The organism is Paraburkholderia atlantica, from assembly GCF_009362785.1.
GTDB lineage: Bacteria > Pseudomonadota > Gammaproteobacteria > Burkholderiales > Burkholderiaceae > Paraburkholderia > Paraburkholderia atlantica.
Window position 1 is genome coordinate 171,430 of record NZ_WHNQ01000002.1, and the last position, 57,671, is coordinate 229,100.

Below are 57,671 nucleotides of genomic sequence, written 5' to 3' on the forward strand. Positions count from 1 at the left end.
CGCAGTCCGCCAGCGTGAGGCCGGCTTCGTCGAACAGCTCGCGGATCGCCGGCAGCAGGCGGGTACTGGAGACCGCGCCGGTTTGTTCGTGACGAACCCAGACGCGCGGTTCGGCGCTGGGCTGACCGGCGGCATCGACGGACGCGGACACGAGCGCCGCCGAACAGAATTCGGTCGAGGTATCGAGGGCAAGGAGCACTGTTTGAGTCATGGACCGTATTGTAATCGGCGCGGTGCGCGTGAATGGTGGTTTGCGCGGCCTTGCTGCCCCGCTTCGCGACCGCCCAGTTTGGAATAAGCCCTCGGCCCCGTTGTGTCAGGCAATTGTTATGATTTTCGGCCGATCTTATCTCTCCCGCCACGCGGGCCAAACCATCATGACCGATATCAATTCCCAGTTCGAACAAGCCCAGCAAGACGTCAAGCAGTTGCCCGAGCGTCCGGGCAATCTGACACTGCTGCGTCTCTACGCACTTTTCAAGCAGGCGAGCGAGGGCGACGTGCACGGCGACAAGCCGGGCTTCACCGACATCGTCGGCAAATACAAGTACGAAGCTTGGGCGGCGCTCAAGGGCACCGCTCAGGACGCTGCGAAGCAGCAATACGTCGAACTGGTGGAATCGCTGAAGAGCGGCGCCGCGGCCTGAGTTTTCGGCGCGCCAATCATCTGCGGAAATAGCCGTCTGGCAACGCTGTGACGGCCCTGCGGCGATTTCGGACGCGAAGTTCCGGCACGCCGTCCTCGCTTCCCTACTGCATTCCGGCACTTTTTTCTGTCGGAATTGCCTGAATGGTGGCGCAGTGCAGCAAAGTTCGCTACAATGCCGCCTGCGCTTCACTGCTTTGCCCGTTTTTCTAGCGGTCCTCGCGGCGCAGCGTCCCATAGCGTTTGCTCCAATCCAGTTTAGAACCTGTCCCCTTCTGCCTAGCCCCCTACGGGCTCAAGTCCCAGGCTGGCGGCTCGCCATGTTGGCACGTCGCATCCGATACAGCTTCTAACGAAAAACTCGCCTTCATTGTCGCGAGTTGCCCCCGTTTTTCGATTTGCTCGCTGCTTTTTTGCTCGCTGAATCCGACGACTTGGGTATGCCGATTGGCGTTGACGTTTTCATCCGATGAACCACCCAGGATCGTTTTCAAGGATTCACATGACTTTGAGCAACACCCCCAGCAGCCCGTTGAACGCCATCGCCGACGAAGCACTCGGTCTTACGCCCGCCACTCCCGAAGCCGCCGCGCAAGCTGACTCCAAGCCAAGCTTTGCGTCGCTCGGCCTGTCCGCGGAAGTCGTCTCCGCGCTGACCGCCGCTGGCTACGAGCACCCGACGCCGGTGCAGCAACGCGCGGTGCCGGCCGGTATCGCCGGCCGCGATCTGCTGGTTTCGAGCCCGACCGGCTCGGGCAAGACCGCCGCCTTCATGCTGCCCGCCATCGAGCGTTTCGCGCAGATGCAAAAGGCCCAGGCAAGCCAGCCGCGCGAACCGCGCCCGGTCGACGGTGGCCGTGGCCGCCGTCCGCAGCCGGTCGCACGTCCGACCATGCTGGTGCTGACCCCGACCCGCGAACTCGCAATGCAGGTCACGACCGCCGCCGCGACGTACGGCAAGCACCTGAAGCGCCTGCGCACCGTCAGCATTCTGGGCGGCGTCGCTTATGGCCAGCAGCTGATGCTGCTCGCGAAGAACCCTGAAATCCTCGTTGCAACGCCGGGCCGTTTGATCGACCACCTCGAGCGCGGCCGCATCGATCTGTCGCAACTGCAGATCCTCGTGCTCGACGAAGCCGACCGCATGCTCGACATGGGCTTCATCGACGACATCGACACGATCGTCGCCGAGACGCCGGCTACGCGTCAGACCATGCTGTTCTCGGCTACGCTCGACGGCAAGATCGGCTCGCTGACCGGCCGTCTGCTGAAGGATCCGGAGCGCATCGAGATCGTCCAGCGCCTGGAACAGCGCACCAACATCGCGCAAACCGTCCACTACGTCGACGACCGCGATCACAAGGATCGTCTGCTCGACCATCTGCTGCGCGACGACGGCCTCGACCAGGCCATCGTCTTCACGGCAACCAAGATGGACGCCGACCAGCTGGCAGGCCGTCTGGCCGACGCCGGTTTCGAATCGGCCGCGCTGCACGGCGACCTGCCGCAAGGCGCGCGTAACCGCACGATCCGCGCTCTGCGCGAGCGCCGCGTGCGCGTGCTGGTTGCGACCGACGTCGCGGCTCGCGGTATCGACATCCCGGGCATCACGCACGTGTTCAACTACGACCTGCCGAAGTTCGCCGAAGACTACGTGCACCGCATCGGCCGTACCGGCCGCGCGGGCCGCTCGGGCATCGCGGTGAGCCTCGTGCATCACGCCGAACAGGGCGCGTTGAAGCGCATCGAGCGCTTCGTGCGCACGCCGCTGCCGGTCAACGTCGTCGAAGGCTTCGAGCCGCGCAAGGCGCCGCCTTCGGGCAACGGCCGTCCTGGCTTCGGTGGCCGCGGCCGTCCGGGCGGTAACGGCCGCCGCTTCGGCAGCGGCTCGGGCAAGCCGGGCGGCTACGGCGGCTCGCGCAACGGCAACGCCAATGGCAACGGCAATGGCGGCGGTTGGGGCAACAAGTCGGCCAGCGGCTCGCGTGATGGCTACGGCTCGCGCGAAAGCCACGGCGGTTCGCGTGACGGCTATGGTTCGCGTGACAGCTACGGTTCACGTGACGGCTACGGTGCGCGCCGCAACGACGGTCCCCGTTCGGCACGTCGCGGCAGCTAATCGCTACGCACCAGACTGAGCGGACGGCTTCGGGCCACCGTGACAACAGTAGAAGACCGGCGCTCAGGCGCCGGTTTTTTTTCGCCTATCGACTGCCCGCCCCAAATTTCACGATGTAAAAAAATTTTTTGCGTCGTAAAAAATCATGCTGCACGGCACAAGAACGGCTATTGCAACAGGGAAAATATCGTTTCTTATCGCGAAATGCGAAATATAAGACATTGATTTAACGTAAAAATAAATATTGGAAAAACGTTTCGCGGCGTCTATTGCGCGCCCATCGATTTGCCTAGACTCTTATATAAGACTTCACGAACCAGAACGCCTCTTCGGGCCCGATGCTTCGAGAAGACAGAGTCACCCATCCTCCATAACTGGCATCGAAGGAGCACATCATGACAATGACCCGCGAACAGCAAGTGCAGCAACTCAAGCAGCAATGGGAAACGGACCCGCGCTGGAAGGGTGTCAAGCGCACCTACTCGGCCGAAGACGTGGTGCGCCTGCGCGGCTCGGTGCAACCCGAGCACACGCTTGCGAAGCGCGGCGCCGAAAAGCTGTGGGCCGCAGTGAACAGCGAGCCGTTCGTCAACTCGCTCGGCGCACTGACCGGCAACCAGGCGATGCAGCAAGTGAAGGCCGGTCTGAAGGCGATCTATTTGTCGGGCTGGCAGGTCGCGGGCGATGCCAACGTTGCCGGTGAAATGTACCCGGACCAATCGCTGTATCCGGCCAACTCGGTGCCGCTCGTCGTCAAGCGCATCAACAACACGCTGACGCGCGCCGACCAGATCCAGTGGTCGGAAGGCAAGAATCCGGGCGATGAAGGCTACGTCGATTACTTCGCGCCGATCGTCGCCGACGCGGAAGCCGGTTTCGGCGGCGTGCTGAACGCGTTCGAACTGATGAAGGCGATGATCGAAGCGGGCGCGTCGGGCGTGCACTTCGAGGACCAGCTCGCATCGGTCAAGAAGTGCGGCCACATGGGCGGCAAGGTGCTCGTGCCGACCCGCGAAGCCGTCGCCAAGCTGACCGCCGCGCGTCTGGCCGCCGACGTGTCGGGCGTGCCGACCGTGCTGCTCGCCCGCACCGACGCGGAAGCCGCCGACCTCGTGACCTCGGACATCGACGACAACGACCGGCCATTCCTGACCGGTGAGCGCACCGTCGAAGGCTTCTATCGCACGAAGCCGGGTCTCGAGCAGGCGATCTCGCGCGGTCTCGCGTACGCGCCGTACGCCGACATGATCTGGTGCGAAACCGGCAAGCCGGACCTCGAGTTCGCGAAGAAATTCGCCGACGCGATCCACAAGGAGTACCCGGACCAGCTGCTGTCGTACAACTGCTCGCCGTCGTTCAACTGGAAGAAGAACCTCGACGACGCGACGATCGCAAAGTTCCAGCGCGAGCTCGGCGCAATGGGCTACAAGTTCCAGTTCATCACGCTGGCCGGCTTCCACGCGCTGAACTACTCGATGTTCAACCTCGCTTACGGCTATGCGCGCAACCAGATGACCGCGTTCGTCGAGATGCAGCAGGCCGAGTTCGCGGCGGCCGAAAAGGGCTTCACCGCGGTCAAGCACCAGCGCGAGGTCGGCACCGGCTACTTCGACGCGGTCACGCAGACGGTCGAGCGCGAAGCATCGACGACCGCGCTGCACGGTTCGACGGAAAACGAACAGTTCTTCGACAAGAAGGTCGCCTGAGATCAGCCGGTCGGGTCACGTAGTCTCGTGGCCTGAACGCAGCAACGATCGGCAAATGTCGAGCAGCACCGTCAGAGTGCCGCCGACACAGGGAGGGCCGCGCCGTACCGGATTGGCAGAAGCATTAGTGCGCACGCCAGCGGCCGGGGTCTGAGAGAAGCCAGCACGCGGCAAGCGTGCGGCGAACCTGAACGCGCCGGCTTCGCCGCCGGCGCGTTTTTTTTCGAAGGCCACGCATGCCGGCACGCCGCCGGCGGCGCCAGGCGATTCAGCGATAGACGATCACAGGAATTTTCGTATGCGTGAGCACGCGCTGCGTTTCACTGCCGATCAACAGGCTGCCGAGCCCGCGCCGCCCATGCGACGCCATGAAGATCACGTCACAGCCGCCCTGCTCGGCCGCTTCGATGATGCCGAGATACGGCGCCGGATGCACGCTCGTGCGGCTCTCGACGTGGACGCCGACGCGGTGGGCCGCATGCTCGACTTCGCGCAGATGCACGCGGGCTTCGCGCTCGCTGCGTTGCAGGAACTCGCCGGGTGGTTCGACCGCGACATCGGAGAACGGCGAGTACGGATATTGCGGCAGACATGCGTACGCGGTCACGCGGGCGCCCACGGCCTGCGCGAGATCGATCGCGCCCGCTATCGCCTTGCGTGACAGATCTGAACCATCGGTCGGAACCAGGATGTGCCTGAACATGATGCCCTCCGTCGCCGGCTGCGCGCAGCACGGCGTCAGCGTCCAACAAAGCCCAGGGTGCAGGCTGCTCGAAGCGATTGTAATGCGTATGAATGCGGGCAATTGCGTCCGTCTGGGGCTTGGCGCGTCAGTCCCAGTAACCGGGTTCGCCGTACGTATGCTTGAGAAAATCAAGAAACAGCCGCACCCGCAGCGGCAGATGACGGCGTTGTGGAAACACCGCGTGGATGCCGATCGGCGGCGCGGCGAATTCGTCGAGCACCGTGACGAGGCGCCCCGCCGCGAGGTCCGCGCCGACCTCCCACCACGAGCGCCACGCGAGTCCGTGTCCGGCGAGACACCATTCGTGCAGCACCGCGCCGTCCGAGCATTCCATCGTGCCGGACACCTTGATCGAAACGACCTTGCCGTCTTGCTGGAACATCCAGCCGCGCTGCTGGTTCGCGCTCGCGCCGAGCGCGAGACAGTTGTGGCGCGCGAGCTCGGCGAGACTATGCGGCGCCCCGCGCCGGTTCAGATACGCGGGCGACGCGACACACACGCGGCGGTTTTCGGCAAGCTTCAGCGACACCAGCGACGAATCGGGCAACTCGCCGAGCCGCACCGCGCAATCGAAACCCTCGTTGACGAGATCGACGAGACGATCGGACAAATCGAGCGTGATCGACACGTCCGGATGCGCGACCGTGAACGCGGGCACCAGTGGCGCCACGTGCCGCCGCCCGAAGCCGGCCGGCGCCGACAGCCGCAGATGGCCGCTCGCCTTCACGCCGCCGGCCGACACGCTCGCCTCGGCGTTCTGCATGTCGTGAAGGATGCGCTGGCAGTCTTCGAGAAAGGCGGAGCCTTCGAAGGTCAGCGTGATTTTGCGCGTCGTGCGCACCAGCAGCTTGACGCCGAGACGCTCCTCGAGCGCGTCGATGCGCCGGCCGATGATCGCGGGCGCGACGCCCTCGGCGAGCGCCGCCGCGGACAGGCTGCCTTTGGCCGCGACAGTGGCGAAGGTCTCGATCTGCTTGAAACGGTCCATGAAACGGCGCAAAAGTGAGGGTTCCGTGTGAGATTAGGTATATGAAAGTAAAAGATCAAGTGATATTTAGCCTATTTTTTAGCACCTAAGGTCACCAATACAATCGATCTCGACCTCTGACAGGAGCGCATGGCAATGTCGGCCACAACGACACCTTCACCGCGAGCAGTGATTTTCGACGCCTACGGCACGTTGTTCGACGTGCATTCGGTGATCGCGGCCGCGGAGCAACTGTTCCCCGGACACGGCGACGCATTGTCCCAGCTGTGGCGCCAGAAGCAGATCGAATACACGCAGCTGCGCACGCTCGCCGCGCGCACCGACGCGCCCGGCGAACACTACCGCCCGTTCTGGGACATCACGCTCGACGCACTGCGCTTCGCCGCGAAAAGACTGCAGCTCACGCTCGGCCGCTCGGCCGAAAAGCGTCTGATGGACGAATACGCGTGCCTGTCAGCGTTTCCCGACGCGGTGCCGGTGCTGCGCGCGTTGCGCGAGCCCGCCGCCGCGCCGCGTGCCGGGTTCAGACTCGGGCTCGCGATTCTGTCCAACGGCAATCCGCAAATGCTCGACATCGCGGTCAAGAGCGCCGGCATGAGCGCCCTGTTCGATCACGTGCTGTCGGTCGACGCCGTGCGCGCGTACAAACCCTCGCCCGCCGCGTATGCGCTCGGTCCCGATGCGTTCGGCGTGGCCGCGCGCGAGATCGTGTTCGTGTCGTCGAACGGCTGGGACGTCGCGGGTGCGACCTGGTTCGGCTTCACGACGTTCTGGCTGAACCGGCAGAACCTGCCCGTCGAAGAGCTTGGCGTGACACCGCACGGCACCGGCGGCGGCATGAACGATCTGCTGGGCTTTCTGCGGACACTGTCGACGTCGTCGCGCTCGACCGGCAGCCGCCAAACCAAAACTCAGGGCAGTGGCAGCCGCAAGCGCGCCAGCCCGCGCGTATGACGCCCTCGCGCTCGTGCACTCACTTGCTCTTTTCAACCTTCGCATTTTTGCAATCTGACCGACCAAGGAGAAAACATGGCTAATCCGCTGTCGTTGCCGCAAGGCATGGAGATCACCGGCGACATCAAGCCCGGCTTTGAAGCGATCCTCACCCGCGAAGCGCTGGAACTCGTCGCGGCCTTGCATCGTACGTTCGAGCCACGCCGTCAGCAGTTGCTGCAGGCGCGCGTCGAACGTGCGAAACGGCTCGACGCGGGCGAGCGGCCCGACTTCCTCGCCGCCACGAAGAGCGTGCGCGAAGGCGACTGGAAGATCGCGCCGCTGCCGCAGGATCTGCAGTGCCGGCGCGTCGAGATCACCGGGCCGGTCGAGCGCAAGATGATCATCAACGCGCTCAATTCGGGCGCGGACTCCTACATGACCGACTTCGAGGATTCGAATGCGCCGAGTTGGGACAATCAGATCACCGGTCACGTCAATCTGAAGGACGCGGTACGCCGCACGATTTCTCTCGAACAGAACGGCAAGTCGTACCGGCTCAACGACAAGACCGCGACGCTGATCGTGCGCCCGCGCGGCTGGCATCTCGACGAGAAGCACGTGAAGGTCGACGGCGAGCGCGTGTCGGGCGGCATCTTCGATTTCGCGCTGTACATGGTGCATAACGCGAAGGAACTGATCGCGCGCGGATCGGGCCCGTACTTCTATCTGCCGAAGATGGAGAGCCATCTCGAGGCGCGCCTGTGGAACGACATCTTCATCGCCGCGCAGGAAGCCGTTGGCGTGCCGCGCGGCACGATTCGCGCGACGGTGCTGATCGAGACGATCGTCGCCGCATTCGAAATGGATGAAATCCTGTACGAGCTGCGCGAGCATAGCTCGGGTTTGAACGCGGGCCGCTGGGACTACATCTTCTCCGCGATCAAGAAGTTCAAGAGCGACCGCGACTTCTGCCTCGCCGATCGCTCGCAGATCACGATGACCGCGCCGTTCATGCGCGCGTACGCGCTGCTGTTGCTGAAGACCTGCCATCGCCGCAACGCGCCGGCGATCGGCGGCATGAGCGCGCTGATTCCAATCAAGAACGATGCGGCCGCGAACGACAAGGCAATGGCCGGCGTGCGCTCGGACAAGGCGCGCGACGCGGGCGATGGCTACGACGGCGGCTGGGTCGCGCATCCGGGTCTCGTGCCGGTCGCGATGGAAGAATTCGTCAAGGTGCTCGGCGACCGGCCGAATCAGATCGACAAGCAGCGCATCGACGTGCTCGTGACCGCGACCGATCTGCTCGACTTCCGCCCGGAAACGCCGATCACCGAAGCGGGCTTGCGCAACAACATCAACGTCGGCATTCACTACCTCGGTTCGTGGCTCGCGGGCAATGGCTGTGTGCCGATTCACAACCTGATGGAAGACGCGGCCACCGCCGAGATTTCGCGCTCGCAGGTGTGGCAGTGGATCCGCTCGCCGAAGGGCAAGCTCGACGACGGCCGCAAGGTGACGGTCGAACTGGTGCGTGCGCTCGCGGGGCAGGAACTCGACAAGGTCAAGCAAACGGTGGGCGGAGATACGAAGCCGTATGAACGCGCCGCGCAGATCTTCGAGCAGATGTCGACCGCGGAGCAGTTCACCGATTTTCTGACGCTGCCGCTTTACGAAGAGATTTGATGGTGTCGATGATGCGGGCTCGGGCGCATTGAACCTGCTCGAGCCGGTTGATCACATCTATTCGAATGACGGCGCGCCGCGGACGTACGTGGCGCGCCGTTTTTTTCGCTCGCCTTGGTGGACCAGCTCAGCGCGTGCGCCGATGTTTGACCCAATCCCCCGAACGAATTTCGGGCAGCCCTTTGACCGCGTTCGGCGCGACCGGATAGAAGCGGCAGTTCACGACGTCGCCGTCTACTTTGACCATCACCTCGCGCGCCAGAAAACGATCGTCGACGCCCGGATAAACGGCTTCGATCTCGTCGAGCACCGCGACGAGCGCATCGTCGATTTCGTAGACGTCGCCGACCACGTCGACGCCCGCTTCGTCGACGACGAGGCCCGGATAGTCGCCAAAATCGAACAGATGGCCGCGCACCGTAGTGCTGCCGAGCAGGCTTGGCGCGGGCAGGTCGTTGCGCGCGGCGGCTTCGCTGATGTCGTTGGTTTCACCGGCACGCAGCGTGCCGTAGACAAAGACGGTCTGCATCGTCGTTGAGTCTCCGTGGTCAGAGGTGATTGGGTGGCGCGGGGGGCCATCGGGACATTATGCAACGGTGGCCGGTCGGCATCAGCAACCACGCACGATCTACAATGCCTGGAACCCGCGCCGGTGAATGGCCTCGACCGCGCTTCGCCGTTGCCGGCTCCGTTATCCGAACCGACCTTGCCATGCCCTCGTCCGCCGACTCCAACCCGCTGAGCCACGTGCGTTTCGCCGACATACCGCCCGAGTTCGCGCCGAACGACACGCATCCGATCCGCGTGCGCTCGCGGCCCATGCCGGCGGGCTGGCATATCGCGCGTCATACGCATGCATGGGCGCAGGTCGCGTATGCGTCGCGCGGCGTGCTGCGCGTCGCGACAACGGGCACGACGTGGATGGTGCCGCCATCGCGCGCGATCTGGTTGCCGCCGCATGTCACGCACGAAGTGGTCGCCGTCGAGGATGCGTTCCTGCGCACGCTGTACATCACCGAGAATACGGTGCCCGCCGGGCTCGATACGCCTCGCGTCGTCGAAGTATCGAACCTGTTGCGCGAGGTGATTGCCGCGCTCGATATGCCTGGCCTGTCCGCTGCGCGCGAGCAATTGCTCGGCGCGCTCGCGCTGGATGAACTGACGCGCTCCGAGCCGTTGCCGCTGTCCGTACCGATGCCCAGCGAAAAGCGCCTGCGCGCGCTGTGCGAGGCCGTGATCGCCGACCCGATGCATGGCGAGTCGCTCGAACAGTGGGCATCGACGGTGGGCGCGAGCACGCGCACGATCGCGCGGCTGTTCCGCCAGGAGTTGGGGGTGAGCTTTTCGCAGTGGCGTCAGCAGGCGATTCTCGCGCGCGCCATTCCATTGTTGAGCCAAGGGCGGCCGCTGTCGCACGTCGCGCAGGAATTGGGCTATCAGAGCCAGAGCGCCTTCTCTGCAATGTTCCGGCGCGCGTTCGGCGCGAGTCCACGCGCGTTTATCGAACGAGGCGCAGAGCATCGCGCGAGCAACGGCGCGCATGACGATGCGCAAGCGGATGATGAAACGGTACAGGACGAAGCCGGCTCGGCTGACGTTGCTGAGCGGTGAATGACGATCCCTGGCGATGCGCGTCGGCGATCCACGCAGACCCGGCCTCAAACCCGCCGCGCCAGATGACGGATTGCACCTAGCTGCGCGAGCCGCGGACCGGCGAGCTTATAGCCCTTGCGCTGATAGAGCCGCGCCGCCGGATTATCGACGAACACGCGCAACTGCAATTCGCGCAGCCCGCGCTCGCGCGCCCATTGATGCGAGATGTCGAGAAGAAACGTACCAGCGCCAAGCCGCCGATATCCTTCGGCAATCTGCACGTCACGGATATGCAGCGAATCACCTTCCTCGGTGATACGCAGCACGCCCATCGGCACGCCATCCATTTCGAGAATGAAATTCTCCGATTCGCGCCAACTGCCGAGAAACAGATCGCTGCGCCACACCAGATGATGCCGGCGATAGTAGCCGCCCATGTTGTTGCGGGTCAGCGCCTCGGCAAACTCGAAATCGTCCATGCTGGCCGTGCGCAGATGAAACGGTGACGGGGCTTCGGTGGGATCGAACATGGCAGGACCGCGAGGATGAGTCGGATCAACGGTAAAACAGGCCGCGCGCGCTGGCAATGGCTGTTTGTCCCGAGCCTTTCGCGAGGCGGCCGGTAACGGACAGCGGAAGCAAATAAAAAAAGCCCACTTCTTGCGAAGTGGGCTTTTTCAAATCTGGCGGAGCGGACGGGGCTCGAACCCGCGACCCCCGGCGTGACAGGCCGGTATTCTAACCAACTGAACTACCGCTCCAGATTTTGCATCGCAGCCCCTGATGCCATGCTCTCAGGCTGCTGCACCGTTCAAACTTCCAACCGAACGACGCCGATGTTCTGGCGTCCCCTAGGGGATTCGAACCCCTGTACTCACCGTGAAAGGGTGATGTCCTAGGCCTCTAGACGAAGGGGACAACGTACTGCTTACACCTTTAATGAAAAAGCCCGTTCAGGTATGTGTGAACGGGCTTTGTCTGGCGGAGTGGACGGGACTCGAACCCGCGACCCCCGGCGTGACAGGCCGGTATTCTAACCGACTGAACTACCACTCCAGTCTTTACACCCTGCTTGCGAGCGTCGGTTAATTCTCTGCAAGCTGCAGCCGCTTTACTACTACTCGAATACTAAAGCGACGCTGATGTTTGGCGTCCCCTAGGGGATTCGAACCCCTGTACTCACCGTGAAAGGGTGATGTCCTAGGCCTCTAGACGAAGGGGACAAAATCTTTTCAGATCCGTCTTAATTCGCTTTCGACTTGAACAACTCGATTTAACTTTTCAGTTAAATCGCCAAGCTGTTTTGTCGTCAACTGCGAAGACCGTTATTTTAACTACGTTTCAGCGATTTGTGAAGTCTTTTTTTCTACAACTTTCAGACTTCTTAACCACTTTAACTTTTCTGCTGTGTTGGTGGAGGTAAGCGGGATCGAACCGCTGACCTCTTGCATGCCATGCAAGCGCTCTCCCAGCTGAGCTATACCCCCGCGCACATCAGAGAAACGAGATTCTAGAGGGCGATCTGCGCTTTGTAAATACCCTTTGAGCAATTACATGCGAATTTTTTCCAAAGGCATGTGAAACCTCTCACACACGTCGCGGCTGATCAACCGAGCGCTTTTTCGATGCGGCCAACGACGGCTTCGCGACCGAACAGCATCAGCACGTTATCGATCGACGGCGTATGCGTCGTACCCGCCACCAGCAAACGCACCGGCATCGCGAGCTGCGGCATCTTCAGCTTATGGGCACCGAGCGTAGCCTTCAGCGCGGCGGCGATCGCCTCCTTGGTCCACTCGACCGTCTTCAACGCAGCGGCCAGATCAGCGAGCGCGGGACGAACCGCGTCGGTCACGTGCTGGGCGAGCGACTCGGCATCGGGTGCCGGCGTTCGATAGAACATCGCGGCGTTCTGCGCGATCTCCTTCACGGTCGACGCACGATCCTTCATCAGGCCCACCACGCCCGTCAAATCCGGACCTTGCGCGAGCGTGGCTTCGTCGATGCCGAGTTCCGCGAAGAACGGTTTCGCCAGTTCGGCGAGTCGCGCATTGTCCGCTTCCTTGATGTAGTGCGCGTTGAGCCAGTTCAGCTTGTCATGGTCGTACTGCGCCGGCGACTTGCCGAGGTGCTCGAGATCGAACCACTCGACGAACTGCTCGCGCGTGAAAATCTCCGCGTCGCCATGCGACCAGCCGAGGCGCGCCAGATAGTTGACGACCGCTTCCGGCAGATACCCTGCATCGCGGTAACCCATCACGCTCATCGCGCCGTGGCGCTTGCTCATCTTCTCGCCCTGCTCGTTCAGCACGGTCGGCAGATGTGCATACACCGGCGGCTGGCCGCCGAGCGCGCGCAGAATGTTGATCTGCCGCGGCGTGTTGTTGACGTGGTCGTCGCCGCGAATCACGTGAGTGATGCGCATGTCGAGATCGTCGACGACGACGCAGAAGTTATACGTCGGCGTGCCGTCCGGCCGGGCGATCACGAGATCGTCGAGTTCTTCGTTCGAGATTTCGATGCGGCCTTTCACTGCGTCGTCCCACGCGACCACGCCGGTCAGCGGATTACGAAAGCGCAGCACTGGCGTCACGCCCGCGGGCGGCTCCGGTAGCACCTTACCCGGCTCCGGGCGCCACGTGCCGTCGTAGCGCGGCTTTTCGCCCGCTTCGCGCTGACGCTCGCGCAGCGCATCGAGCTCTTCGGTCGACATGTAGCACGGGTAGACGAGCCCTGCGTCCTGCATCTGCTTCAGCACTTCGCGGTAGCGGTCCATGCGCTGCATCTGGTAGAACGGGCCTTCGTCGAAATCGAGACCGAGCCATGCCATGCCTTCGAGAATCGCGTCGACGGACTCGGTCGTGGAGCGCTCGAGGTCGGTGTCCTCGACCCGCAGCACGAAGGTCCCTTTCATCTTGCGCGCGAACGCCCACGGATACAGCGCGGAGCGGATGTTGCCCAGGTGGATGAAGCCGGTGGGACTCGGTGCGAAACGGGTACGAACGGAGGTGGTCATTAGCGGTTACTCGGAAAACAGGCGCCGGCGCTCAGGCGAACATGGCTGCAAGCGCGGCAGCGAAGCGTGCCCATGCTGCGCGCGATGTCGCGCACGGCCACGAGGGAAAAATAGGTGCAAGAGCCGAATTATACCTTCCGCACGTGGGTTGCCGCCCTCGTCCGACCGGCCTAACGCGCATGGGCGAACGGCATCCGGACACCTGCCTACGCCCCTTCCCACCGTTCACCCAACCCATCCGAAAAAGACGCGGCACCAGTTCCGAATACTTCCTCTGCAACGTTTCATTACAGCGGACCGCGCGCGCCGATCGTTTGCATTAAGATGTGCGCGCGCTGATATAAGGGCTTGCCCCGCACATCGATCCGATAGGAACGGGACACTCTCCAGCGCGCGGAATCGCCGCCGGCGATCCGCCTGGCCTGACCTCAGCCTGATCGCGGTACGCGCGACGCCGCCTGCGTCGCCGGCGCCGTTGCTGGAGAACTCGTTGAAACCCTCATCCCCCAGTTTGAGCCGCCGCAGCTTTTCGCTGGCGGCCGTATCCGCGGTGCTTGCCGCCTGCACCACGACCAACGGCAAACTCAATGGCGCGCCGATTACCGCGGCGCCCGCTGTTCCGCCGCCTGAACAAGCGCAACAGAAGCCGGTTCGTGTCGCGCTCGCTCTCGGCGGCGGCGCGGCGCGGGGCTTCGCGCACATCGGCGTCATCAAGGCGCTCGAAGCGCGCAATATCCAGATCGATCTGATCGCTGGCACGAGCGCCGGCTCCGTGGTCGGCGCGCTGTACGCGTCGGGCATGAACGGCTTCGCGCTGAACAAGCTCGCGCTGTCGATGGACGAAGCGTCGATCAGCGACTGGGCGATGCCGTTTCGTACGCGCGGCTTCCTGCAGGGCGTCGCGCTGCAGAACTATCTGAACACGACGCTGAACAACCGCCCGATCGAGAAGATGGCGAGGCCGCTCGGCGTGGTCGCAACCGATCTGCAAACCGGCCAGCCGATCCTGTTCCAGCGCGGCAACACCGGCACCGCAGTGCGCGCGTCGTGCAGCGTGCCGTCGATCTTCGAGCCGGTGAAGATTGGCGGTCACGAATATGTGGATGGGGGTCTCGTGAGCCCGGTACCGGCGTCGTTCGCGCGCAAGATGGGCGCGGATTTCGTCATCGCCGTCGATATCTCGCAGCGACCGGAGACCGGCCTCACCACGAGCTCATTCGACGTGCTGATGCAGACCTTCACGATCATGGGCCAGACGATCAAGGCCTACGAACTCGACAAGTACGCTGACGTGGTGATCCGACCGAATCTCGCGGCGATGAGCGGCAGCGATTTCTCGCAGCGCAATGCGGCGATCCTCGCCGGTGAGGAAGCGGTCGCGAAGATGATGCCGGAGTTGCAGCGAAAGCTCGCCGCGCGGCGCATGGGCGCCTGAAAGAGAGGTGGCGCACAGTCGCTATGCGCCACCATGGGCAAAATGCGCGCCTCAAACGCAAAAAGCCTGCTTCGAACGAAGCAGGCTTTTTTTATCGCCGGATCAGCGCGGAATCAGTTATTCCCGCCGATCGTCGCGGCCACGCGCTTGCGCAGATCGTCGGCCTGATACGAGGTCTCGATCCGACGCGCACCCGTGAAGCGCTTTTCCCAGTAGCCGTCATCCATGTCGTCGACGCGGATCGTGCTGCCGGTGGACGGCGAGTGCACGAACTTGTTGTCGCCGATATAGATGCCGACGTGCGAGAACGTGCGGCGCATCGTATTGAAGAACACCAGATCGCCCGGCTTCAGGTCGCTGACGCGCACCTTTTCGCCCATGCGGCTCATTTCCTCGGCACGCCGCGGCAGCGCGAGGCCGAGCGTGTCCTGGAACACGTAGCGCACAAAACCGCTGCAATCGAGGCCTGAATCTGGCGTGTTGCCGCCCCAACGATAGCGAACGCCGATCATATTCAACGCGCCGACCACCACGTCGCCCGCCTTGCCGGCCATGCCGGACAGGAACGATCTGGCGCCGCTGCTCTCGGCGCTAGCAGCCTTGGGTTGCGGAGTGAGGAGGGAGAGAGGATCCGAGCCGTTGGTGGTCGGATACGAGGCATTCTGATTAAAACTGCTTACTTCATCGGCGAACGCGCCGGGAGCTGCTGCCATCAAGACGCCAATGAACATCCCGGCGACGACGCGCGTGCAAGCCTGGGTGAAGTTTCTGTGCTGCATTGGTCGGTAGTTTTTGCAAAAAAATCAGACGTCTATGAAAAAGTTTGGTCGATACTAGCCAGTAAGTATTTGCGTGTCAAAAGGAATAGAAAAAATCAATCGACGTGCGCACCCAATTGGGGAAAGGGTGAAAAATCAACGGTCAAGTGCCGCTTTCAGCAGCTTTCGAGTGTAAGGATGCGCGGGTGCCGCAAAAATCTTCTCAACATCCCCAGTCTCGACGATCGATCCGTTTTGCATCACCACGACACGGTGCGCCATCGCCCCGATCACCTCCAGGTCGTGGCTGATAAACACGAAGCCGAGGTTGTACTTGTGCTGCAAACCGGTGAGCAGCTTGAGCACCTGCTGCTGAATCGACACGTCGAGCGCGCTGGTCGGTTCGTCGAGGATCAGCACGCGCGGCTCCAGTACCAGCGCGCGCGCGATGGCGATGCGCTGCCGCTGCCCGCCCGAGAACTCATGCGGATAGCGATACAGCGCGGCACGGTCGATGCCGACTTCGCGCAGCACCGCGACCACCTTGTCGCGCCGCGCCTGCGGGGTCATTTGCGGCCGATGCAGCGCGAGCCCCTCGCCGACGATCCGCTCGATCGTCTGCCGCGGTGAAAGCGAACTAAAAGGGTCTTGAAAGACAACCTGCATATTCGAGCGCAGCGCGGTCTTTTCGGCGCCCCGATAGCTCGCGAGCGCCCTGCCCTGAAACTGGATCTCGCCGTGCGCGGTGCGCTGCAGACCGAGCAGCGCCATCGCGAGCGTCGACTTGCCCGACCCCGATTCGCCGACGATCCCGAGCGTCTCGCCCTGGCGCACCGACACGTTCGCCGCGTCGACCGCGCGAAACCGCCCGGCGCCGAACCAGCCACGCAGGCCCGGCAGCTTCGTTTTGAAGTCGACCGACACGTCGCGCGCTTCGAGCAGCACTGGCGAGATCGGCAGCACCGGCGCGACCTCGCGCTGCGGCCGGCTGGCGAGCAGCCGCTGGGTATATGGATGGCGCGGCGCCTCGAACACCTGCTCGACCGTGCCGGTTTCGACCAGCACGCCCCGCTCCATTACCGCAACACGCTGCGCGAAGTGACGCACCAGGTTCAGGTCGTGCGTGATCAGCAGCACGGCCATGCCGCGCTTTTGTGCTTCGTCGCGCTGCAATTCCAGAAGCAGCTCGACGATCTGCGCGCGAATCGTCACGTCGAGCGCGGTGGTCGGCTCGTCGGCGAGCAACAGGCGCGGCCGGCAGGCGAGCGCCATCGCGATCATTGCGCGCTGCCGCTGGCCGCCCGACAGCTGATGCGGATAGCTGTTGACGCGCTTCTCCGGTTCGGGGATGCCGGTGCGCGCAAGCAACGCGACCGCCCGCCTGCACGCCTCGGCCATGCTGACGCCGTCATGCACGACGATCGTCTCCGCAATCTGGTCGCCAATCGTATAGAGCGGATTGAGCGCGGTCATCGGCTCCTGAAAGATCATCGCGATGGCCGAGCCGCGCAGCCCGCGCATCGAGCGCTCGCTCTTCGCGAGCAGGTCTTCGCCATCGAAGCGAATCGCGCCGCTCACCTGGGCGTCGTTCAGCAGGCGCAGCACCGACAGCGCGGTCACGCTCTTGCCCGAGCCCGACTCGCCGACGAGCGCGACGCGCTCGCCGCGCGCGATCGCGAGCGTGACGTCGTCGACGGCCACCGTGTCGCCGAACGCCACCCGCAGATGGTCGAGTTCGAGCAGCGGCGTATCCGTCGATTGCGGATCGATTTGCGGCAGCGCGCTCATTGGCCACCTCCGGCGTGTATCGCATCGGAGATACGCGTATCGAGCGCGTTGCGCAGCGCGTCGCCCATGAAGGTCAACAACAACAGCATCGCCACCAGCACGCCGAAGGTCGACACTGAGATCCACCATGCGTCGAGATTCGCCTTGCCCTGCGCGAGCAACTCGCCAAGGCTTGGAGTGGGCGGCGGCACGCCGAGGCCGAGGAAGTCGAGACTCGTCAGCGCGAGAATCGCGCTGCTCATGCTGAACGGCAGGAACGTGATGACCGGCGTCAGACTGTTCGGCAACACGTGACGCCACATGATCTGCCAATGCGACAGACCCATGGCGCGCGCGGCGCGCACATAGTCCTGCTGGCGATTGCGCAGGAATTCGGCGCGCACGTAATCGGACAGGCCGATCCAGTTGAACAGCGACAGCAGCACGATCAGCAGCGCGAAGCTGCGCTCGAAGATCGACGAAAAGATGATCAGCAGATAGAGCTGCGGCATCGCGTTCCAGATTTCGATCAACCGCTGCCCGACGATATCCGTTCGCCCCCCGAAGTAACCTTGCACCGCCCCCGCGACGATGCCGACTATCGTGCTGATCACGGTCAGCACGAGCCCGAACACGACCGACACGCCGAAGCCGTACAACAGGCGCGCGAACAGGTCGCGGCCGCGGTCGTCGGTACCGAGCCAGTTCTCGCGCGACGGCGGCGCCGGGTTGGGCGCCTTCGAGAAGTAGTTGAGCGTGTCGTAGTAGTAATGATTCGGCGGATACAGCGCGAAGTTGCCCGGCGCATCGAAGCGGTGACGGATGTACGGATCGAGATAATCGGTCGGCGTCGGGAAGTTGCCGCCGAAGGTGGTCTCCGCGTAGGTCTTCACGAGCGGAAAATACAGATGGCCGTCGTAGCGCACGACGACCGGCTTGTCGTTCGACCACAGCGGCCCCACGAGGCTCGCCGCGAACGCGACGACGAAGACGATAAGGCTCCAGTAGCCGAGACGCTGCTGGCGAAACCGCTGCCACACGCGACGCGCCGGCGACGGCGACATCAATGCGCGCGCGGGTTCGGTGCGTGCCGCCGCATCGGCGGAAAGGCGGGCTCGATTCATCAGCGCTCCAGTTGTTCGAATTGGATGCGGGGATCGACCCACACGTAACAAAGGTCTGAGATCAGCCGGGTGACGAGGCCGATCAGCGTGAACAGATACAGCGTGCCGAGCACGACCGGATAGTCGCGCCGCATCACCGATTCATACGACAGCAAGCCGAGCCCGTCGAGCGAAAACAGCGTTTCGATCAGCAGGCTCCCGGTGAAGAACGCGCCGATGAACGCGCCCGGGAAATTGACGATCAGCGGCAGCAGCGCATTGCGAAACACGTGCTTCCACAACACGCGCCGCTCGGACAAACCTTTGGCGCGCGCGGTCAGCACGTACTGCTTGCGGATTTCGTCGAGGAACGCGTTTTTCGTCAACATCGTGACGACCGCGAAGCTGCCCACCACCGACGCCGTAATCGGCAACGTGATATGCCACAGATAGTCGAGGATCTTGCCGACGAGGCTCAGCTGATCCCAGTTGTCGGAAGTGAGGTTGCGCAACGGAAACAGTTGCAGGAACGTGCCGCCGCCGAACAGCACGAGCAGCAGCACGCCCAGCACGAAGCCCGGAATCGCATAGCCGACCAGCACGACGAGGCTGGTCGCGATATCGAAGTGCGAGCCGTTGCGCACCGCCTTCGCGATGCCGAGCGGCACCGATATCAGATAAGTGAGAAAGAACGTCCACAGACCGATGCTGATCGACACCGGCAGCTTCGACACGATCAGCGACCACACGCTCTGATGCCGGAAATAGCTCTGGCCGAGATCGAAAGTCGCGAAGCGCTTGAGCATCAGCACGTAGCGTTCGAGCGGCGGCTTGTCGAAACCGTACAGCTGCTTCAGCTGCGCGATCTGTTGCGCGTCGACGCCGCTATGCGAGCGCAAACCGAACGGCGAGGCGCCCTCCGCGCCTTTGCGCAACTCGTGCTGCATCTGCTCGACGGGACCGCCCGGCACGAACTGGATCACGACGAAGGTCAGCGTCAGCACGCCGAGCAGCGTCGGGATCATCAGCAGCAGGCGTTTGAGGATGTAGCTCCACATAGGCGGTGTTCCAGTGCGAACGCGTTGGTGGGGGCGATGGGTCTGCGGATCAGTCGGCGCTGGCCGTGTGCGCCTGCGGATCTTCGTACCACCACATCGTCGTGATCCAGCCTTCCGCGCCATAGTACAGCGGCAAAGTCTTCGGCCACGCGAGCCCGCGCTTGTACGCGACGCGATGCGTGCCGCTGTACCAGTGCGGCACCACATAGTAGCCATGCGTCAGCAGACGGTCGAGTGCATGCGCGGCGTCGGTCAGTTGCTCGCGCGTTTGCGCGTGCACGAGCGCGTTCAGCACCGAGTCGACGGCTGGCGACTTCAAGCCGATCGCATTGTCCGAGCCGGGGGTATCGGCAGCCTTGCTGCCGAAGCGGGTGATCTGCTCGGAGCCCGGCACCTGCACGTCCGGCACTCGAATCGTCGTCACGTCGAAATCGAATGCGTCGAGCCGCTTCTGATAGACCGCGAAGTCGGTCGTGCGGAAGTTCACGGTGATGCCGAGCTTCTGCAGATTGCGCGTGAAAGTCGCGATGATCGGCTCCATCGACGAGGCCGAACCCGCGTCGTCGAGTATCTCGAACTGGAACGGCTCGCCCTTCGCGTTGCGCAGCGCGCCGTCGCGATAGGTCCAGCCGGCCTGCTGCAGCAGATCGCGCGCCTCCAGCAGATTCGCGCGCAGCGAGCCGGGCGGATCGGTATCGGGCTGCTTCGGCAGCGGCCCGAATACCGCCGGATCGAGCTGCGAGCGAAACGGCTCGAGCAGCGCGAGCTCGCCGGGCGACGGCAGCCCCTTCGCCTGCCATTCGGTGTTGGCGAAATAGCTGTCGATGCGCGTGTACTGGCTGAAAAACAGCTGGCGGTTCAGCCATTGAAAGTCGAGCGCGAGATCGAGCGCCTTGCGCACACGCACGTCCTGGAACAGCGGCCGGCGCGTGTTCAGGAAAAAGCCCTGCATGCCGGTGCCGTTGTGCTGCGGAAACACGCGCTTGATCAACTCGCCGCTGTCGAACTTCTTGCCGACGTCGCGCCGCACCCAGTTGCGCGCGATGTATTCGACCAGCGCATCGTACTCCCCCGCCTTGAACGCCTCGAGCCGCGCAGTGCTATCCGCATACAGCTTGTAGACGATGCGATCGAAGTTGTGCATGCCGACGCGCACCGGCAGATCGGCGCCCCAGTAGTTCGGGTCGCGCTTAAACGTGATCGTGCGGCCGTTGTCGAAGCTGTCGATCAGATATGGCCCGCTGCCGATCGGCTTTTCGAACGCGATCTGATCGAACGGAATGCGGCTGCCGTCGGGCTTCATCCCCCACTTGCGCGAGAACACCGGCATGCTGCCCGCGAGCAGCGGCAACTCGCGATTGCGCTCGCGAAACTCGAAGCGCACCGTGGCCGGATCGACGACGACCGCGCGCTTGATCTCGCTAAACAGCGATGCGAACTGCGGCGCGGCCTGCGGGCTCTTCAGCGTGTCGAGCGAGAACTTGACGTCGTCGGCGGTCACGGGGTCGCCGTTCGAAAAGCGCGCGCGCGGATTGATGTGGAACGTGACCGACAGGCCGTCGGGCGCGACGACGATGTCGTCGGCGAGCAGCCCGTAGGCCGACGCGACTTCATCACTGCTGCCGATCGTCAGGCTCTCGAACATCAATTCGAGGCCGGGCGCCGCATTGCCGCGCAGCGTGAACGGATTGAACTTGTCGAAGCTCGTCAGACGGCTCGGGTTCGCGAGCACTAGCGTGCCGCCTTTCGGCGCATCGGGATTGACGTAGTCGAAATGTCTGAAGCCGGCCGGATATTTCGGCTCGCCGTATTGCGCGATCGCGTGCGCGGCACGCGCGTGCGGCGCGGCGAGCAGACTCGCGCACAGCAGCGCGACGGCGAACGCGGCGCGCAAGGGTCCGTGGATCATGCTGTGCCGAAGTTCCTCAGGCGGTTGAACCCGTCGCGAGCCGGTAGTCATGGAGTCGTGCTGGTAAGTGGGCAGTGGCGATGTGGGGGATTCTACCCAATTAGCTTGCGCGATCCGGCGGGCGACTGCGACGAAATGCGTCAGTTGTCGATGGTTCAGCGCAGAAAACAAAAACCGCCCTCGAAGGGCGGTTCTGGTGTCGCAGCGGACAGTTAGCGCGCCGCGGTGCCGGCTCAGTGCCAGCCGCGATGCTGGTCGTAGTGACCGTGCCGATAGTCGCCGTGGCCCGGCGGATGGTGGCGATACCAGTCGTCGCGCGCCCAGTAGCGATGGCCGTCCCAGTAACGGTCGCCATGCCAGCCGATCACGATTTGCGGACCGCCGTAGTACACCGGAGCCGGCTGGTAGACCACGGGAGGCGGCGGCGGAGGCGGCGGTGCGTAGACCGGAGCCGGTGCGACGTAGACCGGTGCTGGAATGCCGATATTCACCCCGACGTTGAGCCCCGCGGCCATCGCGGCACCCGATGCAGCCAACGTCAACACCCCGAGCATAAGCGGAACAAGACGAGCGGACTTCATTGATCACCTTTGTACGAACATGTTTTGTTGGCGGAAATATAACGCAAGGCAGCAACCGGCGTATTTCAACTTTGTAATAACTGATGCTGAAAATCGCCTCACTGGCGGCGGCGTAATGTCTGGTTACATCCGCCATACGGCGGTCAAAAAGCGCCTACGGCGGGCGCGGCGGCTGGCGGTCCGGCAGGTCTACCGAAAACGAACATTCATTGTTCGAAAGAACATACATGCGCGATATTTAGAATCAGAGTCATCGGACCACTTTTCGAAAATTTTGACGAAAATTATCAAATTATCTCGAAAAATCAAGCAACAACTCCGCATGACACATGGTTTTCCCGGATATCTAGTCGCTTTCCAAGTGGTAGGATGACCACCATTGAAGACCAACAAATGTTCGAATTCGCGCATTTCCAAGCACAGGTTCGCAAGCAACCGCTCGATGCGCCACGGAGACTGATTTTGAAAACGATCAAAGGATTGCGCTGGTGGATCATCGCCCTCGTTTGCGTTGGGACGATCGTCAACTATCTGTCGCGCAACGCGCTCGGCGTGATGGCGCCCGAGCTGATGAAGCTGCTGCACATGAACACGCGGCAGTACTCGTACGTGGTCGGCGCGTTCCAGGTCGGCTATACGGTGATGCAGCCCGTCTGCGGCCTGATCATCGATCTGATCGGCCTGCGCCTCGGTTTCGCGCTGTTCGCCTGCCTATGGTCGCTGACCGGCGTGCTCCATAGCTTCGCGGGCAGCTGGTTTTCGCTCGCTGCATTGCGCGGCTTCATGGGCCTGTCCGAAGCGGTCGCGATTCCCGCCGGCATGAAGGTCGTCGCCGAATGGTTTCCCGATCGCGAGAAATCCGTCGCGGTCGGCTATTTCAATGCGGGCACCTCGTTCGGCTCGCTGCTCGCGCCGCCGCTCGTCGTGTTCCTGTCGCTGCGCTATGGCTGGCAGAGCGCGTTCGCCGTAACCGGCGCGCTCGGCTTTTTCTGGGCCGCCGCGTGGTTCGTGCTGTACCGCTCGCCCGCCGAGCACAAGCGCGTGAGCGACGCCGAGCGCACGGCGATCCTCGAAGGCCAGGCACCGCCGGCGGCACGCCGCGCGAGCGTGCGCGAAGTGCTGCGCACGCGCCGTTTCTGGGCGATCGCGCAGGCGCGCTTTTTCGCCGAACCCGCGTGGCAAACGTTCAGCTTCTGGATTCCGCTCTATCTCGCCACGCAGCGTCACATGGATCTGAAGGAGATCGCGCTGTTCGCGTGGCTGCCGTTTCTCGCCGCCGACCTGGGCGGTCTGTTCGGCGGCTATCTGTCGCCGTTCCTGATGAAGCATTTTCGCGTGCCGCTGATCTGGTCGCGCATCTCGGGCGTCGTGCTCGGCGCGCTGATGATGCTCGGCCCGGCGTCGATCGGTCTCGTCGCGTCGCCGTATCAGGCTATTGCGCTCTTTTGCGTCGGCGGCTTCGCGCACCAGATGATCTCGGCGCTCGTCAACACGCTGGCCGCCGACGTGTTCGATGCCGGCGAAGTCGGCACCGTCGCCGGCTTCGCGGGCATGGCCGCGTGGATCGGCGGCCTCGGCTTCTCGCTGATGGTCGGTGCGCTCGCCGATTCGATCGGCTACACGCCACTGTTCGGCGCGCTCGGCGCGTTCGACCTCATCGGCGCGGCGCTGCTGATCATCCTGATGCGCGGCGTGCCGCGCCACGGCCGCGCGCGCCGCGCCGACCTGAGCGTCAACACTGCTGCCTGACCTCCCTCGAAGACTCATCATGCGTTCACAGATCAATCTCAAACATCCGCCGCGCTTCGCGCTCGCCCCTAACGCTGGCAACCCCGCGGCCAACCCGGTCGTGCTGAGCGCGCAGTCGAACTGCCGCATCGAACTGTTCGTGCTCGCCGAGGACATCATCCGCGTGCTCGTGCTGCCGGACGGCGAAACGCACGGCCCGCGCACGTGGGCGATCGCGCCCGGCGCGGACGACGTGCCGCTCGAAGGCCGCGAGCGCCGCGACCTGAGCGGCTTTACGCCGCCGCCGTTCACGGTGAACGACGCAGCCGGCCATGTCGTGATCGAAACCGCGCGCGTACGCGTGAGCGTCGCGCTCGAAGGCGGCGCCTGCGCATGGGACATCCTGCACGAAGGCACGTGGCATCGCGTGATGAGCGATCGCAAGACCCAGGCGTACAACTTCGGCTGGTGGGACTCGCGCGTGTATCACTACGTCGAGCAGCGCCGCGACGAAATGTACGTGGGCCTCGGCGAGCGTGCCGGCTCGCTCGATCGCGCGCAGCAAAGCTACGAGATGCGCAACATCGACGCAATGGGCTACAGCGCGCGCACAACGGACCCGCTGTACAAGCACATCCCGTTCTACGTGACGTGGCAGCCGCAGACGTCGACGGGCTTTGGCCTGTTCTACGACACGCTCGCCGATTGCCGCTTCGACATGGGCCGTGAGCTCGACAACTACCACGGTCACTATCGGCACTTCATCGCCGAGCATGGCGATCTCGACTACTACTTCATCGCGTCGCCCGGCTCGCCGCTCGACGCGGTGCGCCGCTTCACGTGGCTCACCGGACGTCCCGCGTGGATGCCGAAGTGGGGTCTCGGCTACTCGGGCTCGACGATGAGCTACACCGACGCGCCGGACGCACAACAGCAGATGGGCGAATTCATCGAGCGCTGCCGCGAGCACGACGTGCTGTGCGATTCGTTCCATCTGTCGTCGGGCTATACGTCGATCGGGCCGAAGCGCTACGTGTTCAACTGGAACCACGAGAAGTTTCCGGACATCGACGGCTTCGTGCAGAGCTACCTCGATCACGGCGTGCGTCTGTGCGCGAACATCAAGCCGTGTCTGCTGCAGGATCACCCCGCGTTCGACGACGTCGCCGAGGCCGGCCTGTTGATCGAAGCGCCCGATGGCGAGCCCGCATGGGTGCAGTTCTGGGATGAAGTCGGCGCGTATCTCGACTTCACGAATCCCGCGACGATCGACTGGTGGAAGGCGCGCGTGAAGGACGCGCTGCTCAAATACGGCATTGCGGCCACCTGGAACGACAACAACGAGTTCGAGATCTGGTCGCCGCATGCGATCGCGCGCGGCTTCGGCAAACCGTATCCGGCACATCAGGCGAAGGTGCTGCAAACGCAGCTGATGATGCGCGCGTCGCACGACGCGCAGCGCGAGCATGCGCCCGACAGACGTCCGTTCCTCGTATCGCGCTCGGGCGGCGTGGGCATGCATCGCTATGTACAGACGTGGTCGGGCGACAACTACACGTCGTGGGAAACGCTGCGCTTCAATCTGAAGATGGGCCTCGGGCTCGCGATGTCGGGCGTGTCGAATAGCGGCCACGACATCGGCGGCTTCTCGGGTCCGGCGCCGGAGCCGGAGCTGTTCGCGCGCTGGGTCGCGTTCGGCATTTTCCTGCCGCGCTTTTCGATTCACTCGTGGAACGACGACGGCACCGTCAACGAGCCGTGGATGCATCCCGAAGTCACGCGGCACGTGGCGGACCTGATCAAGCTGCGCTATCGCCTGATCCCTTACCTGTACGAGCTGCTGTGGCAATCGCATAGCGCGTACGAGCCGGTGCTGCGGCCGCTGTTCGCGGAGTTTCCGCACGATCCGCGCTGCCTCGTCGATGGCGACGACATGATGCTCGGCTCGTCGATGCTGGTCGCGCCGGTGGTCGATCCGGGCCGGAGCACGCGCGACGTGTACCTGCCGGCCGGTTCGCGCTGGGTGTCGTACTGGAGCGGTGAAGCGTTCGACGGCGGCCAGACCGTCACGTTGCCCGCGCCGTTCGAGCGGCCGGTGTTCCTGCTGCGCGAAGGCAGCGTGATTCCGCTCAACATCGCCGAGCAGCATTTCGGCCGTCCCGCCGACGAGCGCGCATTCCTCGCGGTGCCGTATGCCGCCGGCGCGGGCACGGCGCAAGGCGGCTCGATCGAGGACGACGGCGAGACCGAAGCGTGGCGCAATGGCGAGCAAGGCCGCTGGAACGTCATGCTAACGGGCGACGCAAACACGTTGCGCGTGACGCTCGAGCGTCCGCAATGGAAACATCACTCGCAGCAGCAAGTGCGAGTGTTCGTGCCGACGCATGAGACTCGCGCGATCGTCTGCACGAACGGCACGCTCGACGCCGACCATACCGCAAACGGCTGGCGCTGCCTGACGATTTCGTTGCCGCACTGAGGCACAAAAGCACCGACTCGCGCTACCAGGCTCGCACTACTAGGCACTGAACAACACACCGCACCGGCCTGAGGGATCAGGCCGTCCCTTCAGTCTGGAGACGTCCCAATCATGAAAATAAACCAGCGTGCGCGCACCCGCGCGTTTGTCCTCTGCTGCCTGCCGTTCGCGGGCGCCGCGTTATCGACCAGCGCGTCCGCGCAAAGCAGCGTCACGTTGTACGGCGTCGTCGACAATGCGTTCGCTTATGCCAGCAATCAGAAGGGGCATTCGAACTTCTACATGAGCCAGGGCAATCTTCAGGCGAGCAAGTTCGGCTTCCTCGGCTCGGAAGATCTCGGCGGCGGCACGAAGGGTATCTTCCGGCTCGAGAGCGGCTTCAATTCGCTGACCGGCGCGCAAAGCACCGCGGGCTACCTGTTCAACCGCCAGGCCTATGTCGGCCTCGCGAACGACCGCTACGGAACCGTGACGCTCGGCCGCCAGTACACGCCCTACTTCCAGATGGTCGGCGCACTCGGACCGACCGGCGTGCTGACCGGCGCGACCGGCGCGCACCCTGGCGATCTCGACGCCCTCGACACGACACTGCGCTTCAATAATTCCGTTACCTATCTATCACCGACGATCGCGGGTCTGCAGGCTAGCGCGCAGTATGGTCTCGGTGGCGTGCCCGGCAGCGTCGCGAACGGCAGCCTGTTCAGCGCTGCGCTGCGTTATGACTTCCAGCCCGTGTCGCTCGCGGCCGGCTATGTGAAGCTGAAGGACATCGCGACCAGCGCGGCGCTCGGCAGCTTCGCGATCAACTCCCCGGTCAACAACGGTTATGCGAGCGCGCGCAGCGCGCAGCTGTTCGCCGCGGCGGGCCGCTACACGTGGCACGATCTGATGGTGGGCCTCAACTACTCGAATGTGCAGTACGCGCCGGGCAACGGCTCGCGGTTCTTCGACAAGGCCGTGTTCAACACGTATGGCGCGATCGCGACGTACCGGATCACGCCGAGCGTGACCGTCGGCGGCGGCTATAGCTTCACGCACGCAAGCCAGGCGAATGGCATCACCGATCCGGCGCACTATCATCAGATCTCGCTCGAACAAACTTATAACCTGTCGGCGCGCACCACGCTGTACGCGCTCGAGGCCTATCAGCATGCAGGCGGCAAATCGCTGATCGCGTCGGGCAGCGGCGTGACCATCGCCGACGCGGTCGCGGTGGTCGGCGACTCGCAGAACACGACGCCGTCGTCGGGGCCGTCTCAGTTCGTCGGCATGGTGGGATTGCGGCACGCGTTCTAAGCGACGCGCTTGCAGTCGGTGGCACGATCGGATCGATCAGCAGGGCTCATTGCCCGTCGCGATGAAGCTGGCGTGCCGCCGACCGTTGTGTTCGAAGTGGCCGAAGCCACTTCGTCGACGTGACGCAGGTTTACTGATATGACATCGTGAACGTCGCGACGCCGTTCGCGCTTCCGGCGGTGATCGTATTACCGGTTTTCACGTAACGCCCGCCAAAGGGCAAACCGACCACGGAGCCGCTGCCCGCGCTGCTACCAACACGCATCTGATGCAAATTGCCCGCCGCCGACGAATCCGGTCCGAACGAGACCGGACTGCCATCTTTGACGATCTGAATACCGACACCGCTCGCGCTCGACCCCGACGCCAACGATAAAACGTTCGAATAGTTAGCGGGATGGTTGTTGTCTGTAAAAGTAATGGAGTAGTTCGTCGTTACACCGGCGCAATTCAACCCGATCTGAAAAGGGACCGTATCCGACGTCGATCCCACTGCATGGAATCGACCGAGCGGTACGTTTCCCAATGACACGCCGATCGAAGGCGTCGTGACCGTACAGGTTTGATTTGCGATCTGCACAGGGTTCGCCAATGACACGGTGCTGGCGTTGAGGCCGCCCACCGTCGTCGAGAAATACGGGCCGGCCGGCAGCGTCTGGCTGCTGACGAGCGGCGACAGTTTGACCAGCTGCATCGTGATGGTCGGTCCCAGATACGCGTAACATTTGCCGCCCGCTGCCTGATTGCACGACGTCGGCTCGAAGAGCGAGACCGGCAACGTTCGCGCACCGGTGGGAAAGTATCGGCCGTTCGCCTGCAGCGTATAGCCGATGCCCGTCGCGCCGATCGGCATCACGTTGTTCGAGCCGGACGAGCCTCCTCCCTGGAGGTTCGCGTAGACGGCGGACGCATCCGTCGTGCAATGCACGCCGGATGGTGCCGCACTATTGAAAGCGACCGTCGCCGTGCCTTGACCGATCACGCTGCCCACTGCTGCATCACGCGCAACGGTGATCGGCGACGCGATCGAGATCATCAGACTCGGCGTGCCAGCCGAGCCTTGCGTGCATTGGCCATGCGCGACCTCCGGCAGCAGCATCGTCAGCATCAACGCGCATGCCGACGACAGCGCTTGCGTCGCGACGCCTTCCGAATGGACAAACCTGCAGACGAGTTTCATAAACTTCCTTGCGATGAGCGAGCGACCGCGCGCGTCAATGCGCAGGCGGTAACGGCACGAAACCGACGCCGTGTCCCCCACGATTGCCGGTGCCATTGCCGGCGCCATTGGGCGGCGGCGTCGCCGACGCGCCGGCAGGACTCGCTGCGCCGCCCGTCGATGCATGACGTTTGCGCCAGTCTCCATGCGCCCGATTAGCCCCAGCGACCGCAGGATTGCCCGCGATGCCGGGCGAACGAACCCTCTGCGCGTGGGCCGGGAGCATCGGCGCGGCCGTCAGCGCGAACAGCGAAACGGCCAGTAAAAGACGTGCTTTCAATTGAGCGCTCTCTTTGAACGTTGATTGAATCTATCCGCGTGGGGATGGGCATCGGCAAACGGTCGGCGTCTCAGTCTCCTCGCGAGTCGACGCTGAACACTGGGTCCGGATCGTGGAGCGCGCGCTGCGGCGTCTGCATCTGTGCGGTGGCGATCGTGCTAGCCGCTGCCTGCGCCTGCCGCGCGCTCGCGCTCACATCGCAAACGGCCTCGGCGTGCGCGAACCTGCCTCGATCCTCGCCGCGCGCCGGCAACTGGTAGTGCAGCAAACACTGCTCGTCGACGGCATCGCCCCACTTCACCGCCAGCGTGCCCGCATCGTCGATGCCTCGCGCGAAGATGCGACTGCCCTGCCCGATCACGCCGATGTCGCGACCCTGCGCGTCGCGCACGCTCGCACCGAACGGCAGCGGCGCGCCGTTCGGTCGACGCGCGATGATCACCGCGGCTCGGCCTGTGACGGTATCGAAATGAATCATCACGACCGAGTTCGCGCGTGGCGTCACTTGCTGCGTGGTCGACTTGAATTCGACGTCGAGCGGCAAACCCTTCGGATCGATGTCGACTGTGTTGGCCCGGTACGGCATCAGATACGGAATCACCGCATATCCGCGACTATCGATACGAACTCCCGACGAATTCGTCACGCGTGCGCCGTCAGCTCCCTTCGCCTCGACGATGCCGACCGTCTCGCCAAGATCGTTGGCGAACGTGACGCCGCCCGGATGCGCGACGAGCGCGCCCGACATCCCGCCCGACACCTGCGAGTAGCCCGACCCCGTGCTCGCGCTGCCGAGGAAGGTCGCGTACGGGCTACGGTACTGGCCATTGACGCCGCCAACCGTCGAGCCCGACGCATGGTTGACGTTCACACCGTAGCTGAAACGGTCGTCGACACCTGCGGTGCCCGTCAGCATCGCCTGCTCGGACCAGCCGCTGATGTTGTCGTGCACGACGCTGGTCGCGAGCGTCGGAGCATGCTGCGATTTACCGAGCGGCACCGACACGTTGAGGAACAACTGGTTGTTCATCTGGCCGCTCAGCGTATCGAGTTGCCGCGACAGCGAAAGGTTGTAGCTGAAGATCGTGCCCAGCGCGCGCACGAAGTTGTTGTAGCCGATCTGGAATTGCGTCGTCGTGCCTGCGCGGTTCCAGTAGTCCAGCGTCGAGCCGACCGCGTAGGCGTTGCCCCAGCCCTCGCCGAATCCCTGGTTCATCGTCAACTGGACCTGGTTGCGTTGCCGGTCGGTCGCGTTCGGTGACTGGCCGGCGTCGAGCGCCTTGCGCGCGAGCATCGCATCACGCAGCGCCCAGAAACCGCTCGACGAATAGCGATAGGCGGCGACCGTAAAGTTTGTGTCGGTCGACGACATCAGCTTGCTGTAGCTGATCCGCACGCTCTGGCCCGACGTATTCGCCGCGCCGCGAATGCTCGCGCTCGCCTGCGTCACGTCGAGCGCAAGCGCGCCGAGCGGTGTGTTGAACGCCGCACCGATGAGCCCCGCCGCGTAGCCTTGCGCCGCGATCACACCGGCGTAGCCGGTGACCAGGTTGTTGATGCCGTACTGGAAGGTGCCCTGTACGATGTTCGCGTGATGGTCCAGCTCGGCGTCGCGAATCTGGCCGAGCACGAAGTTAAAGCGCGGCACGCCCGGACGCAGCAGTTGCACCACCGATGCATAGGGCACCGTAAAGCTGCGCTGGCCACCGTCGGCCTCGGTGATCGTCACCAGCAAATTGCCGCCGTAACCGGTCGCATACAGATCGTCGATCTCGAACGCGCCGGGCGGGACCGTGGTCTCGTAGAGCCGGTTGCCGTTCTGCGTGACCGTCACCCGCGCATTGGTCAGCGCGATGCCGCGAATCAGCGGCGCGTAGCCGCGCTGCGAATCGGGCAGCATGCGATCGTCGCTGCCGAGTTGCACGCCGCGGATACCGATGCTGTCGAACACCACGCCGTCGGTGAATGCGTCGCCGATCGTCAACTGGCTGCGCAAGCCTGGCAGATCGTGCTGCGCGTAGGTTGCGATGTTCTGATACGAACGCGGGCCGTTCGGCTGCCAGTTGAACGCCGAGTTCTGCCGCAGATGCCAGCTTCCGATATTGACCCCGCTGTTCAGACCCAGGTAGGTCTGCGTGCTGCCGTAACCGGAACCCATCACGCGAAACGCGTTCAGGTTATAGCCGAGCGAGGCGGACGGCACGCCCGCATCCCAGAATTCCGGGCTCACATAGCCTTGAGGAATGCGCGACAGCGCGATCTGCGGAATGCTCACATCGAGCCGCAGATCGGACAGATCGAACGATACCGATGCGCCCTCGACGATCTCCCCCAGATTCAGGCACTCACCCCCGCCCGCCAGCACCACGCGCGCTTTGTCGGAGAGTTTCGTCTGATTCAGCCCGAGGCGCGCGACCAGCGACTTATCGAAGCATGGCGTCGCGCTGTCGACGCCTTCAGATACGCGGAAGTTCACCGCAGGATGGCCGATCCAGTTGCCGTTCACATAAAGATCGACCGTGTATTCGCCCGGCACCACCGGATTGCCACGCTCGAAACGCGATACGTCGACGCTCTGGTTCCTCGGCTTCATCAGGAACTGGTCGTCGAACTGAACCTGCGCGGACATCGCCGTATCGGCATGGGCAACAGACGCGAGCCACGTTGCGAGAGCACCAAGGATCGCGAGACGGCGACGCAACGGCGCGGGCCAACTGCCCGTGCGGCGGATCGGTGGTTCCTGCTGTCGGATACGCATGAAGACCGTTTTTTTAATACTGGACAAGCGTGATGACTCGAGCGGGTGCGGCACCCGTGCGGGTCGCGGCACCATGAATTGCCGCGGGCGACTTTGCTCAAGGCGGAGCCACGGGCGGAGGTGCCGACCGCGGCCGATACTGCCCGGGTACGCCGGCGCCGTAGTCGTTCAGGAACTTGTAGTCGACGTGCAGCGGCGCCCCCGGCAGCGACGTGACATTGCCGACGTCGTAGTTCCGCGTCGCGCCTGGATCGATCATGCCGCCTTTGTCATCGGTCCACGTGTCACCGCCCGCTTTGGCAACGATCTGCGTGAACGTGACGTGGTACGGCGTCGGATTGGTGGCCTCGAGCACGTAGCCGCCAGCTTCCCTTTTCGACACGAACTTCCAGCTAATCTTCGAGGGCGCTTCGTCCGCGCGACCGGCGAGTTCGGTGGGACGAAAGAACAGCTTGATGCGTGAGCGCAACGCCAAACGCAGCACGTTGCGCTCGGCACCATCCGCCGGCGCGGTAATGGGTGGCACTTCGAGCACGTTGAACCAGAACAGCGACTCCCTATGTTGTGGCAGTGCGTCCTGCGTATAGATCAACCGCACACTTTGGCCTTTTCCCGGATCGAGCCGGAACAGCGGCGGCGACAGCGTGAACGGAACCTCGATCGCGTCCGGCAGCAGCCTCGGGTTGCCGGTATCAAGCCAGAGCTGCACGAGCGCTGGGTCGTCGCCGACATTGTCCAACCTGACCGTGATCTCACGGTCGCTCGCGCCGTACACCAGCCGCGTTCCATTGATGACGACACTCGCGTCGGCGGCGCCTGAACCCAACCACAAGGCAGCCGCTGCTGCCAACACATTGGTACGTACTGCCATTCTCACGCCCCACTCACCCGGCAAGCCGGGACGTCACTGAGATTCATGGCAACAGCCAGCGCCAGAGAGACGCCAACTGCCGCCCCCATCAGGTACGGTCGATGACCACTCCGTTTTGCTTACTGATAGGCGATCGAATAAAGCGCGGTCGTGCTGACTGACCCCGCGCTCGCCGGGCCGTCCGTCGCGACGTACTCGGCAAAATAGTTCAGCGTCGCCCTGCCGTCCGTGATCGTGGCCGACTGCGAGTTCTGTGCGCCTTGCGCGGCGCCAAGTTGAATGACGCTGTTGTCCTCATTGCGCAAACGGACCTCGACATTCGATGCGCTGCCCCTCTTGTTCAGCAGACGGCCCGTTGCAACATTGACGTCCGCGTTAGGCTCGAAGTACGTCGACGCGGTCCCGGAATCGGGCGAGCAGTTGCTTAGCTTGATGTTGAATGGCGTGCTGCCGGCCACGGCCCCACTGTTGGACAGCGCGGAAGTCGACACCGACGGCAGCGTCACCACGAAGCTGTAGCCGCCGCCATTGCCGCTGATCGTGCAGGTCTGCGCGGTGATGTCGCCCTTGATCACGATCATGCCGTCGACTGCGAACGCTGCCGACGGCATGCCAATTGCCGCCACAACTGCCGCACATGCGAGTGAAGGTGTAAGTTTCATTTTGTTCCCTGTAAATAACACATCGAATCAAAATCGCTCGGATAAAAACAGGATTAGCGTACTGATACTTCCGCATGACGCTCGTCATGCCAAAAAAATTCTAAGTCCATCTCAAATTGATGTGGATCTACTTACTACTATTTTTCGAGCAATTTGATCCGAGCTTCCCGACGAGCGGCTTGCGCTTACCGATCGCCAATTACCGATTTCCGATTGGCGGGAAGCTAGCTGCGTGTGGGTAGCATGTACTCGAACAGCTCACGATCATTGGCAAAGCCGAGTTTTTTCATTCCCTGCCTGCGCTGGGTACTGACGGTTTGCAGGCTCCGATGACTTAATGCCGCAATTTCACTAATACTCATGCCGCTGACGTACAACCGCAACACCTCGCCTTCACGCGCCGACAGAAGCTCGGTTTTCTTTGGTTCGAACTCTTCGCAATGGTTGACACCGGTGATCCGGCGCACTGACGGGGCAATATAGAGTTGCCCACGTGAAACGGAACGCACAGCGCTAATCACCTCTTCGGGAGAATCGTTTTTCAGCAGCACACCATGCGCCTTCGATTTGATGACCGCTCTCAATAGCAGCGGATTGGTGAGCGTGGTGACGAAGATGACCTTGGTGGAGGGATAGGACCGGCGCAAGAGTGCCATCAGGGAGCAGCCGTCTCTGTAGATTTCGCCTGGGATCTCGAAATCGCTCAGCAGTATGTCGACCTCGTTTTCCCGAAGGAAATCGATGATAGCCGTCGAGTTTTCCGCCTCACCGACCACTCTCAAGCCTGCCTGCCCTCGGAAAATGCACCGCATTCCTATACGCAGAATCGAATTGCCGTCCGCAATAGCAATCTTAGTAAGCAAACCCACCTCCAGACGATGGTTATTTTCAGCAGTGCAACAAACCGATCTTTACGATTTTCCACGAAACATAAAAACTTTCCTTCATCCATGAAAACCATGGGTCGGCGGGATGGATAAAAACAACTTGTTTCGATGACTGGAATTCGAGATACGCCACTCTGCCTGTAACGCCTTTTCAGCGGGTATTGTGGACGGCGCGCAGCAACGTGCAAAATAGAATAAAAACGAAATATTTGTTAACGAATGCAAAAATAGGCCACGCCTTTTATCGATGACTATCCGCAATTCGCGTCGTTTCTTAATATGAAGTTGGCCCCGAATCGCATCTTAAAAATCATTTTGGAATTTGGAGAGAACTTACGGATAGACGTGAACCCGGTTCAGCGGGCACGTTGTGCGGGCATGACCGAACGATGTGGGCCGACCGGCGTCAATGTGCGGTGGTAATGGTGCCAGCCATTGGTCAGGAGACCTGCGAATGGACGACGAACGTAGCGAGTGAGATCAACATCCAAAAGTCCCGCCGAAAAACAAAAACCCCGCAGAGCCGAGACTCTGCGGGGTTTCGCCACCATTGCTGGCGGAGACGGAGGGATTCGAACCCTCGATCCAGGTTTTGGCCCAGATGCTCCCTTAGCAGGGGAGTGCCTTCGACCTCTCGGCCACGTCTCCCAAACTTTCTGTCGCACAGGGAGTCAGTGCGACGAAGCCAAGATAATAGCGGGCGGGGCCGAGAAGGTCAATGTCTCGCGAACATTTTTTGTGCCAACGAGGCGTCTCGCGACGCAAATCGTTCACACGAACGCCACAAAACAAGCGGGGCGCTCTAGAGCGCCCCGCTTTTCCCGCTATTTATGCCTGATCGAGTTCGAAGGCCTTATGCAGCGCGCGCACCGCGAGCTCCATGTACTTTTCATCGATCAACACCGAAATCTTGATTTCGGAAGTCGAGATCATCTGGATGTTGATGCCCTCTTCCGACAGCGTGCGGAACATCTTGCTCGCGATGCCGACGTGCGAGCGCATCCCGACGCCGACCACCGACACCTTCGACACCTTCGGGTCGCCCAGCACCTGCTCGGCCTGCACGTGCGCCTTCACCGTACCGGTGAGGATCTCCATTGCACGCGCATAGTCGCCGCGGCCAACCGTGAACGTGAACGCCGTCTTGCCCTCGACGCTCTGGTTCTGAATGATCATGTCGACGTCGATATTCGCGTCCGCCACCGGGCCGAGAATCTGATACGCGATGCCCGGCTTGTCGGGCACGCCCATCACGGCGATACGAGCCTCGTCGCGCTGGAACGCGATGCCCGAGATGACTGCTTTTTCCATGGTCTCGTCTTCTTCAAAAGTAATCAGGGTGCCCGACTTCATTTCGTCGTCGAGCGGCATCAGCGGATCGGTCAGGCTCGACAGCACGCGCGTCTTCACCTGATATTTGCCGGCGAACTCCACCGAGCGGATCTGCAGCACCTTCGAACCCAGGCTGGCCATTTCCAGCATTTCTTCGAACGTCACGCGGTCGAGCCGGCGCGCTTCTTCAACGACGCGCGGGTCTGTCGTGTACACACCGTCGACGTCCGTGTAGATCAGGCACTCGTCGGCCTTCAGCGCGGCCGCGACCGCGACTGCCGAGGTATCCGAGCCGCCGCGACCGAGCGTCGTGATGTGGCCGTCGGGATCGATACCCTGGAAGCCGGTGATCACGACCACCCTACCGGCCGCGAGGTCTTGCTTGACGCGCTCGCCGTCGATGTCGCTGATGCGCGCTTTCGTGAACGCGCTATCGGTTTTGACCGGCACCTGCCAGCCTGCGTAGCTGACTGCTTCGACGCCGGCTTCCTGCAGCGCGATCGCGAGCAGACCCGAGCTGACCTGCTCGCCGGTGGCGGCGATCATGTCGAGTTCACGCGGGCTCGGTTGAGTCGTGATTTCTTTCGCGAGGCCAAGCAGGCGATTGGTTTCGCCGGACATTGCCGAGGGCACGACGACCATCTGGTGGCCGGCCTTGTGCCATTTCGCGACGCGCTTGGCGACGTTCTTGATGCGCTCGACCGAGCCCATCGAGGTGCCGCCGTATTTGTGTACGATGAGTGCCATTGTCGTTCTGAACTGGAAGATAAACCGCGCTGGCGCGCTGGAGACGACCGCACAGAAAGCACAGGGGCGCAACGTCTCGTGAACGGCGGCAAAGTGTGTGGCGGCGTAGATGCAGCACGCGTGCAGCACGCGCGGATTTGCCCGGGATGAAATCGCAAATGGCTGATCGGATTTGAACGGCGACGACGGATCACGCACGCCTGCCGGCACTAACGACCGATAGCGACAAAAGCGACGGCGAAATCGGGTCGGGCAAACAAGCTAAAGTACCTGATTAGGCGCAAAAAGACAAGACGCAGAGAGCGTCCAAATGCGTCAGATCAGCCTCGCAATCGCCTGTTTTATCGCTGATTTGCGCCCTATTTCACTATTTCGACATGCGTACGTGCGGCATGCGCGACTGCCCGAGCGGCACTCAGGCGATCAGCAGATCCTCGCGCCAGGCGATTTTCACGCGCGTTTCGCGCTCGGATGCGTCGCGCACCGTCCCACGATTTACGCCGATCAGCGGCACGAACAGCAGTTCATCGCCGACGTAAAGCAATGGCACGTCGCGCTTCCATGCGGGAATGCCGCGCTCCTGAAACAGGTTCTTCAACGTGCGGCTTGGCGTGTTCGACGCACCGATGCGCATGCGTTCGCCACCGCGGCGCGCCCGCACGCTAAGAGAAGCTCGTTGCAGGACGCTGACAGGAACGGTGTCCAATGCTTCGTCACGTAGCGCGTCGTGCGCTGCGTCGGCGACGTCGGAAGGAACGGCTGCATCCACGACCGCGAACACGAACGTGCCGCGCCATTGCGGCAGATGCCAGACCTCTTGCCCTTGCCACGCGAGTTCGCTGATCTCGCGCTCGACGAGCGCTGTTTCGTCGGCGGGCTCGCTGCTATCGCCGGCCTCCCAGTAGACGAGGCCGCGATAGCTGCGCAACGCATGCCCCGCATGATCGATGCGCAGCCGATGTCCGTCCTGCCCCGCACCGACTTCGCGCAACTGCCGCAGCGCATCCGCGACACGTGCGCTCGATGCCGCGACGAAGCCGAGCGTACGCATCCAGTAGCGCAGCAGATTCAGCGCGCGATCGTCGTCGAGGGCGAGCAGCACGTCGTGCGCGAGCGCGCGTCCTTCATCGCGCGACGCGCCCTCCATGTCCGCGCGCGCCAGCGTATCGAGCAAGCGCTGCGCCGATGCGGCATGCGCGGCCGTGCGCGCGAGCGCATCGCGAAAGCCCGGGAAGTGCACCGCGAGCACCGGCGTCACCTGATGACGTAATGCGTTGCGCGCATAGCGCGTGTCCGTGTTCGATTCGTCGTCGATCCAGCGCAGCTTGCGCGCGCTCGCATAATCCTCGAGTTGCGCGCGCAGCAGATGCAAAAGCGGCCGCATACGTGTCGTCGACGCGCCCGTCGGCAGCGAGCCGGGGGCCATCGCAGCGAGCCCCGCGAGACCCGCGCCGCGCAGCAGTTGCAGCAGCACGGTCTCAGCCTGATCGTCCGCATGCTGCGCGAGCCAGAGCGTACTGATGCCGTGCGCTGCGCACATCGCGTCCAGCGCGCGATAACGCGCGTCGCGTGCCGCGGCCTCGATGCTCACGCCCGGCGCGCGCGAAACGTCCACGCGTCGCGCGTCGAATTCCACGCCACGTTCGCGCGCGAATGCCTCGCAATGCGCGAGCCACGCATCGGCATTTGGACTCAAACCGTGATGTACATGCAGAGCGACACAACGCGATGCGCCGGCGACGCGCACCGCCGCATCGAGCAGCACGCTCGAATCGACGCCGCCGCTGAATGCGAGCGCAATCCGCGCGTTCGGATCGAGCCCGGACAGCGCCGCGCCGAGCGCCTCGATCACGAGGCGCTCGGCGGATGAGTCGGCGGTGGTGGTCACGTCGTTAGCGCGGCAAGCGCCGGTGGACGATGAAGACAGGTCAACGCGCGGGCTTATGCGCCCGGCGTCGTTTCCTTGAATTTGCCGTACGCCATCAGCCGTTCGAAACGGCGTTCGCGCAGGTCGTTGGTGCTCATGCCCTGGAACTGGCGCAGCGAATCGGCGAGCGCACGGCGCAGCATCGCGGCCATGCCCTTCGGATCGCGGTGCGCACCACCGAGCGGCTCGTTGACGATCTTGTCGATCAGACCGAGCGCCTTCAGGCGATGCGCGGTCAAGCCGAGCGCTTCCGCTGCTTCCGGCGCCTTCGCGGCGCTCTTCCACAGGATCGACGCGCAGCCTTCCGGCGAAATCACCGAGTACGTCGAGAACTGCAGCATCAGTACGCTGTCGCCCACCGCGATCGCGAGTGCGCCGCCCGAGCCGCCCTCGCCGATGATCGTCGCGATCAGCGGCGTCTTCAGCTCGGCCATCACGTACAGATTGCGGCCGATCGCTTCGGACTGGCCGCGCTCTTCCGCGCCGATGCCGGGGTACGCGCCCGGCGTGTCGATGAACGTGAAGATCGGCAAGCCAAACTTCTCGGCGAGGCGCATCAGACGCTCGGCCTTACGATAGCCTTCCGGACGCGGCATGCCGAAGTTGCGCAGCGCGCGCTCCTTGGTGTCGCGGCCCTTCTGATGACCGATCACCATGCACGCCTGACCGTTGAACCGCGCGAGACCGCCGACGATCGAAAGATCGTCCGCGAAGCTGCGGTCGCCATGCAGTTCATGGAAGTCGGTGAACAGTTCGCTCACGTAGTCGAACGTGTACGGACGCTGCGGATGACGGGCGATTTGCGAAACCTGCCACGGCGTGAGGTTCGCATACAGATCTTTGGTGAGCTGCTGGCTCTTCTTGGACAGCCGCTCGATCTCTTCCGAAATATCGACGGCCGAGTCGTCCTGCACGAAGCGCAATTCTTCGATCTTCGCTTCGAGTTCAGCGATCGGCTGTTCGAAATCCAGAAACGTGGTCTTCATTTGGTTGTAATCCTTGGACTTACCGGGCAGCGCGTATTCTAACCGCGCGAGCCGATGTCAAAACCATTTCTCAACTATCGACATGATATACACGATAGTCTTCGAAACGGCTCCGCTTCCTGTTCTTCTTTAGTAGTCGACCGGCAACGGATCGAGACTACGCCACATGTACCAGGTCGCCACGGTTCGCCACGGCTCCCAGTTCGCGGCAACCTCGCGCGCTTCGCTGCGCGTGACGGGTTCGCCGCTGAAATAGTTGACGCTGATCGCGCGAATCAGACCGAGGTCGTCGAGCGGCAGCACGTCGGGACGCGACAGGTTGAAGATCAGAAACATCTCCGCCGTCCATCGACCGATGCCCCGAATCTGCGTGAGTTCGGCGATCACCGCCTCGTCGTCCATCGACGTCCACTTGCCGACATGCAATGCGCCCGACACGAAATGCCGCGCGAGATCGAGCACGTACTCGGCCTTGCGTTTCGACAGACCGCATGCGGTCAGCTTCTCGAGACCGAGCTTGATGAACTGCTGCGGCACGAGCTTCGGACACGCGGCTTCGACCTTCGCCCATACCGCCTGCGCCGACGCGACCGAAATCTGCTGACCGACCACCGAGCGCGCAAGCGTGACGAACGGATCGCCTCGACTCAGCAGATGCACGGGGCCGAACTTCGGAATCAGCTTCTTCAGAATGCGATCGCGCTTGACGAGGTCCGCACACGCCTTATCCCAATACGCGGGACGCGTGACTTCAGGCGCGAGCCCGCCGATCTGCACCGGCACCGCGACTTCGTTCGCGAGCGATGCGACACCGGCCGCTTCGCCGCCGGCGCTGGTCGTGCTTGCAGAGGCAGCCGACACACGCGTCTTGCGCACGACTTCGCCTGCGTTCGTATCGGGTGCGAGTTCCTGCACGTCGCCAGCGAGCTCGGCCGGTACTGCGCCATTGCCCTTCGCTCGCGAGGCCGTTTTCGCGCGCTTCGCAACCGGCGCGTGCGCGGCATCAGTGCCCGCGCCGCTCGCGCCATTGAGCAAGCGTTTGGCCGCGCTCTTCTTTGCCGCGGCCGAGCCGGCTTTCGCCGCCGCCCCGCCCGCTTTCGACGACGCTTTGTCTATCGCGCCGTCGCCCACGCGAGTCGACGCACGCGTCGACTTGGCAGCCGCAGCCGATGCTGCGGCTGCCGCACTGGATTGAGACGCCGCGCGTTTAGCCGGCGTCTTCGTGGCCGTTGCCATCCTGCCTCCTGCCTGGCGAGTCGTTCAGAGGGAAGTACGAGGTGCGCTCACACGCGCCGCCACTCGGTCAACCCGCCGGGTTTGTCTTCGAGGGCAACGCCGGCCTCGAGCAATTCAGCCCGGATCCGGTCTGCTGCCGCATAGTCCTTTGCCTGCTTGGCGGCGATGCGCGCGGCGATCTTCGCTTCGATCGCGGCGGGCTCGAGCGCGCCTTCGGCTGCAGCACCCGCTGCCTGCTGCAGGTATGCACGAGGTTCGCGTCCGAGCAGCCCGAGCACCGCGCCAAGCGCGCGCAATTGACGGGCCAGCGCGGGGTCGCGCGTGCGATTCACTTCAGTGGCCAGTTCGAACAGCACCGACACGGCCACCGGCGTGTTGAAGTCGTCGTTCATCGCCGCCTGAAAACGCTGCGCGTACGCTTCGTTCCAGTCGAGCGCGGCACTATCGGGCGTCACGTCTTTCAACGCCGTGTACAAACGCGCGAGTGCATTGCGCGCGTCGTCGATATGCACGTCGCTGTAGTTCAGCGGCGAGCGGTAATGTGCGCGCGCGATGAAGAAACGCACCACCTCTGCATCGTACTGCGCGAGCACTTCGCGAATCGTAAAAAAATTGTTCAACGACTTCGACATCTTCTCATTGTCGATCTGTACGTAGCCGTTGTGCATCCAGTAATTGACGAATGTTTGTCCGGTCGCGGCCTCGCTTTGCGCGATCTCGTTTTCGTGGTGCGGAAACTGCAGATCCTGGCCGCCACCGTGAATGTCGAACTGTTCGCCGAGCAGCGTGCAGCCCATCGCCGAGCACTCAATGTGCCACCCGGGACGACCGCGCCCGTACTTCGAATCCCAGCCGGTGTCGGCCGGTTCATCGGGTTTCGCCTGCTTCCACAGCACGAAGTCGAGCGGGTCCTGTTTCGCGTCGTTGGCCGCTACGCGTTCGCCCGCGCGCAAGTCTTCGAGCGATTTGCCCGACAGCTTGCCGTAGCCTGCGAATTTGCGTACCGCGTAGTTGACGTCGCCGTCGCTCGCCTGGTAGGCGTAGCCGTTTTTCTCGAGCGCTTCGATCATGCCGAGCATCTGCGGAATGAAGTCGGTCGCGCGCGGCTCGATGTCCGGACGCTCGATGCCGAGCGCGTCCGCGTCTTCATGCAGCGCGGCGATGAAGCGATCAGTCAGCGATTTGATAGTTTCACCGTTCTCGACTGCACGCTTGATGATTTTGTCGTCGATATCGGTAATGTTGCGCACGTAGGTCACGTTGTACCCAAGCGCGCGCAACCAGCGCTGCACGATGTCGAACACGACCATCACCCGCGCATGACCGACGTGACAATAGTCGTACACGGTCATCCCGCAGACGTACATCCGCACGACACCTTCGCGCAGCGGCACGAAAGTCTGTTTGTCACGCGCGAGCGTGTTGTAGATGCGCAGAGATTCCATAGAGAGCGGTGCGTGGGCCGAAAGAAGTCCGCATTGTGCTTCATGCGCGCCGCGACCCGCGAAACCAACAGGACAACGGGTGCGTCGCATACAGCTTAAACCGGCGCACCTCGTGCGGCGATCAGGCTGCAGACGATACTGCGAACCGGGCGGAGACGGCCACGAGTGGCGAAAAGACAGTCGGCGGTTCGACGGAACGCGCAGACCTTTTGTTAGAATGGCTCGGAGTATAACATCCAGACCTGAGCCTATGAAACACTCCAGCGGCCGCGCGCGCAGCGCTGCGACCCTCGCCGCGACTGCGTTTGGCGACGTTGTTGGTGGCGTTACTTTCGAAGCGGCGCGCGCCCTCGCGTGGCGTATCACCGTCGTCGCCGCGCTTGCCGCCGTGCCGGTTGCGAGCGCATATGCGCAGAAGGCGGCGGTGATGCCGCAAGGCCCCGCCGTGCGTGATAACACGCCGGAAATCGACGCGTCGATCGCCCAGAAAAACTGGCAAGCCGCGCTGACCCAACTCGATGCGCGCGTCGCCGCGAACCCGCGCGACGCACAAGCGAAATTCAAACGCGCAAACGTGCTCGTGCATCTGAATCGCGACGACGAAGCGATCACCGCGTTCACCGAACTCACGCAGTTGTATCCCGAGTTGCCCGAGCCGTACAACAACCTCGCCACGCTCTTCGCGAGACAAGGCCGCCTGACCGAAGCGCGCGCCGCGCTCGAGATGGCCACCCAGGTCAATCCGAACTACGGCCTGGCATTCGAGAACCTCGGCGACCTCTATCTGCGCCTCGCCGATGCCGCGTACCGTCGAGCGGAAAGCCTCGGCAAGGCTAGCCCGAGGACCGCGCAGCGTCTCGCGGACATCCAGAAGGTCGTGTCCTCTGCTGCGCCCGCTGCCGCGGCGTCGCAGCCCGCCGCCGAGCAGACGACCGGGCCCGCCGCGCACCCCACGTCGAACATCACGGACAGCCCGAGCTTCCAGTTCGGCGGCCCGAACGGCTCGCTCGCCATGCCGCCGTACATGGCGCCGTCGCGCTGAGCGCCGGGCTCGTTGCCTGCCGCACGTTTTCTCCAACCCCGAGGATTTTCATGAAATGGTTGATGTTGGCGCTCGGCAGCGCCGCCCTGATCGCAAACGCACCCGCATTTGCGCAGTCCGGTTCGCAGGCCGCTCATCCTTCCGTGCTGTTGAAGACGTCGGAGGGTGACATTCGCGTCGAGCTGTATCCCGAGAAGGCGCCAAAGACGGTCGCGAATTTTCTCGACTACGTGAAAGCGGGCCAATATAGCGGCACGATCTTTCATCGCGTGATTCCGGGCTTCATGATTCAGGGCGGCGGCTATACGCAGAGCTTCGCCGAGAAGCCGACGCGCGCGCCGATCCCGCTCGAGAGCCGCAACGGTCTGAAGAACACCGCGGGTACGATCGCGATGGCACGCACCAGCGACCCGAATTCCGCCACCGCGCAGTTCTTCATCAACACGGTGGACAATGCCAATCTCGACTACCCGAATCCGGACGGCAACGGCTACGCGGTGTTCGGCAAGGTCACGAGCGGCATGGACGTCGTGAAGCGCATCGAAGCCACGCCCACCACCACGCGCGGCCCGATGAGCGATGTGCCGCAGAAACCGGTCGTGATTCAGTCGGCGACGGTGGTGAGCAAGTAACAACGAACCAGCGAGCGCACGAGCAAGCGAACTCGCGCGGCCGAAGCCCGGCCCCAACCAACGCCCCGGCGCGGCCTGTCGTCAGCGCATGACGACGCGACGCGCCTTTTATCCACCTGTTCATCAAAGGATTCCATCATGGTTGAACTGCATACGAACCACGGCGTCATCAAACTCGAGCTGAACGCCGAAAAGGCGCCGAAGTCGGTCGAGAACTTCCTGAACTACGTGAAGGCCGGCCACTACGACAACACGGTGTTTCACCGCGTGATCGACGGCTTCATGATCCAGGGCGGCGGCTTCGAACCCGGCATGAAGCAGAAGCCGACGGCCGAGCCGATCACCAACGAGGCGAACAACGGTCTGAAGAACGAGAACGGCTCGATCGCGATGGCGCGTACCAACGACCCGCATTCGGCGACCGCGCAATTCTTCATCAACGTGAACGACAACGACTTCCTGAACCACTCGTCGCCGACGCCGCAAGGCTGGGGCTACGCGGTGTTCGGCAAGGTCGTCGAAGGCATGGACGTGGTCGAGAAGATCAAGAAGGTCAAGACCGGCTCGAAGGGCTTCCATCAGGACGTGCCGGTCGATGACGTCGTGATCGAAAAGGCTGTCGTCGTCGGCTAAGCCGTGAGTGAGTCGCGCCCGATGCGGGCGTCGACTCGTTTGAACTGAAAGCAGGCACCTTCAATGCTGCAAGAGACGCCGCTGCGAAGCGTCGCCGCGGGCGTGCCAGGCGAGGGCCCACGCCCGCACGCCGCGCGCCCTTTTTTCTTCCTCTCCGATCTGCATCTGAGCGAGGCGATTCCGCGCACGGTCGCCGCGTTCGAGCACTTCATCCGCGTGAACGCGGAAGCGGCCGACTCGGTTTTCATCCTCGGCGACCTGTTCGAATACTGGGTCGGCGACGACATGCTGAGCGAACCGTTCGTCGCCCGTATTGCCGCGTTGCTGCACACGCTGTCCGAGCGCGGCATCGCGCTCTACATCATGCACGGCAATCGCGACTTTCTGCTGGGCAAGCGCTTCATGAAAGCGGCCGGCGCGATCTGGCTGCCCGATCCGTTCGTGATCACCGCGTTCGGCACGCGCATTGCGCTGGCCCATGGCGATGGTCTGTGCACCGCGGATCGCGGCTATCAGTTGTTCAGGTGTTTCGCGCGCAATCGACTCGCGCAAACACTGTTTCTCGCGTGGCCGTTTCGCTGGCGTCGCAAGCTCGCCGAGAACATGCGCTCGAAGAGCGAGCACGGCCGCACGCGGCCGATGTCGATCAAGTATGACGTGACCCCGCGAGGTGTCGCCGCGCTGTTCAAGAAATCGAAGACGGCGACGATCATTCATGGGCATACCCATCTGCCCGCGCGGCATCGCGAGCCTGGCGGCACGCGTTGGGTTTTGCCGGACTGGGACCTCGATCACGGCAAGCGCCGTGGCGGCTATCTGAAGATCGATGCCGACGGGATTCGGGCGTTGCCGCTGGATTGACCTGGTTTGGCCTGCTTTGGCCTGACAGGTATGGCGTGCGCTTCGCGCTGCAGAAGCGCCGATATCTAGCGCTCCGCCACCGCCCCTTCCACCTTCCCCGCGATCGCCGCCGATAGCCGCCGCAGGTCGAGCAGCGCCGCATCCGCGCCTTGCAGCCCTTCGAGGCTCGTGCCGAGTCGCTCGAGCGCATCAACGATTTCGTCGATACGCCGCGCCTGGGTAGCCGCATGATCGATCAGACCGTGAATCGCGAGCGAAACCGGATCGTCCGCATTGGGCGTAATGCCGTATGCGCAGAACGCGCTGATTTCGCCGCCGCGCTTCGCGTCACGCGCAGCGTTGTTCGCATTCGCGTTCACGCCGTGCGCGTCCGTGGCGAGCGCAGCCGGCACGATGATCCGCGCCGGATTGCCGACCGCCGTACCACGCGCGGGCACCGGCTTCGTCACCACCGCGTTCGAGCCGATCTTCGCGTCCGCGCCGATCGTGAAACTGCCGAGCACCTTGGCGCCCGCACCGACGATCACACCACGCTCGAGCGTCGGATGCCGCTTCGCGCCGCGTGTGAGCGACGTGCCACCGAGCGTCACACCCTGATAGATCGTGCAGTCGTCGCCGATCTGCGCGGTCTCGCCGATCACGACGCCCATGCCGTGATCGATGAACACGCGCCGCCCGACGGTCGCGCCCGGATGGATCTCGATGCCGGTCATGAAGCGCGCCATCTGCGACACGAAACGCGCGAGCCAGCGGCGCTTCGCACGCCAGCACGCGTGCGCGATCCGATGCAGCACGAGCGCGTGCAGCCCCGGATAACACGTGAGCACTTCCCATGCGCTGCGGGCGGCGGGATCGCGCTCGCGGATCGTGGCGATATCTTCGCGAAGTCTCGTGAACATGGCAGGGACTGTATTGATTTGGGGGAAAAACCGTCTGCGTGAGGGGAGCCGCGCGCTTTGCGCTCTGCGCTTGCGTGGGACTCAGCAATTCGCGCCACACGTGACGGCATGACTGCCGCTTAGCACGGCGGCAGCTTTGTTTCTAACGTTTCGTGGATTGTAGGGCGATTGCGCGAAACCTGCCTGAAGTCCCCGTCACCCGCAAGGTTGTCCTCAGATCAAGGCGGCGCATCAGGTACGCCGCGACGGGCTCGTCAACGGACCGTCAGCCGGTCCGCCCGGTCTTGAGCAGGATGTGCTTGGCGATGCCGCGCACGATGTTGACCTCCTCGCGCTCGAGGCCCGAGCGCGCGAAGAGCCGCCGCAGCCGTGACATCAGCTTCTTCGGGTTGGCCGGATCGAGAAACTCGAGCGCGACCAGTGCGCTTTCCAGGTGGACGAACATGCTCTCGATCTCGTCGCTGGCTGCCATCTGCGCGCGCGTACCGGCGGATTCGGCCGGCGCTATGCGTGCCCCCGCGGCGGGCGCGCCGTCGGTCGTTTCATCGGCGCCGAGATACGCGGTGCGCAGTTCGTAGGCGAGAACCTGCACCGCCTGCGCGAGATTGAGCGAGCTGTAGGCCGGATTGGCCGGAATATGCGCGATCGCGCTGCATCGCTCCACGTCCTCGTTCGACAGGCCCGTGCGCTCGTTGCCGAACACCAGCGCGATCTCGCCGTGCATCGCTTCGGCGTGCGCGGCGGCGGCAGCCGCACGCGGTGTCCATTGCGGCGGACCGTATTCGCGCAGCCGCGCGGTCAGCGCGATCGACCAGTGCACGCCGGTCAGCGCATCGGCGAGCGATGGCACCACGTGCACGGAGGCAAGCACGTCGTCGGCGCCGCTAGCCATCGCGATCGCTTCGGGATCGTTCTGCACGTTCGGCACGCGCGGCGACACGAGCACGAGGCGCGAAAAGCCCATGGTTTTCAGCGCGCGCGCCGCGGCGCCGACGTTGCCCGGATGGCTGGGCTCGACCAGCACGAAACGCGTCGACGTGAAGCCGCCGCGCAAATCGGCCACGGTGGGGTCGGAGGAATGGTGGGTGTGATCCACGATGAAACTCGGCTGGCTAGAACTCAAGACGCGTATGGTAGCGCCAATGGGCGCACGTGCGGCACATCCGCTCTATGTAGGCGAGCACCTGCGCGAGGGCGGCCGGACTCAGGTAAAATACCGCTTTTCGCGTCCGGCGCCGACGTTTGCTGAAGCCTCCGTCGAACCGGCCGCACCGTTCTTATTCAATTCGTCTCCGTCGACGGAATGCGCTCCGGTTTGATAGCCGGGCTGCCGTTCCGTGCTGTTTTTTGCGTCGTTGCGGCGCCCGTCAGCGCAGTTTCGCGCTTATTTACCGGCCGGCAGCCGTGCTGCCCCGGCACAAGGATCAGTTTATGCATCCCATGCTCAATATCGCTGTGAAGGCCGCGCGCCGCGCAGCTCAGATCATCAACCGCGCATCGCTCGATCTCGACCTGATTCAGGTCAGCAAAAAGCAGCACAACGATTTCGTCACGGAGGTCGACAAAGCGTCCGAAGCGGCGATCATCGAAACGCTGAAGACCGCTTATCCCGATCACGCCATCCTCGCCGAAGAGTCGGGCAAGTCGGACGACAATTCCGAATACCAGTGGATCATCGATCCGCTCGACGGCACCACCAACTTCATCCACGGCTTCCCTTACTACTGCGTGTCGATCGCGCTCGCGCACAAGGGCATCGTCACGCAGGCCGTCGTCTACGATCCGACCCGCAACGATCTGTTCACCGCATCGCGTGGCCGTGGCGCGTTCCTCAACGATCGCCGCATCCGCGTCGCCAAGCGTGACCGCCTCGCCGACTGCCTGATCGGCACCGGCTTCCCGTTCCGCCAGTCGGACAGCCTCGAATCGTACGGCCATCAGTTCGCCGAGATGACCCAAGCCTGCGCGGGCTTGCGCCGTCCGGGCGCCGCCGCGCTCGATCTGGCCAACGTCGCGGCCGGCCGCATGGACGGCTTTTTCGAGCAGGGCCTGAACGCATGGGACGTCGCGGCGGGCAGCCTGCTGATCACCGAAGCCGGCGGTCTGGTCGGCAACTACACCGGTGATTCGGATTTCCTTCACGTCGGCGAAGTCGTCGCGGGCAATCCGAAGGTCTACGCGCAGATGATTCCGATTCTGTCGCGCTTCAGCCGCACGCGTCAGCAGTCGGCGTAAGGCGCTTCGCCGCGGCCGGTCGCGGCCGTACATAACGGTTGTGCAGAAAAGCGGCTTCGGCCGCTTTTTTGTTGGCGGCGCTGAAGTGTGCGGGGCGTCGTGCCAAAGAGCCGCGGTGACTCGGGACAGGGCCTCGGCCGGGACCGTTCTGTGCTCCCTGCCGCATTGACCCTGTCCGACTTTCACCCCGGGCGCAGACTCCAACCGGCCCCATGAAAAAAGGCTTCCATACGATCATCGCGGCACAGTTCATTTCGTCGCTGGCCGACAATGCGCTGTTGATCGCAGCCATCGCGCTGCTTTCCGTCATGCGCTCGGCCGCGTGGGTGACGCCGCTGCTGCAGATCTTCTTCACGATCTCATACGTGCTGCTCGCGCCCTTTGTCGGCGCGTTCGCCGATTCGATGCAAAAGCGCCACGTGATGTTCATCTCCAACGCGCTGAAGGCGAGCGGCTGCCTGATGATGATCGTCGGCGTTCATCCGATGATCGCCTACGGCGTGGTCGGCTTCGGCGCGGCCGCGTATTCGCCCGCCAAGTACGGCATCCTCACCGAGCTGCTGCCCGCCGAAAAGCTCGTGCACGCGAACGCGTGGCTCGAATCGGCGACGGTGCTGTCGACGATCGTCGGCACGATGCTCGGCGGTGCGCTGATCAGCACCGTCGTCGAGCATTTCGTCAAGCGCGTGCATATGCCGCTGATGCACTCCGCCGCCGATCTCGCGATGGCCGCGGTCATGCTCACCTACGCGATCGCCGCCGCGATCAACATCTTCATTCCGGATACCGGCGCGCGCTATCCGAACCGGCTGACCGAGCCGAACAAGCTGCTCGGCGATTTCCATCACTGCTTCCGTGTTCTGTGGGCCGACCGGCTCGCGCAGATCGCGCTGTGGGTGACCACGCTGATGTGGGGCGCCGCGGTGACGATGCAGCTGCTGGTGCTCAAATGGGCGAACGTGAACCTCGGGCTGTCGTTGTCGAAAGCCGCGGTGATGCAGGGCGTGACCGGCGTCGGCATCGCGATCGGCGCGGCCGCTGCGGCCGCGCTGATTCCGTTGCGTCACTCGCTGAAGGTTTTGCCGGTCGGCGTGCTGACGGGCGCGGTGGCGATCGCGATGGCCTTCTACAACAAGGACCTGTTCCCGCCCGGCGCGGGCCTGCGCTTCGGCACGCACGTCGCGCCCTACTACATTCTGCTGGCCTATCCGCTGATGATCGTGCTCGGCGCGCTGTCGGGCTTTTTCATCGTGCCGATGAACGCGGTCCTGCAGCATCGCGGCGCGACGCTGCTGTCGGCCGGTCACTCGATCGCCGTGCAGAATTTCAACCAGAACCTCGCGGTGCTGCTGATGCTCGGCGTGTACGCGCTGCTGCTCACGGCAAAGATGCCCGCGCAGTGGATCATCGTCGTGTTCGGCAGCTTCATCACGCTGCTGATGTGGCTCGCGAAACGCCGCAGCGCCGAGAACGAACGCAGAGTGGACATGCGGGCGATGATCGAGGAATGAATGCATCAGGGTGCTCCGGCAATGACCGCGCGGCGCGGCTCGACGGGCGCAGCGCGCCCTGACCGCGTAAAACGCACGCTTTGATCGGATCGCTCATGCTGCCATCCGGCTCTCGGGTTGGGCATCGTCCGTTCGGCCAGGGTCCGCTCGCCGCGCCGGCGGGTTAAACTCACGCCCTGAGCATCTACCGCAAGAAGACACGAAGGATGGGCATTAAAACCGCAGCGGCCAACGACGTCGCACAACACACGCCGATGATGCAGCAGTACCTGCGCATCAAGGCGGAGCATCCGGGCACGTTGGTGTTCTACCGGATGGGCGACTTCTACGAACTCTTTTTCGACGACGCGGAAAAAGCCGCGCGCCTGCTCGACCTGACGCTCACGCAGCGCGGGGCATCGGCGGGCAATCCGATCAAGATGGCCGGCGTGCCGCATCACTCGGTCGAACAGTATCTGGCCAAGCTGGTGAAGCTCGGCGAATCGGTCGCGATCTGCGAACAGATTGGCGACCCGGCCACGTCGAAAGGCCCGGTCGAGCGCAAGGTCATGCGCGTGGTTACGCCTGGCACGCTAACCGACGCCGCGCTGCTGTCCGACAAGAGCGACGTCTATCTGCTCGCGCTGTGCGTCGCGCACAATCGCCGCGGCGTCGCGACGAGCGTCGGGCTCGCGTGGCTCAATCTCGCGAGCGGTGCGCTGCGCCTCGCCGAAGTTGCGCCCGATCAGGTCGCCGCCGCGCTGGAGCGCATCCGTCCCGCGGAAATTCTGATCGCCGACGCCACCGCCGACTCGACCAGCTGGACACCACCTGTCAACGCGAGCGCGCTCAAGCGTGTGCCGGCCTGGCACTTCGATATCACGTCGGGCGCGAAGCGCCTGTGCGATCAGCTCGAAGTCGCGAGCCTCGACGGCTTCGGCGCGCATTCGCTCGGCTGCGCGTGCGGCGCGGCCGGCGCGTTGCTGCTGTACGCGGCGTCTACGCAAGGCCAGCAACTGCGTCACGTGCGCAGCCTGAAGGTCGAATCCGAATCCGAATACATCGGCCTCGATCCGGCCACGCGCCGCAATCTCGAACTCACGGAGACGCTGCGCGGCACCGAATCGCCGACGCTGTGCTCGCTGCTCGACACCTGCTGCACGACGATGGGTAGCCGCCTTCTGCGTCACTGGCTGCATCATCCGCCGCGCGATTCGGCGGTGGCGCAGGCGCGGCAGCAGGCGATCGGCGCGTTGCTCGACGCGCCGCCGGGCACCGATCTCGATACGTTGCGCAGCGCATTGCGGCAGATTTCGGACATCGAGCGGATCACCGGACGTCTCGCGCTGCTGTCGGCACGGCCGCGCGATCTGTCGAGCCTGCGCGATACCTTCATCGCACTGCCTGCGTTGCGCGCGCAGCTCGCGGCGGTGGCAGCGAACGCGGATTCGCTCGCGCGCATCGACGCGGCGCTCGAGCCGCCGCACGCGTGCGTCGATTTGCTGAAGCTCGCGGTCGCCCAAGAGCCGGCCGCGATGGTGCGCGACGGAGGCGTAATCGCGCGTGGCTATGACGCGGAGCTCGACGAACTGCGCGATATTTCGGAGAACTGCGGACAGTTTCTGATCGATCTCGAAACACGCGAACGCGCGCGCACCGGCATCAACAATCTGCGCGTCGAGTACAACAAGGTGCACGGCTTCTATATCGAAGTCACGCGCGGCCAGACCGACAAGGTGCCCGACGACTATCGCCGTCGGCAGACGCTGAAGAACGCCGAGCGCTACATCACGCCCGAGCTGAAGACCTTCGAGGACAAAGCACTGTCCGCGCAGGAACGCGCGCTCGCGCGCGAACGCGCACTGTACGACGCGTTGCTGCAAGCGTTGCTGCCGTTCATTCCGGACTGTCAGCGCGTCGCGCTCGCGCTCGCCGAACTGGATCTGCTGGCAGCGTTCGGCGAACGCGCTCGCGCGCTCGACTGGGTTGCGCCGACGTTTTCGGCGAACGCCGGTATCGACATCGAGCAGGGTCGCCATCCGGTGGTCGAGGCACAGGTCGAGCAGTTCATCGCCAACGATTGCACGCTCGCTACCGAGCGCAAGCTGCTGTTGATCACCGGTCCGAACATGGGCGGTAAGTCGACTTTCATGCGCCAGACCGCGCTGATCGCGCTGCTCGCATACGTGGGCAGCTATGTGCCGGCGCGGCGCGCGGCCTTCGGACCGATCGACCGCATCTTCACGCGCATCGGCGCCGCCGACGACCTCGCCGGCGGCCGCTCGACCTTCATGGTGGAGATGACCGAAGCCGCCGCGATCCTCAACGACGCGACGCCGCAAAGTCTGGTGCTGATGGACGAGATCGGCCGCGGCACGTCGACGTTCGACGGCCTCGCCCTCGCGTGGGCGATCGCCCGCCACCTGCTTGCCCACAACGGCTGCTACACGCTGTTCGCCACGCACTATTTCGAGCTGACGCAACTGCCCGGGGAGTTTCCGCACGCAGCCAACGTGCATCTGTCGGCGGTCGAGCATGGGCACGGCATCGTGTTCCTGCATGCGGTCAACGAAGGACCGGCCAATCAGAGCTACGGTCTGCAGGTCGCGCAGCTCGCTGGTGTGCCGAACGCGGTGATCCGCGCGGCGCGCAAGCATCTCGCGCATCTGGAGCAGCAATCGGCCGCGCAGCCCGCGCCGCAACTCGATCTGTTTGCGACGCAGCCTGCGATGCTCGCCGAAGATGCGGACGACGACTACGAGTCGGCGAGCGACGCAACGCCCGCGTCGCCCGCGATGCAGACGCTCGTCGAGCGTCTGCGCGGCATCGATCCGAACGATCTGCGGCCGCGCGAAGCGCTCGATCTGCTGTACGAACTGCATGAACTGGCCGTCGCGCCGGATGCGGACCACTGACACGCGGAGAAACCCGCCGCGCCTGCGTGGGCTTCGCGCGGCGCTGCGCCGCGTGCTCGCGCCGGTAGGCGGCATCGTCGCGCTCGCGGCCGTGTGCGCATGGAGCGCGCCGGCGCACGCCGAGGCCTCGCGCTTCGGGTTCGCGGTGATCTCCGACACGATGCACAGCCCCGCCGACGAAGGCGGCACGCAACGGCTGCTCGATGCGATCGGCCGCGAGCGCGACGTGCGCTTCATCGTCTACGACGGCAATCTGAAGGGCCCGAAGGAAGTTTGTCGCGACGAGTTGTTCGAGCGCCGTCACGCGTTGCTCGATAGCTCGCGCTCCGCCCTCTTCTTTATCCCCGGCCAGCATGACTGGATCGATTGTGGTACCGCGGAGGCCGGCGGCTTCGATCCGGTCGAGCGGCTCGACCAGTTACGGCAAACGCTATTCGCCGATCCGACCTCGATGGGACAGAACCCGATCGCGTTGACGCGCGAGAGCGAGGTATCGCGCTTCCGCCCGTTCCGCGAAAACGTGCGCTGGGTAGTCAACGAAAAAGCGAACGAAAAAGCGAACACCAAGGGCGGCGACATCGTCTTCATCGGCCTGAACGCGCCGGGTCCGAACAATCACTACCTGAGCGCGGGCGGCCGCAACGGCGAGTTCGAAGATCGCGTTATCGCCAACGCATTCTGGCTCGAACACGCGGCCGAATACGCGAAGCGCCGCGACGCGCGCGCGATCGTCGTGTTCATTCAGGGCGACTTCGACCCGGAGCGCTACGAGCGACCCGAACGGTTCGCATGGCTGCACTTTGCGCACAGTCCGCGCCGCGACGGCTTTCTCGAATTCAAGCGCAGTCTGGTCAAGCTCGCGCAGATTTTCTCCGGACCCGTGGTCGTCGTTCATGCAGACGACGAACGGCAGGCCGGAGGTTTCGTCATCGATCAGCCGCTACGCAACGACAAGGGGATGGTCGTGACGAATCTCACGCGCATTGCGCTCGCACCGCGTGATCGTCTCAACCAATGGATTCAGATAGAAGCGGATTTCGGCAGGAAGCCGCCGTTCAGGGTCAGCGTGCGCGACGTGCCGAAGCAGATGCCGCTGCCCGCCACGCCGCCGGTCTTGCCGCCCGTATCGCCGCGCGACGAATCCGGCGCGTCGATACCGGCTGCGCCGGAGATGCCGAATGTGGAAGGGTTCGGGCCGACGTCGGAATTGCCGCCCGTATTGCAGACGCCTGGAGAGTCGCAGGACCAGCAGCCGCGCATCCCGTCCGACCAGGGCGGCGGCGACTATGGACCCGCGATCTCGATGCCGCCGGGGTCGATACTGCCAGCTTCGCCGGCGTTGCCCGCATCGGTGCCGCCTGCCCCCGCGACGACACCGCGCACACCCGCAAGCTCAGTGCAGGGTCGGTTTTGAGTTGTCGTCTTCGTCCTCGTCTTCGTCGTCGTCGAGGACTTCGAGGCCGTCCGCGCCATGCGCGTGCTCGTGCTGGATTTCGTCTTCAGTTGCCGGACGCACGTCCTTGACGGTCAACGCGAAACGCAGCGCCATGCCGGCGAGCGGATGGTTGCCGTCGAGCACGACCTTGTCTTCAGCGACGTCGGTCACCACGTAGACCAGCGCATCGATTTCTTCGTCGCCATCTTCCGGGGTGCCTTCGAACTGCATGCCGACTTCGAGCGGTTCCGGGAAACGATCGCGCGGCTCGATCTTCACAAGCTCGGGATCGTATTCGCCGAACGCGTCTTGCGGCTCGAGCTGGATCTGGGTTTCGAAGCCAGCCTCATGGCCGTCGAGCTCTTCCTCGATCTTGGGGAACGTGCCATCATAGCCGCCGTGAAGATAGACCATCGGCTCTTCGCTTTCCTCGATCAGATTGCCTTGCGCATCCGACAGCTTGTACGCGACCGATACGACGGTGTTCTTTGCGATTTTCATTCGATTCTCCAGAATACAACTCACATTATACGATGCCCAGGCGGCCCACTCACCTCCCGGCCGATGCACATTCGGCAAGCAATTCGCCGTCTGCTGCAAAGCCGGCCACGCAGCCCATTCTCCCGCCCTCGCCCGACATTCCGACCGCACTGCTCGGCCAGCTTAGCCCGTCGCAATTCATGCGCCGCTACTGGCAGAAAAAGCCGCTGCTGATCCGCCAGGCGATTCCGGACATCGAAGCACCGCTGTCGCGCGACGAGTTGTTCGAACTGGCCGATCAGGACGACGTCGAAGCGCGCCTGATCACGCACTTCCGCAACAAATGGCAGCTTGAGCACGGCCCGTTTGCGCCCGACGAACTGCCGTCCATCAAACAGCGTGCGTGGACGCTGCTGGTGCAGGGCGTCGACCTGCATGACGATCGCGCCCGCGCGTTGCTCGACCGTTTCCGCTTCGTGCCGGACGCGCGTCTCGACGACCTGATGATTTCGTATGCGACCGATGGCGGCGGCGTCGGCCCTCACTTCGATTCCTACGATGTGTTTCTTTTGCAAGTAAAAGGCAAGCGCCGCTGGCGTATCAGCGCGCAAAAAGACCTGACATTGCAGCCCGGATTGCCGTTGAAAGTTTTACAGCACTTCGAGCACGATGAGGAGTGGGTACTCGAGCCCGGCGACATGTTGTATCTGCCGCCGCACATCGCGCACGACGGCATCGCCGAGGGCGAATGCATGACCTGTTCGATCGGTTTTCGCGCACCGTCCGAGAGCGAGCTGACCGCGCAGTTCCTGTACCACCTGGCCGAGCGTGGAGAGGCCACAGGCAAGGCCGGCGCCCTCTACCGCGATCCACGGCAGGCCGCCGTCGAGCGACCGGCCGAACTGCCCGCGGCGCTCGTCGAACGGGTGGGCGCGATGCTTGCTAAAGTGCGATGGAATGAGCAGGACATTGCGTCGTTCCTCGGCACGTATCTCAGCGAACCGAAGCCGAGTGTCGTCTTTGATCCGCCGCAACGGCCGCTCAACGAAGCCCGTTTCATCGGCGTCGCATCGAAATCCGGTCTACGGCTCGATCGCAAGACTAACTTGTTGTATGAACGTCGTTTTTTCTTCGTAAATGGAGAAGAAATCACGTGGGACGGCGCGAAAAAATGGCTGTTTGATCTCGCGAATCTGAGGTCCATGAGTGCGAAACGCTTTGTAACACTATCGCACGATTCAGCTGTGACATCACTGCTACACGAGTGGTATCGTGCGGGCTGGATACAGGTGGGCGAGCTTGCGTAACTCTGCCCACGTGCTATACCGTACAGTGAAATTTTGTATGAGAAAGACAACGTATTGACCCCGGATTTATCGACTGTCAGTACGAAAGTGCATATAATTTCCGCCCAAGCCGTAGGGAAGATTCCAGCTCTCGAAAGAGCATCTCCACCAGCGGCCCAGGTCGGTGTTGGAGCACATTACCGGTTTTATTTTGCGCTGTTGCTTACCTTTAAACCATAAAAGGACGTGATCATGAAGAAATCCCTCCTCGTAGCATCCCTGTTGGCAGCTGTGGCACTCGCTGCATGCAATAAGAGCGAACAAGCCGCTGCTCCGTCAGATGCTGCGTCCGCACCTGCTGCCGCGTCCCCGGCAGAAGCAGCATCGCCGGCAGTCGCAGCATCGCCGGCAGAAGCAGCATCGCCCGCAGAAGCAGCATCCCCGGCTGAAGCAGCATCGCCGGCAGTCGCAGCATCGCCGGCTGCAGGCGCAAGCCAGTAAGCTGCGCTTGCTCGACGTTGCGACGGCTCCCGTCGCAGCTGACGTCGATGCAGGAGGCTGCTTAAACCAGCAGCCCCTGGCAAGCAGCATTAAAAAAGCCACGAATGCAAATTCGTGGCTTTTTTGTTTGCGATGCACCGCGCATGCGGCACACGTCGTTGGGTTGCTGCGCCACCTGAACGCAGCAACCGATCAAGACATTCAACCGCGTTCGACCGGATCCTCGAAGAACTCCCGGACCACCTCTATTTCGCGGGTGCGCTTGAACGGCGGCAGACTCTGCCAGATTCGGCGGCCATAAGGTTTATCGACGAGACGCGTATCGCAGATCATCAGCACGCCGCGATCGGTCTCCGCGCGAATCAGCCGGCCCGCACCCTGCTTCAGCGTGATCACGGCTTGCGGCAACTGATGCACGGCGAACGGGCTCAAGCCCTTCTTCGTCAGTGCGTCGAGCCGCGCGGCCAGCACGGGATCGTCTGGCGGCGCAAACGGCAGCTTGTCGATCACGACCAGCGACAGCGCGTCGCCCCGCACGTCCACGCCCTCCCAGAAGCTCTGACTACCGACCAGAATCGCATTGCCGTACGCGCGAAAGCGGTCGAGCAGTTCGGTGCGGCTCGCATCGCCTTGCACCAGCAGCGGATAGTCCCAGCCGCGCGATTCGATCGCGTCGCGCAGCTTCGCCGAGATACGGTCCACCGCGCGCAGCGTCGTGCACAGCATGAAGACGCCGCCGCCCGATGCTTCGATCGCCGGCAATGCCGCATCGAACACGGCGTCGGTGAACATCGGCGATGACGGCTGCGGCAGATTGCGCGGCACGTACAGAAGCCCTTGCGACGGATAATCGAACGGGCTCGGCAAGGTCATCGAGCGCTTCGAGTTCAAGCCCATCTGCGCCGCGTAGTGCGTGAAGTCGCCGCGCACCGACAGCGTCGCCGATGTGAAGATCCATGCGCGCGGCACGCCGGCGCGCTGCTTCGCGAAAATCGGCGCGACCGACAACGGCGTTTCGTGCAGTTGCACCGTGTGCGAGAACACCTCGATCCAGCGGACCTTCTCGTTAGGATCGGTGCGCCCGGCATCTGCGTCGCCCTCGCGTGTGGCAACCGCGTCGCGTTCCGCGCTCGTGGGCGGCGTGGTCCAGCCGCTCAGCACGTCCTGCAACTCGCGCGCGCGACGCAGACATGCGCCCAGCGATTCGGCTCGCTCGGCCTGCCCCGCCAACGCCGAGGCCAACGCGTCGAGTTCGGCTTCGAGCGTGTCGAGCGCGGGGAACAGCGGATGATCGCCGGGCAACTGGCCGATCGACAGACGCACCGTGTCTTCCTTGAACGCGAGCCGCACGTCGCGCGCGGCG

Annotated in this window: 49 protein-coding genes and 6 tRNA genes (2 of these 55 only partly in view); 20 read left to right on the forward strand and 35 right to left on the reverse strand. The window is 63.4% G+C overall.

Annotated elements, in window-relative coordinates; translation table 11 throughout:
• Positions 1–211, reverse strand: partial view of a tRNA (adenosine(37)-N6)-threonylcarbamoyltransferase complex dimerization subunit type 1 TsaB gene (gene tsaB, locus GCT19_RS03075; RefSeq protein WP_152850988.1) — the 5' portion only. Its footprint begins 626 nt before the window's first position; only the first 211 of its 837 coding nucleotides appear in the window; its start codon is at positions 209–211; its stop codon lies off the left edge, out of view.
• Between the two features lie 166 nt (positions 212–377).
• On the opposite strand from tsaB, the gene GCT19_RS03080 reads away from it, so the two are divergent.
• On the forward strand, positions 378–647 hold the full coding sequence (locus GCT19_RS03080; protein WP_152851132.1) for an acyl-CoA-binding protein: 270 nt from the start codon (positions 378–380) through the stop codon (positions 645–647).
• 286 nt (positions 648–933) lie between these two features.
• Here GCT19_RS03080 and GCT19_RS03085 read toward each other — a convergent pair whose 3' ends face one another.
• Entirely contained in the window at positions 934–1,140 is a 207-nt protein-coding gene (locus tag GCT19_RS03085) for a hypothetical protein (RefSeq protein WP_152850989.1), read from the reverse strand.
• 8 nt (positions 1,141–1,148) lie between these two features.
• On the opposite strand from GCT19_RS03085, the gene GCT19_RS03090 reads away from it, so the two are divergent.
• The gene (locus GCT19_RS03090; protein WP_152850990.1) at positions 1,149–2,765 is read left to right on the forward strand and encodes a DEAD/DEAH box helicase; all 1,617 of its coding nucleotides are present in this window, start codon (positions 1,149–1,151) and stop codon (positions 2,763–2,765) included.
• Positions 2,766–3,166: 401 nt separating this feature from the next.
• Positions 3,167–4,471 carry an isocitrate lyase gene (aceA, locus tag GCT19_RS03100; protein WP_026228698.1) on the forward strand — a complete coding sequence of 435 codons (1,305 nt, stop codon included), beginning with the start codon at positions 3,167–3,169 and terminating at the stop codon, positions 4,469–4,471.
• A 268-nt stretch (positions 4,472–4,739) separates the two neighbouring features.
• Here aceA and GCT19_RS03105 read toward each other — a convergent pair whose 3' ends face one another.
• Together GCT19_RS03105 and GCT19_RS03110 are read right to left on the reverse strand one after the other, a co-directional pair.
• Positions 4,740–5,174, reverse strand: a complete 435-nt coding sequence (locus GCT19_RS03105) for a universal stress protein (RefSeq protein WP_018435495.1) — start codon at positions 5,172–5,174, stop codon at positions 4,740–4,742.
• Between the two features lie 127 nt (positions 5,175–5,301).
• Positions 5,302–6,204: a LysR family transcriptional regulator gene (locus GCT19_RS03110; RefSeq protein ID WP_018435494.1), complete on the reverse strand. Its 903-nt coding sequence runs from the start codon at positions 6,202–6,204 to the stop codon at positions 5,302–5,304.
• 135 nt (positions 6,205–6,339) lie between these two features.
• Between GCT19_RS03110 and GCT19_RS03115 the strand changes: the two genes are divergently transcribed.
• Both GCT19_RS03115 and aceB read left to right on the forward strand, forming a co-directional pair.
• Positions 6,340–7,158 (forward strand): haloacid dehalogenase type II, encoded by an 819-nt coding sequence (locus tag GCT19_RS03115; protein ID WP_152850992.1) that lies wholly within the window; start codon positions 6,340–6,342, stop codon positions 7,156–7,158.
• Positions 7,159–7,233: 75 nt separating this feature from the next.
• Positions 7,234–8,826, forward strand: coding sequence for a malate synthase A (gene aceB / locus GCT19_RS03120; RefSeq protein ID WP_152850993.1), 1,593 nt, complete (start codon positions 7,234–7,236; stop codon positions 8,824–8,826).
• A 127-nt stretch (positions 8,827–8,953) separates the two neighbouring features.
• Here aceB and GCT19_RS03125 read toward each other — a convergent pair whose 3' ends face one another.
• On the reverse strand, positions 8,954–9,355 hold the full coding sequence (locus tag GCT19_RS03125; protein WP_013089737.1) for a gamma-glutamylcyclotransferase family protein: 402 nt from the start codon (positions 9,353–9,355) through the stop codon (positions 8,954–8,956).
• 182 nt (positions 9,356–9,537) lie between these two features.
• On the opposite strand from GCT19_RS03125, the gene GCT19_RS03130 reads away from it, so the two are divergent.
• Complete coding sequence (locus tag GCT19_RS03130) at positions 9,538–10,437, forward strand: AraC family transcriptional regulator (protein ID WP_018435491.1); 900 nt, start codon at positions 9,538–9,540, stop codon at positions 10,435–10,437.
• A 47-nt stretch (positions 10,438–10,484) separates the two neighbouring features.
• Here GCT19_RS03130 and GCT19_RS03135 read toward each other — a convergent pair whose 3' ends face one another.
• From GCT19_RS03135 to gltX, 7 genes are all read right to left on the reverse strand, one after another.
• Positions 10,485–10,949 carry a GNAT family N-acetyltransferase gene (locus GCT19_RS03135; protein WP_018435490.1) on the reverse strand — a complete coding sequence of 155 codons (465 nt, stop codon included), beginning with the start codon at positions 10,947–10,949 and terminating at the stop codon, positions 10,485–10,487.
• 154 nt (positions 10,950–11,103) lie between these two features.
• Positions 11,104–11,180 (reverse strand) — tRNA-Asp (locus tag GCT19_RS03140).
• 81 nt (positions 11,181–11,261) lie between these two features.
• A tRNA-Glu gene (locus GCT19_RS03145) sits at positions 11,262–11,337 on the reverse strand.
• A gap of 61 nt (positions 11,338–11,398) precedes the next feature.
• Positions 11,399–11,475: transfer RNA gene (locus GCT19_RS03150), tRNA-Asp, on the reverse strand.
• A gap of 91 nt (positions 11,476–11,566) precedes the next feature.
• Positions 11,567–11,642: transfer RNA gene (locus tag GCT19_RS03155), tRNA-Glu, on the reverse strand.
• Positions 11,643–11,830: 188 nt separating this feature from the next.
• Positions 11,831–11,906 (reverse strand) — tRNA-Ala (locus tag GCT19_RS03160).
• A gap of 119 nt (positions 11,907–12,025) precedes the next feature.
• A complete protein-coding gene (gene gltX / locus GCT19_RS03165) occupies positions 12,026–13,435 on the reverse strand; it encodes a glutamate--tRNA ligase (protein ID WP_152850994.1) in 1,410 nt (469 codons plus the stop codon).
• A gap of 433 nt (positions 13,436–13,868) precedes the next feature.
• Here gltX and GCT19_RS42575 point away from each other — a divergent pair, with 433 nt between their 5' ends.
• Positions 13,869–14,870, forward strand: a complete 1,002-nt coding sequence (locus GCT19_RS42575) for a patatin-like phospholipase family protein (RefSeq protein ID WP_375792042.1) — start codon at positions 13,869–13,871, stop codon at positions 14,868–14,870.
• A 113-nt stretch (positions 14,871–14,983) separates the two neighbouring features.
• On the opposite strand, the gene GCT19_RS03175 is transcribed toward GCT19_RS42575, so the two are convergent.
• The 6 genes from GCT19_RS03175 to GCT19_RS03200 all read right to left on the reverse strand — a co-directional run bounded on the left by GCT19_RS03175 (position 14,984) and on the right by GCT19_RS03200 (position 22,046).
• Positions 14,984–15,649: a C40 family peptidase gene (locus GCT19_RS03175; RefSeq protein WP_152850996.1), complete on the reverse strand. Its 666-nt coding sequence runs from the start codon at positions 15,647–15,649 to the stop codon at positions 14,984–14,986.
• 135 nt (positions 15,650–15,784) lie between these two features.
• On the reverse strand, positions 15,785–17,416 hold the full coding sequence (locus tag GCT19_RS03180; protein ID WP_018435486.1) for an ABC transporter ATP-binding protein: 1,632 nt from the start codon (positions 17,414–17,416) through the stop codon (positions 15,785–15,787).
• Positions 17,413–18,519 (reverse strand): ABC transporter permease, encoded by a 1,107-nt coding sequence (locus GCT19_RS03185; protein WP_152850997.1) that lies wholly within the window; start codon positions 18,517–18,519, stop codon positions 17,413–17,415. The genes GCT19_RS03180 and GCT19_RS03185 overlap by 4 nt, the downstream gene beginning before the upstream one ends.
• Positions 18,519–19,556, reverse strand: a complete 1,038-nt coding sequence (locus tag GCT19_RS03190; protein ID WP_013089745.1) for a microcin C ABC transporter permease YejB — start codon at positions 19,554–19,556, stop codon at positions 18,519–18,521. The genes GCT19_RS03185 and GCT19_RS03190 overlap by 1 nt, the downstream gene beginning before the upstream one ends.
• 49 nt (positions 19,557–19,605) lie before the next feature.
• Positions 19,606–21,465: an extracellular solute-binding protein gene (locus tag GCT19_RS03195; protein WP_184130445.1), complete on the reverse strand. Its 1,860-nt coding sequence runs from the start codon at positions 21,463–21,465 to the stop codon at positions 19,606–19,608.
• Positions 21,466–21,698: 233 nt separating this feature from the next.
• Positions 21,699–22,046, reverse strand: coding sequence for a hypothetical protein (locus GCT19_RS03200; protein ID WP_026228693.1), 348 nt, complete (start codon positions 22,044–22,046; stop codon positions 21,699–21,701).
• A 462-nt stretch (positions 22,047–22,508) separates the two neighbouring features.
• On the opposite strand from GCT19_RS03200, the gene GCT19_RS03205 reads away from it, so the two are divergent.
• The 3 genes from GCT19_RS03205 (at position 22,509) to GCT19_RS03215 (ending at position 27,549) form a co-directional block, all read left to right on the forward strand.
• Entirely contained in the window at positions 22,509–23,795 is a 1,287-nt protein-coding gene (locus tag GCT19_RS03205; protein WP_152850999.1) for an MFS transporter, read from the forward strand.
• Positions 23,796–23,814: 19 nt separating this feature from the next.
• Complete coding sequence (locus tag GCT19_RS03210) at positions 23,815–26,253, forward strand: glycoside hydrolase family 31 protein (RefSeq protein WP_152851000.1); 2,439 nt, start codon at positions 23,815–23,817, stop codon at positions 26,251–26,253.
• Positions 26,254–26,364: 111 nt separating this feature from the next.
• Positions 26,365–27,549 (forward strand): porin, encoded by a 1,185-nt coding sequence (locus GCT19_RS03215; protein WP_152851001.1) that lies wholly within the window; start codon positions 26,365–26,367, stop codon positions 27,547–27,549.
• 130 nt (positions 27,550–27,679) lie between these two features.
• On the opposite strand, the gene GCT19_RS03220 is transcribed toward GCT19_RS03215, so the two are convergent.
• The 12 genes from GCT19_RS03220 to cysS all read right to left on the reverse strand — a co-directional run bounded on the left by GCT19_RS03220 (position 27,680) and on the right by cysS (position 41,899).
• Positions 27,680–28,729, reverse strand: a complete 1,050-nt coding sequence (locus GCT19_RS03220; protein WP_176136207.1) for a fimbrial protein — start codon at positions 28,727–28,729, stop codon at positions 27,680–27,682.
• Positions 28,730–28,763: 34 nt separating this feature from the next.
• Positions 28,764–29,048, reverse strand: a complete 285-nt coding sequence (locus GCT19_RS42580) for a hypothetical protein (RefSeq protein ID WP_018435477.1) — start codon at positions 29,046–29,048, stop codon at positions 28,764–28,766.
• A 70-nt stretch (positions 29,049–29,118) separates the two neighbouring features.
• Complete coding sequence (locus tag GCT19_RS03225; protein WP_227749164.1) at positions 29,119–31,833, reverse strand: fimbria/pilus outer membrane usher protein; 2,715 nt, start codon at positions 31,831–31,833, stop codon at positions 29,119–29,121.
• Between the two features lie 70 nt (positions 31,834–31,903).
• The gene (locus tag GCT19_RS03230; protein WP_026228691.1) at positions 31,904–32,677 is read right to left on the reverse strand and encodes a fimbrial biogenesis chaperone; all 774 of its coding nucleotides are present in this window, start codon (positions 32,675–32,677) and stop codon (positions 31,904–31,906) included.
• A gap of 119 nt (positions 32,678–32,796) precedes the next feature.
• The gene (locus GCT19_RS03235; protein ID WP_152851003.1) at positions 32,797–33,339 is read right to left on the reverse strand and encodes a fimbrial protein; all 543 of its coding nucleotides are present in this window, start codon (positions 33,337–33,339) and stop codon (positions 32,797–32,799) included.
• Positions 33,340–33,563: 224 nt separating this feature from the next.
• Positions 33,564–34,202, reverse strand: coding sequence for a response regulator transcription factor (locus GCT19_RS03240; RefSeq protein WP_018435473.1), 639 nt, complete (start codon positions 34,200–34,202; stop codon positions 33,564–33,566).
• A 578-nt stretch (positions 34,203–34,780) separates the two neighbouring features.
• A tRNA-Ser gene (locus GCT19_RS03245) sits at positions 34,781–34,874 on the reverse strand.
• Between the two features lie 180 nt (positions 34,875–35,054).
• Positions 35,055–36,305 (reverse strand): aspartate kinase, encoded by a 1,251-nt coding sequence (locus GCT19_RS03250; protein WP_018435472.1) that lies wholly within the window; start codon positions 36,303–36,305, stop codon positions 35,055–35,057.
• 415 nt (positions 36,306–36,720) lie between these two features.
• Positions 36,721–38,193, reverse strand: coding sequence for a tRNA lysidine(34) synthetase TilS (tilS, locus tag GCT19_RS03255; protein WP_321576745.1), 1,473 nt, complete (start codon positions 38,191–38,193; stop codon positions 36,721–36,723).
• A 53-nt stretch (positions 38,194–38,246) separates the two neighbouring features.
• Entirely contained in the window at positions 38,247–39,218 is a 972-nt protein-coding gene (locus GCT19_RS03260; protein WP_013089750.1) for an acetyl-CoA carboxylase carboxyltransferase subunit alpha, read from the reverse strand.
• A 129-nt stretch (positions 39,219–39,347) separates the two neighbouring features.
• Complete coding sequence (locus GCT19_RS03265) at positions 39,348–40,454, reverse strand: DNA-3-methyladenine glycosylase family protein (protein WP_152851004.1); 1,107 nt, start codon at positions 40,452–40,454, stop codon at positions 39,348–39,350.
• A gap of 47 nt (positions 40,455–40,501) precedes the next feature.
• On the reverse strand, positions 40,502–41,899 hold the full coding sequence (gene cysS / locus GCT19_RS03270) for a cysteine--tRNA ligase (protein ID WP_013089752.1): 1,398 nt from the start codon (positions 41,897–41,899) through the stop codon (positions 40,502–40,504).
• 250 nt (positions 41,900–42,149) lie between these two features.
• Between cysS and GCT19_RS03275 the strand changes: the two genes are divergently transcribed.
• From GCT19_RS03275 to GCT19_RS03290, 4 genes are all read left to right on the forward strand, one after another.
• Complete coding sequence (locus tag GCT19_RS03275; RefSeq protein ID WP_018435469.1) at positions 42,150–42,941, forward strand: tetratricopeptide repeat protein; 792 nt, start codon at positions 42,150–42,152, stop codon at positions 42,939–42,941.
• Positions 42,942–42,991: 50 nt separating this feature from the next.
• Positions 42,992–43,573, forward strand: a complete 582-nt coding sequence (locus tag GCT19_RS03280) for a peptidylprolyl isomerase (protein WP_018435468.1) — start codon at positions 42,992–42,994, stop codon at positions 43,571–43,573.
• 138 nt (positions 43,574–43,711) lie between these two features.
• Complete coding sequence (locus GCT19_RS03285) at positions 43,712–44,206, forward strand: peptidylprolyl isomerase (RefSeq protein ID WP_013089755.1); 495 nt, start codon at positions 43,712–43,714, stop codon at positions 44,204–44,206.
• A gap of 63 nt (positions 44,207–44,269) precedes the next feature.
• Entirely contained in the window at positions 44,270–45,067 is a 798-nt protein-coding gene (locus GCT19_RS03290; RefSeq protein WP_013089756.1) for a UDP-2,3-diacylglucosamine diphosphatase, read from the forward strand.
• A 65-nt stretch (positions 45,068–45,132) separates the two neighbouring features.
• Here GCT19_RS03290 and cysE read toward each other — a convergent pair whose 3' ends face one another.
• The 3 genes from cysE to GCT19_RS42585 all read right to left on the reverse strand — a co-directional run bounded on the left by cysE (position 45,133) and on the right by GCT19_RS42585 (position 47,403).
• On the reverse strand, positions 45,133–45,966 hold the full coding sequence (gene cysE / locus GCT19_RS03295; RefSeq protein WP_018435467.1) for a serine O-acetyltransferase: 834 nt from the start codon (positions 45,964–45,966) through the stop codon (positions 45,133–45,135).
• A 265-nt stretch (positions 45,967–46,231) separates the two neighbouring features.
• A complete protein-coding gene (locus tag GCT19_RS03300; RefSeq protein WP_026228689.1) occupies positions 46,232–47,062 on the reverse strand; it encodes an RNA methyltransferase in 831 nt (276 codons plus the stop codon).
• 185 nt (positions 47,063–47,247) lie between these two features.
• Positions 47,248–47,403, reverse strand: coding sequence for a hypothetical protein (locus GCT19_RS42585; protein WP_193727365.1), 156 nt, complete (start codon positions 47,401–47,403; stop codon positions 47,248–47,250).
• Here GCT19_RS42585 and GCT19_RS03305 point away from each other — a divergent pair.
• From GCT19_RS03305 to GCT19_RS03320, 4 genes are all read left to right on the forward strand, one after another.
• Positions 47,398–48,201: an inositol monophosphatase family protein gene (locus GCT19_RS03305; RefSeq protein WP_152851006.1), complete on the forward strand. Its 804-nt coding sequence runs from the start codon at positions 47,398–47,400 to the stop codon at positions 48,199–48,201. The genes GCT19_RS42585 and GCT19_RS03305 overlap by 6 nt on opposite strands.
• 212 nt (positions 48,202–48,413) lie before the next feature.
• Positions 48,414–49,712 carry a lysophospholipid transporter LplT gene (lplT, locus tag GCT19_RS03310; protein WP_152851007.1) on the forward strand — a complete coding sequence of 433 codons (1,299 nt, stop codon included), beginning with the start codon at positions 48,414–48,416 and terminating at the stop codon, positions 49,710–49,712.
• 206 nt (positions 49,713–49,918) lie between these two features.
• Complete coding sequence (mutS, locus tag GCT19_RS03315) at positions 49,919–52,606, forward strand: DNA mismatch repair protein MutS (protein WP_152851008.1); 2,688 nt, start codon at positions 49,919–49,921, stop codon at positions 52,604–52,606.
• Positions 52,593–54,020: a hypothetical protein gene (locus GCT19_RS03320; protein ID WP_193727371.1), complete on the forward strand. Its 1,428-nt coding sequence runs from the start codon at positions 52,593–52,595 to the stop codon at positions 54,018–54,020. Before mutS ends, GCT19_RS03320 begins: the two co-directional genes overlap by 14 nt.
• Here the strand turns inward: GCT19_RS03320 and GCT19_RS03325 are convergent.
• Positions 54,000–54,542 (reverse strand): FKBP-type peptidyl-prolyl cis-trans isomerase, encoded by a 543-nt coding sequence (locus GCT19_RS03325; RefSeq protein WP_013089763.1) that lies wholly within the window; start codon positions 54,540–54,542, stop codon positions 54,000–54,002. The genes GCT19_RS03320 and GCT19_RS03325 overlap by 21 nt on opposite strands.
• 32 nt (positions 54,543–54,574) lie before the next feature.
• Here GCT19_RS03325 and GCT19_RS03330 point away from each other — a divergent pair, with 32 nt between their 5' ends.
• Both GCT19_RS03330 and GCT19_RS43210 read left to right on the forward strand, forming a co-directional pair.
• Positions 54,575–55,828, forward strand: a complete 1,254-nt coding sequence (locus tag GCT19_RS03330) for a cupin domain-containing protein (RefSeq protein ID WP_026228687.1) — start codon at positions 54,575–54,577, stop codon at positions 55,826–55,828.
• Positions 55,829–56,059: 231 nt separating this feature from the next.
• Entirely contained in the window at positions 56,060–56,308 is a 249-nt protein-coding gene (locus tag GCT19_RS43210) for a hypothetical protein (protein WP_035491217.1), read from the forward strand.
• A 201-nt stretch (positions 56,309–56,509) separates the two neighbouring features.
• On the opposite strand, the gene GCT19_RS03345 is transcribed toward GCT19_RS43210, so the two are convergent.
• Positions 56,510–57,671, reverse strand: partial view of an ATP-dependent DNA helicase gene (locus tag GCT19_RS03345; protein WP_152851010.1) — the 3' portion only. 1,091 nt of this gene lie beyond the right edge of the window; only the last 1,162 of its 2,253 coding nucleotides appear in the window; its start codon lies beyond the right edge, outside the window — the gene reads right to left on this strand; the stop codon is at positions 56,510–56,512.

Excerpts from the sequence above, each read along its gene's own strand:
- GCT19_RS03195 (WP_184130445.1), bottom strand. The coding sequence starts at position 21,465 with ATGATCCACGGACCCTTGCGCGCCGCGTTCGCCGTCGCGCTGCTGTGC.
- GCT19_RS03290 (WP_013089756.1), top strand. The coding sequence starts at position 44,270 with ATGCTGCAAGAGACGCCGCTGCGAAGCGTCGCCGCGGGCGTGCCAGGC.
- GCT19_RS03285 (WP_013089755.1), top strand. The coding sequence starts at position 43,712 with ATGGTTGAACTGCATACGAACCACGGCGTCATCAAACTCGAGCTGAAC.
- cysS (WP_013089752.1), bottom strand. The coding sequence starts at position 41,899 with ATGGAATCTCTGCGCATCTACAACACGCTCGCGCGTGACAAACAGACT.
- GCT19_RS03325 (WP_013089763.1), bottom strand. The coding sequence starts at position 54,542 with ATGAAAATCGCAAAGAACACCGTCGTATCGGTCGCGTACAAGCTGTCG.
- GCT19_RS03210 (WP_152851000.1), top strand. The coding sequence starts at position 23,815 with ATGCGTTCACAGATCAATCTCAAACATCCGCCGCGCTTCGCGCTCGCC.
- GCT19_RS03320 (WP_193727371.1), top strand. The coding sequence starts at position 52,593 with ATGCGGACCACTGACACGCGGAGAAACCCGCCGCGCCTGCGTGGGCTT.
- GCT19_RS03080 (WP_152851132.1), top strand. The coding sequence starts at position 378 with ATGACCGATATCAATTCCCAGTTCGAACAAGCCCAGCAAGACGTCAAG.
- GCT19_RS03280 (WP_018435468.1), top strand. The coding sequence starts at position 42,992 with ATGAAATGGTTGATGTTGGCGCTCGGCAGCGCCGCCCTGATCGCAAAC.
- lplT (WP_152851007.1), top strand. The coding sequence starts at position 48,414 with ATGAAAAAAGGCTTCCATACGATCATCGCGGCACAGTTCATTTCGTCG.
- GCT19_RS03330 (WP_026228687.1), top strand. The coding sequence starts at position 54,575 with ATGCCCAGGCGGCCCACTCACCTCCCGGCCGATGCACATTCGGCAAGC.
- GCT19_RS42585 (WP_193727365.1), bottom strand. The coding sequence starts at position 47,403 with ATGCATAAACTGATCCTTGTGCCGGGGCAGCACGGCTGCCGGCCGGTA.
- GCT19_RS03115 (WP_152850992.1), top strand. The coding sequence starts at position 6,340 with ATGTCGGCCACAACGACACCTTCACCGCGAGCAGTGATTTTCGACGCC.
- GCT19_RS03135 (WP_018435490.1), bottom strand. The coding sequence starts at position 10,949 with ATGTTCGATCCCACCGAAGCCCCGTCACCGTTTCATCTGCGCACGGCC.
- GCT19_RS03260 (WP_013089750.1), bottom strand. The coding sequence starts at position 39,218 with ATGAAGACCACGTTTCTGGATTTCGAACAGCCGATCGCTGAACTCGAA.
- GCT19_RS03265 (WP_152851004.1), bottom strand. The coding sequence starts at position 40,454 with ATGGCAACGGCCACGAAGACGCCGGCTAAACGCGCGGCGTCTCAATCC.
- aceB (WP_152850993.1), top strand. The coding sequence starts at position 7,234 with ATGGCTAATCCGCTGTCGTTGCCGCAAGGCATGGAGATCACCGGCGAC.
- cysE (WP_018435467.1), bottom strand. The coding sequence starts at position 45,966 with ATGTTCACGAGACTTCGCGAAGATATCGCCACGATCCGCGAGCGCGAT.
- GCT19_RS03305 (WP_152851006.1), top strand. The coding sequence starts at position 47,398 with ATGCATCCCATGCTCAATATCGCTGTGAAGGCCGCGCGCCGCGCAGCT.
- GCT19_RS03130 (WP_018435491.1), top strand. The coding sequence starts at position 9,538 with ATGCCCTCGTCCGCCGACTCCAACCCGCTGAGCCACGTGCGTTTCGCC.
- GCT19_RS03105 (WP_018435495.1), bottom strand. The coding sequence starts at position 5,174 with ATGTTCAGGCACATCCTGGTTCCGACCGATGGTTCAGATCTGTCACGC.
- GCT19_RS03125 (WP_013089737.1), bottom strand. The coding sequence starts at position 9,355 with ATGCAGACCGTCTTTGTCTACGGCACGCTGCGTGCCGGTGAAACCAAC.
- aceA (WP_026228698.1), top strand. The coding sequence starts at position 3,167 with ATGACCCGCGAACAGCAAGTGCAGCAACTCAAGCAGCAATGGGAAACG.
- GCT19_RS03220 (WP_176136207.1), bottom strand. The coding sequence starts at position 28,729 with ATGAAACTCGTCTGCAGGTTTGTCCATTCGGAAGGCGTCGCGACGCAA.
- GCT19_RS03235 (WP_152851003.1), bottom strand. The coding sequence starts at position 33,339 with ATGAAACTTACACCTTCACTCGCATGTGCGGCAGTTGTGGCGGCAATT.
- gltX (WP_152850994.1), bottom strand. The coding sequence starts at position 13,435 with ATGACCACCTCCGTTCGTACCCGTTTCGCACCGAGTCCCACCGGCTTC.
- GCT19_RS03250 (WP_018435472.1), bottom strand. The coding sequence starts at position 36,305 with ATGGCACTCATCGTACACAAATACGGCGGCACCTCGATGGGCTCGGTC.
- GCT19_RS03200 (WP_026228693.1), bottom strand. The coding sequence starts at position 22,046 with ATGAAGTCCGCTCGTCTTGTTCCGCTTATGCTCGGGGTGTTGACGTTG.
- GCT19_RS03275 (WP_018435469.1), top strand. The coding sequence starts at position 42,150 with ATGAAACACTCCAGCGGCCGCGCGCGCAGCGCTGCGACCCTCGCCGCG.
- mutS (WP_152851008.1), top strand. The coding sequence starts at position 49,919 with ATGGGCATTAAAACCGCAGCGGCCAACGACGTCGCACAACACACGCCG.
- GCT19_RS03175 (WP_152850996.1), bottom strand. The coding sequence starts at position 15,649 with ATGCAGCACAGAAACTTCACCCAGGCTTGCACGCGCGTCGTCGCCGGG.
- GCT19_RS03110 (WP_018435494.1), bottom strand. The coding sequence starts at position 6,204 with ATGGACCGTTTCAAGCAGATCGAGACCTTCGCCACTGTCGCGGCCAAA.
- GCT19_RS03190 (WP_013089745.1), bottom strand. The coding sequence starts at position 19,556 with ATGTGGAGCTACATCCTCAAACGCCTGCTGCTGATGATCCCGACGCTG.
- GCT19_RS43210 (WP_035491217.1), top strand. The coding sequence starts at position 56,060 with ATGAAGAAATCCCTCCTCGTAGCATCCCTGTTGGCAGCTGTGGCACTC.
- GCT19_RS03215 (WP_152851001.1), top strand. The coding sequence starts at position 26,365 with ATGAAAATAAACCAGCGTGCGCGCACCCGCGCGTTTGTCCTCTGCTGC.
- GCT19_RS03230 (WP_026228691.1), bottom strand. The coding sequence starts at position 32,677 with ATGGCAGTACGTACCAATGTGTTGGCAGCAGCGGCTGCCTTGTGGTTG.
- GCT19_RS03090 (WP_152850990.1), top strand. The coding sequence starts at position 1,149 with ATGACTTTGAGCAACACCCCCAGCAGCCCGTTGAACGCCATCGCCGAC.
- GCT19_RS03185 (WP_152850997.1), bottom strand. The coding sequence starts at position 18,519 with ATGAATCGAGCCCGCCTTTCCGCCGATGCGGCGGCACGCACCGAACCC.
- GCT19_RS03180 (WP_018435486.1), bottom strand. The coding sequence starts at position 17,416 with ATGAGCGCGCTGCCGCAAATCGATCCGCAATCGACGGATACGCCGCTG.